General features: G+C 43.6%; 54 protein-coding genes, 8 tRNA genes and 2 pseudogenes (1 of these 64 cut by a window edge). 42 read left to right on the forward strand and 22 right to left on the reverse strand.

The window, feature by feature from the left end; all coding sequences use genetic code 11:
* Positions 1-672: the 3' portion of an FAD-dependent oxidoreductase gene (locus ACS72_RS11575; RefSeq protein ID WP_048882206.1), read on the forward strand. The gene continues 636 nt to the left of window position 1, outside the view; the window shows 672 of its 1,308 coding nt (coding positions 637-1,308); its start codon lies beyond the left edge, outside the window; its stop codon occupies positions 670-672.
* A 2-nt stretch (positions 673-674) separates the two neighbouring features.
* Complete coding sequence (locus tag ACS72_RS11580; RefSeq protein ID WP_048882207.1) at positions 675-1,523, forward strand: cyclopropane-fatty-acyl-phospholipid synthase family protein; 849 nt, start codon at positions 675-677, stop codon at positions 1,521-1,523.
* 84 nt (positions 1,524-1,607) lie between these two features.
* Here ACS72_RS11580 and ACS72_RS11585 read toward each other — a convergent pair.
* The 4 genes from ACS72_RS11585 to ACS72_RS11600 all read right to left on the reverse strand — a co-directional run bounded on the left by ACS72_RS11585 (position 1,608) and on the right by ACS72_RS11600 (position 3,299).
* Positions 1,608-1,683 (reverse strand) — tRNA-Thr (locus ACS72_RS11585).
* A gap of 219 nt (positions 1,684-1,902) precedes the next feature.
* On the reverse strand, positions 1,903-2,130 hold the full coding sequence (locus ACS72_RS11590; RefSeq protein WP_004813658.1) for a hypothetical protein: 228 nt from the start codon (positions 2,128-2,130) through the stop codon (positions 1,903-1,905).
* 261 nt (positions 2,131-2,391) lie between these two features.
* The gene (locus tag ACS72_RS11595) at positions 2,392-2,742 is read right to left on the reverse strand and encodes a hypothetical protein (protein ID WP_004813657.1); all 351 of its coding nucleotides are present in this window, start codon (positions 2,740-2,742) and stop codon (positions 2,392-2,394) included.
* 466 nt (positions 2,743-3,208) lie between these two features.
* Positions 3,209-3,299: transfer RNA gene (locus ACS72_RS11600), tRNA-Ser, on the reverse strand.
* A gap of 120 nt (positions 3,300-3,419) precedes the next feature.
* Between ACS72_RS11600 and ACS72_RS11605 the strand changes: the two genes are divergently transcribed.
* Positions 3,420-5,300, forward strand: a complete 1,881-nt coding sequence (locus tag ACS72_RS11605; RefSeq protein ID WP_048882208.1) for a potassium transporter Kup — start codon at positions 3,420-3,422, stop codon at positions 5,298-5,300.
* A 66-nt stretch (positions 5,301-5,366) separates the two neighbouring features.
* On the opposite strand, the gene ACS72_RS11610 is transcribed toward ACS72_RS11605, so the two are convergent.
* The gene (locus tag ACS72_RS11610) at positions 5,367-5,828 is read right to left on the reverse strand and encodes a hypothetical protein (RefSeq protein WP_048882209.1); all 462 of its coding nucleotides are present in this window, start codon (positions 5,826-5,828) and stop codon (positions 5,367-5,369) included.
* Positions 5,829-6,095: 267 nt separating this feature from the next.
* Between ACS72_RS11610 and ACS72_RS11615 the strand changes: the two genes are divergently transcribed.
* Both ACS72_RS11615 and ACS72_RS11620 read left to right on the forward strand, forming a co-directional pair.
* Complete coding sequence (locus ACS72_RS11615; protein ID WP_048882210.1) at positions 6,096-7,214, forward strand: DNA/RNA non-specific endonuclease; 1,119 nt, start codon at positions 6,096-6,098, stop codon at positions 7,212-7,214.
* A gap of 80 nt (positions 7,215-7,294) precedes the next feature.
* Positions 7,295-7,540: a hypothetical protein gene (locus ACS72_RS11620; protein ID WP_004813651.1), complete on the forward strand. Its 246-nt coding sequence runs from the start codon at positions 7,295-7,297 to the stop codon at positions 7,538-7,540.
* 131 nt (positions 7,541-7,671) lie between these two features.
* Here ACS72_RS11620 and ACS72_RS11625 read toward each other — a convergent pair whose 3' ends face one another.
* On the reverse strand, positions 7,672-8,739 hold the full coding sequence (locus tag ACS72_RS11625; protein ID WP_048882211.1) for an AraC family transcriptional regulator: 1,068 nt from the start codon (positions 8,737-8,739) through the stop codon (positions 7,672-7,674).
* A gap of 102 nt (positions 8,740-8,841) precedes the next feature.
* On the opposite strand from ACS72_RS11625, the gene ACS72_RS11630 reads away from it, so the two are divergent.
* Entirely contained in the window at positions 8,842-9,447 is a 606-nt protein-coding gene (locus ACS72_RS11630; protein WP_048882212.1) for a sterol desaturase family protein, read from the forward strand.
* Positions 9,448-9,789: 342 nt separating this feature from the next.
* Here the strand turns inward: ACS72_RS11630 and hisF are convergent, their stop codons facing one another.
* Positions 9,790-10,548, reverse strand: coding sequence for an imidazole glycerol phosphate synthase subunit HisF (gene hisF, locus ACS72_RS11635; protein WP_048882213.1), 759 nt, complete (start codon positions 10,546-10,548; stop codon positions 9,790-9,792).
* 113 nt (positions 10,549-10,661) lie between these two features.
* On the opposite strand from hisF, the gene ACS72_RS11640 reads away from it, so the two are divergent.
* The 4 genes and pseudogenes from ACS72_RS11640 to ACS72_RS17520 form a co-directional block, all read left to right on the forward strand.
* Positions 10,662-11,609 (forward strand): homoserine kinase, encoded by a 948-nt coding sequence (locus ACS72_RS11640; protein ID WP_048882214.1) that lies wholly within the window; start codon positions 10,662-10,664, stop codon positions 11,607-11,609.
* 17 nt (positions 11,610-11,626) lie between these two features.
* Positions 11,627-12,253, forward strand: a complete 627-nt coding sequence (locus ACS72_RS11645; protein WP_048882215.1) for a DUF1294 domain-containing protein — start codon at positions 11,627-11,629, stop codon at positions 12,251-12,253.
* Between the two features lie 25 nt (positions 12,254-12,278).
* A complete protein-coding gene (locus tag ACS72_RS11650; RefSeq protein ID WP_008302500.1) occupies positions 12,279-12,671 on the forward strand; it encodes a membrane protein in 393 nt (130 codons plus the stop codon).
* Positions 12,672-12,773: 102 nt separating this feature from the next.
* Positions 12,774-13,105, forward strand: a pseudogene (locus tag ACS72_RS17520) (FAD-binding oxidoreductase); the annotation flags it as partial.
* 80 nt (positions 13,106-13,185) lie between these two features.
* Here the strand turns inward: ACS72_RS17520 and ACS72_RS11660 are convergent.
* From ACS72_RS11660 to hisB, 7 genes are all read right to left on the reverse strand, one after another.
* Positions 13,186-14,112, reverse strand: a complete 927-nt coding sequence (locus ACS72_RS11660; protein ID WP_048882217.1) for a DMT family transporter — start codon at positions 14,110-14,112, stop codon at positions 13,186-13,188.
* Between the two features lie 72 nt (positions 14,113-14,184).
* Positions 14,185-14,907 carry a 1-(5-phosphoribosyl)-5-[(5-phosphoribosylamino)methylideneamino]imidazole-4-carboxamide isomerase gene (gene hisA, locus ACS72_RS11665; protein WP_048882218.1) on the reverse strand — a complete coding sequence of 241 codons (723 nt, stop codon included), beginning with the start codon at positions 14,905-14,907 and terminating at the stop codon, positions 14,185-14,187.
* 196 nt (positions 14,908-15,103) lie between these two features.
* Complete coding sequence (locus ACS72_RS11670; RefSeq protein ID WP_228156243.1) at positions 15,104-15,643, reverse strand: hypothetical protein; 540 nt, start codon at positions 15,641-15,643, stop codon at positions 15,104-15,106.
* A 684-nt stretch (positions 15,644-16,327) separates the two neighbouring features.
* Complete coding sequence (locus tag ACS72_RS11675; protein ID WP_048882219.1) at positions 16,328-16,954, reverse strand: 3'-5' exonuclease; 627 nt, start codon at positions 16,952-16,954, stop codon at positions 16,328-16,330.
* A gap of 151 nt (positions 16,955-17,105) precedes the next feature.
* On the reverse strand, positions 17,106-17,615 hold the full coding sequence (locus ACS72_RS11680; RefSeq protein ID WP_048882220.1) for a DUF805 domain-containing protein: 510 nt from the start codon (positions 17,613-17,615) through the stop codon (positions 17,106-17,108).
* A 134-nt stretch (positions 17,616-17,749) separates the two neighbouring features.
* On the reverse strand, positions 17,750-18,367 hold the full coding sequence (hisH, locus tag ACS72_RS11685; protein WP_048882221.1) for an imidazole glycerol phosphate synthase subunit HisH: 618 nt from the start codon (positions 18,365-18,367) through the stop codon (positions 17,750-17,752).
* Positions 18,367-18,960, reverse strand: a complete 594-nt coding sequence (hisB, locus tag ACS72_RS11690; RefSeq protein ID WP_048882222.1) for an imidazoleglycerol-phosphate dehydratase HisB — start codon at positions 18,958-18,960, stop codon at positions 18,367-18,369. The genes hisH and hisB overlap by 1 nt, the downstream gene beginning before the upstream one ends.
* 96 nt (positions 18,961-19,056) lie before the next feature.
* On the opposite strand from hisB, the gene ACS72_RS11695 reads away from it, so the two are divergent.
* The 7 genes from ACS72_RS11695 (at position 19,057) to tehB (ending at position 23,365) form a co-directional block, all read left to right on the forward strand.
* Positions 19,057-19,434, forward strand: coding sequence for a GNAT family N-acetyltransferase (locus tag ACS72_RS11695; RefSeq protein ID WP_004813635.1), 378 nt, complete (start codon positions 19,057-19,059; stop codon positions 19,432-19,434).
* Between the two features lie 193 nt (positions 19,435-19,627).
* Positions 19,628-19,703, forward strand: a tRNA-Phe gene (locus tag ACS72_RS11700).
* A gap of 135 nt (positions 19,704-19,838) precedes the next feature.
* Positions 19,839-19,914, forward strand: a tRNA-Phe gene (locus tag ACS72_RS11705).
* Between the two features lie 324 nt (positions 19,915-20,238).
* Complete coding sequence (locus ACS72_RS11710; RefSeq protein ID WP_228156244.1) at positions 20,239-20,694, forward strand: hypothetical protein; 456 nt, start codon at positions 20,239-20,241, stop codon at positions 20,692-20,694.
* Positions 20,695-20,943: 249 nt separating this feature from the next.
* On the forward strand, positions 20,944-21,447 hold the full coding sequence (locus ACS72_RS11715) for a hypothetical protein (RefSeq protein WP_048882224.1): 504 nt from the start codon (positions 20,944-20,946) through the stop codon (positions 21,445-21,447).
* A 175-nt stretch (positions 21,448-21,622) separates the two neighbouring features.
* Entirely contained in the window at positions 21,623-22,372 is a 750-nt protein-coding gene (locus ACS72_RS11720) for a hypothetical protein (protein WP_048882225.1), read from the forward strand.
* 120 nt (positions 22,373-22,492) lie between these two features.
* The gene (gene tehB / locus ACS72_RS11725) at positions 22,493-23,365 is read left to right on the forward strand and encodes an SAM-dependent methyltransferase TehB (RefSeq protein WP_048882226.1); all 873 of its coding nucleotides are present in this window, start codon (positions 22,493-22,495) and stop codon (positions 23,363-23,365) included.
* A gap of 114 nt (positions 23,366-23,479) precedes the next feature.
* Here tehB and ACS72_RS11730 read toward each other — a convergent pair whose 3' ends face one another.
* The 5 genes from ACS72_RS11730 to fadB form a co-directional block, all read right to left on the reverse strand.
* The gene (locus ACS72_RS11730) at positions 23,480-23,956 is read right to left on the reverse strand and encodes a hypothetical protein (protein ID WP_048882227.1); all 477 of its coding nucleotides are present in this window, start codon (positions 23,954-23,956) and stop codon (positions 23,480-23,482) included.
* 152 nt (positions 23,957-24,108) lie between these two features.
* Positions 24,109-25,218, reverse strand: coding sequence for an ImmA/IrrE family metallo-endopeptidase (locus ACS72_RS11735; protein ID WP_048882228.1), 1,110 nt, complete (start codon positions 25,216-25,218; stop codon positions 24,109-24,111).
* 39 nt (positions 25,219-25,257) lie between these two features.
* Positions 25,258-25,959, reverse strand: a complete 702-nt coding sequence (locus tag ACS72_RS11740) for a hypothetical protein (protein WP_048882229.1) — start codon at positions 25,957-25,959, stop codon at positions 25,258-25,260.
* 153 nt (positions 25,960-26,112) lie between these two features.
* Positions 26,113-27,285, reverse strand: a complete 1,173-nt coding sequence (gene fadA / locus ACS72_RS11745) for an acetyl-CoA C-acyltransferase FadA (RefSeq protein ID WP_048882230.1) — start codon at positions 27,283-27,285, stop codon at positions 26,113-26,115.
* A 12-nt stretch (positions 27,286-27,297) separates the two neighbouring features.
* On the reverse strand, positions 27,298-29,451 hold the full coding sequence (fadB, locus tag ACS72_RS11750) for a fatty acid oxidation complex subunit alpha FadB (protein WP_008302483.1): 2,154 nt from the start codon (positions 29,449-29,451) through the stop codon (positions 27,298-27,300).
* Positions 29,452-29,965: 514 nt separating this feature from the next.
* Between fadB and ACS72_RS11755 the strand changes: the two genes are divergently transcribed.
* Together ACS72_RS11755 and ACS72_RS11760 are read left to right on the forward strand one after the other, a co-directional pair.
* Positions 29,966-31,027, forward strand: coding sequence for a diguanylate cyclase (locus ACS72_RS11755; protein ID WP_008302481.1), 1,062 nt, complete (start codon positions 29,966-29,968; stop codon positions 31,025-31,027).
* A gap of 132 nt (positions 31,028-31,159) precedes the next feature.
* Positions 31,160-31,576: a PH domain-containing protein gene (locus ACS72_RS11760; RefSeq protein ID WP_004813613.1), complete on the forward strand. Its 417-nt coding sequence runs from the start codon at positions 31,160-31,162 to the stop codon at positions 31,574-31,576.
* A 30-nt stretch (positions 31,577-31,606) separates the two neighbouring features.
* Here the strand turns inward: ACS72_RS11760 and ACS72_RS11765 are convergent.
* Positions 31,607-32,647, reverse strand: a pseudogene (locus ACS72_RS11765) (AAA family ATPase).
* A 225-nt stretch (positions 32,648-32,872) separates the two neighbouring features.
* On the opposite strand from ACS72_RS11765, the gene uvrC reads away from it, so the two are divergent.
* The 3 genes from uvrC to pgsA all read left to right on the forward strand — a co-directional run bounded on the left by uvrC (position 32,873) and on the right by pgsA (position 36,278).
* Positions 32,873-34,672, forward strand: a complete 1,800-nt coding sequence (gene uvrC / locus ACS72_RS11770) for an excinuclease ABC subunit UvrC (protein ID WP_048882251.1) — start codon at positions 32,873-32,875, stop codon at positions 34,670-34,672.
* Between the two features lie 116 nt (positions 34,673-34,788).
* Positions 34,789-35,583 (forward strand): acyl-CoA thioesterase II, encoded by a 795-nt coding sequence (locus ACS72_RS11775; RefSeq protein WP_048882231.1) that lies wholly within the window; start codon positions 34,789-34,791, stop codon positions 35,581-35,583.
* Positions 35,584-35,690: 107 nt separating this feature from the next.
* Positions 35,691-36,278 carry a CDP-diacylglycerol--glycerol-3-phosphate 3-phosphatidyltransferase gene (gene pgsA / locus ACS72_RS11780; protein WP_008302472.1) on the forward strand — a complete coding sequence of 196 codons (588 nt, stop codon included), beginning with the start codon at positions 35,691-35,693 and terminating at the stop codon, positions 36,276-36,278.
* A 991-nt stretch (positions 36,279-37,269) separates the two neighbouring features.
* On the opposite strand, the gene ACS72_RS11790 is transcribed toward pgsA, so the two are convergent.
* Complete coding sequence (locus ACS72_RS11790) at positions 37,270-37,539, reverse strand: oxidative damage protection protein (protein ID WP_005220695.1); 270 nt, start codon at positions 37,537-37,539, stop codon at positions 37,270-37,272.
* A gap of 29 nt (positions 37,540-37,568) precedes the next feature.
* The gene (gene argH, locus ACS72_RS11795; protein ID WP_017401677.1) at positions 37,569-38,999 is read right to left on the reverse strand and encodes an argininosuccinate lyase; all 1,431 of its coding nucleotides are present in this window, start codon (positions 38,997-38,999) and stop codon (positions 37,569-37,571) included.
* Between argH and ACS72_RS11800 the strand changes: the two genes are divergently transcribed.
* The 20 genes from ACS72_RS11800 (at position 38,990) to ACS72_RS11895 (ending at position 55,604) form a co-directional block, all read left to right on the forward strand.
* Positions 38,990-40,144, forward strand: coding sequence for a sensor histidine kinase (locus ACS72_RS11800; RefSeq protein ID WP_048882233.1), 1,155 nt, complete (start codon positions 38,990-38,992; stop codon positions 40,142-40,144). The two genes, argH and ACS72_RS11800, sit on opposite strands and share 10 nt — an antisense overlap.
* A 56-nt stretch (positions 40,145-40,200) precedes the next feature.
* Positions 40,201-40,941 (forward strand): LytTR family DNA-binding domain-containing protein, encoded by a 741-nt coding sequence (locus ACS72_RS11805; RefSeq protein ID WP_004813599.1) that lies wholly within the window; start codon positions 40,201-40,203, stop codon positions 40,939-40,941.
* A 106-nt stretch (positions 40,942-41,047) separates the two neighbouring features.
* Positions 41,048-41,968, forward strand: coding sequence for a hydroxymethylbilane synthase (gene hemC / locus ACS72_RS11810; protein ID WP_048882234.1), 921 nt, complete (start codon positions 41,048-41,050; stop codon positions 41,966-41,968).
* A gap of 5 nt (positions 41,969-41,973) precedes the next feature.
* Positions 41,974-42,753: a uroporphyrinogen-III synthase gene (locus ACS72_RS11815; protein WP_048882235.1), complete on the forward strand. Its 780-nt coding sequence runs from the start codon at positions 41,974-41,976 to the stop codon at positions 42,751-42,753.
* A complete protein-coding gene (locus ACS72_RS11820; RefSeq protein ID WP_048882236.1) occupies positions 42,750-43,577 on the forward strand; it encodes a hypothetical protein in 828 nt (275 codons plus the stop codon). Before ACS72_RS11815 ends, ACS72_RS11820 begins: the two co-directional genes overlap by 4 nt.
* 6 nt (positions 43,578-43,583) lie before the next feature.
* Positions 43,584-44,774, forward strand: a complete 1,191-nt coding sequence (locus ACS72_RS11825; RefSeq protein WP_048882237.1) for a heme biosynthesis HemY N-terminal domain-containing protein — start codon at positions 43,584-43,586, stop codon at positions 44,772-44,774.
* 10 nt (positions 44,775-44,784) lie between these two features.
* A complete protein-coding gene (locus tag ACS72_RS11830) occupies positions 44,785-45,213 on the forward strand; it encodes a thioesterase family protein (protein ID WP_048882238.1) in 429 nt (142 codons plus the stop codon).
* A gap of 142 nt (positions 45,214-45,355) precedes the next feature.
* Positions 45,356-45,682, forward strand: coding sequence for an H-NS family nucleoid-associated regulatory protein (locus tag ACS72_RS11835; protein ID WP_048882239.1), 327 nt, complete (start codon positions 45,356-45,358; stop codon positions 45,680-45,682).
* 184 nt (positions 45,683-45,866) lie between these two features.
* Positions 45,867-46,610, forward strand: coding sequence for a type II secretion system protein N (gene gspN / locus ACS72_RS11840; protein WP_004890585.1), 744 nt, complete (start codon positions 45,867-45,869; stop codon positions 46,608-46,610).
* Positions 46,610-47,476 (forward strand): type II secretion system protein N, encoded by an 867-nt coding sequence (locus ACS72_RS11845; RefSeq protein WP_048882240.1) that lies wholly within the window; start codon positions 46,610-46,612, stop codon positions 47,474-47,476. The genes gspN and ACS72_RS11845 overlap by 1 nt, the downstream gene beginning before the upstream one ends.
* A 38-nt stretch (positions 47,477-47,514) precedes the next feature.
* The gene (gene gspD, locus ACS72_RS11850) at positions 47,515-49,767 is read left to right on the forward strand and encodes a type II secretion system secretin GspD (RefSeq protein WP_048882241.1); all 2,253 of its coding nucleotides are present in this window, start codon (positions 47,515-47,517) and stop codon (positions 49,765-49,767) included.
* A gap of 64 nt (positions 49,768-49,831) precedes the next feature.
* Positions 49,832-50,485: an FHA domain-containing protein gene (locus ACS72_RS11855; RefSeq protein ID WP_048882242.1), complete on the forward strand. Its 654-nt coding sequence runs from the start codon at positions 49,832-49,834 to the stop codon at positions 50,483-50,485.
* 82 nt (positions 50,486-50,567) lie between these two features.
* Positions 50,568-51,236 carry a phosphoglycolate phosphatase gene (locus ACS72_RS11860; RefSeq protein WP_048882243.1) on the forward strand — a complete coding sequence of 223 codons (669 nt, stop codon included), beginning with the start codon at positions 50,568-50,570 and terminating at the stop codon, positions 51,234-51,236.
* A 108-nt stretch (positions 51,237-51,344) separates the two neighbouring features.
* The gene (trpE, locus tag ACS72_RS11865; RefSeq protein WP_048882244.1) at positions 51,345-52,838 is read left to right on the forward strand and encodes an anthranilate synthase component I; all 1,494 of its coding nucleotides are present in this window, start codon (positions 51,345-51,347) and stop codon (positions 52,836-52,838) included.
* A 98-nt stretch (positions 52,839-52,936) separates the two neighbouring features.
* Positions 52,937-53,012 (forward strand) — tRNA-Thr (locus ACS72_RS11870).
* 56 nt (positions 53,013-53,068) lie between these two features.
* Positions 53,069-53,152, forward strand: a tRNA-Tyr gene (locus tag ACS72_RS11875).
* Positions 53,153-53,190: 38 nt separating this feature from the next.
* Positions 53,191-53,266: transfer RNA gene (locus ACS72_RS11880), tRNA-Gly, on the forward strand.
* 17 nt (positions 53,267-53,283) lie between these two features.
* A tRNA-Thr gene (locus ACS72_RS11885) sits at positions 53,284-53,358 on the forward strand.
* 151 nt (positions 53,359-53,509) lie between these two features.
* Complete coding sequence (gene tuf / locus ACS72_RS11890) at positions 53,510-54,718, forward strand: elongation factor Tu (RefSeq protein ID WP_048882245.1); 1,209 nt, start codon at positions 53,510-53,512, stop codon at positions 54,716-54,718.
* A 595-nt stretch (positions 54,719-55,313) separates the two neighbouring features.
* A complete protein-coding gene (locus ACS72_RS11895) occupies positions 55,314-55,604 on the forward strand; it encodes a molybdopterin dinucleotide binding domain-containing protein (protein WP_212771692.1) in 291 nt (96 codons plus the stop codon).
* Positions 55,605-55,721 lie beyond the last annotated feature (117 nt).

Below are 55,721 nucleotides of genomic sequence, written 5' to 3' on the forward strand. Positions count from 1 at the left end.
TTGGTGGATAAACTGATTGAAGGCATCGACATTGTCAGTGGTGCAGCAACCACGCTGGTACAACAGCAGGGTGATCAGGTCCGTGTAGAAAATGCGGCGGGTTATTCCAAGTTATTTGACCGTGTCATCGTTGCTACACCCACCAATAAGATCGAGGAATTTCTTGATAAAGATCAGTTTGCAACAGATATTGAATTATTGAAAAAATTCCAGTTTGAGCAGGGGCAATTGGTAATTCATACCGATACCAGCGTTATGCCGCCGAAACGTAAAGACTGGGCAGTACTAAGCTATATGATGGACCGCAAGTTTACCCGTCAGCAGTTCACGGTATGGCTCAATGCGGTTGAACCGACATTGGTGGGTAAATCTCCGGTATTCCAGACCTGGCGCCCGGTGACTGATATCGATCAGAAGAAAGTTATTTCTTCTGTGACACTGACCCGCGCAGTGGTTGATGCGCATACTGTAGCCTTGAACAAGGAATTACAGCAACGTCATCTGGATCAGGACCGTAAGGTATTCTATTGTGGTTCATGGTCATGTGATGGCTTGCCAATTCTGGAATCTGCAGTTACTTCAGCGATGAAGATTGCAGAAATCTTTGGCGCACCATTGCCATTCGAGGGATTAAAACCGAATATTGAGGTTGCACCACAACTCGGTTATTAAGCATGAAACTGTTCCAGGCCTTTCGGCAGCGTCTACCCGAGCATAAATATGCTATTAATGCGGCATTGCTTGGAGATACTTCATTATTGCCCTGGAGCAATCTTGGTTACTGGCAGACAGGGCAGCAGGACTATGTTGCTGCTTGTCAGGCTTTGGCTGATCATCTGGCTGCAACCATTCATTTAAATTCAAAAGATAAATTACTGGATCTTGGCTGTGGCCAGGGTGCCAGTCTGCTGCATTGGCAGCAGCACTATCAGGTGCAATACCTGGCAGGCGTAGAGCTACAGAAAACTTGTGTTACCAGGATTCAGCAGCATTTACCTGAACTGAATGCAATTTATCATGCTTCTTTTCTTCGACTAAAAGATATCCATTTCCCACATAAGTTTAACGCTGTGCTGTGTCTGGATGCGGCTTATCACAATAGCGTACCAAGCTTGCTGGAACAGATAGTCCCAGTTTTGAATTCAAAAGCGCGAATCGGTTTTCATCATCTAGTCTTGTCTGAGCGCTGGAAAACTTTAAATTCATTTCAAAAGCGTAAATACCAGCTTTTGCTGAAATCAGCAGATGTCAATTTAAGTGATTTGATGCCGCTCGGTACGCTATATGAATGTCTGGATCAGTTTGAATTCACAGATGTTCAGGTTGAAGATCTGTCAGAATCAGTATTTGCCGGTTTTGCCAGGTATGTACAGCAGGATTTAAATTCAAAAAAAATGGTTCAGTCTGTAAAGACGTCCAGACTAGATGAATTTAAAATTCAGATGACCGCAAAACTATGCCGAAAGCTTTTTAAAGAAGGTGTGGTGCGATATGTGCAGATCAGCGCAAAAGCAAAGCACTAGAACAGTGCCTGAAAAGATTAAGCCCGAAGAAAATGCAGACTCCAGAAACATCAAAGCCTCACTAAAAAAGCGAGGCTAAGAAAATGGTGCCGGCACACGGATTCGAACTGTGGACCTACTGATTACAAGTCAGTTGCTCTACCAACTGAGCTATGCCGGCGTTGTGGTGTGCATTCTACAGATTTTTTGAGGTGATGCAAGCCAAAAAATAACCGTTTAAATGCTTTGGTAAAATTTTAAGTTTGATTGAATTCTGCATGATACGAAAAGCTGCAAAACTTGAAATACATCAGCTGGATTCATGAAAATCGCCCACATGCGAAAGTGTGGGCGAGGGTGGAAAATTTAAACTGGTTTCAGAGATGAATAAAAACTAGGTTTATCGGCTTTTTAGGATACGGTCCAGATCCTGAGCACATTCCTCCAAGGTAAAGGCCATGTCAAACTGCATTTGGGGTTTGAGTTCTTGAGCGAGGCTTCTCCACTGTTCGATGAGTCTGAGGGCTTTTTGAATCTTGTGTTTGTTGACGTCTTTGGCAATGGTCGGAGTGTAACCGCCACGTTTAGCATTTTTGATCTGTTTGGCATAGTTTGCGCTGTTATTCATGTTCGCTCCCGAATAGCAGTGTGTCTATCTTTTAGCTTTTAGTTTGAATCAAGATCAATGGCGTGGTTGGTTAGATCTACTGGTTTTTGTTCTCCTTTTATGTGCCCGCTAAGAGCAACATAACATAGCGATGATGACAATAAAATTAAGCTATTTTTATGCCAAGTTAGAATTCAGTAACTGAATTTTTTGTATAACTTTCATGAAGTATATATAGGGAAAAGAGGGCAATTCATTTGTTCATTAATTAGAAGACAAGCATTAGCAAACGACATTGTCCTTCTTCTTATAAAAATCCAGTGCCAGCTTCAGATCCTGTGCTAACTGTTCTTTTGTGTTTTCTGGCGCAATTTTTATAAAGGCAGGTACATATTCTTTGAAATACACCTCAGGATAATCTTCGCATATGATTTTCTTGCGAAGTTCCATAGGCGTAGCCGGGTTATCTAACTGGTCCAGAAAACCACTGATTTTCTGATCCGCCTGTTCAAACTGAATGACATCTACAGAGTTTTTATCTGTCGACATTGCGGCTTCTGCCTGCTCAGGCTGCTTTTGGCAACCAGCAATAACAAACATAACGAGCAGGGTAGTAAAGGTTAGTTTTTTCATCGTCTTTTTTAGTTGTTATCCGGGGCTGAATAATAAGAGTATAAGAGAATTCACCACTGTATAAGAACTGATTTTTTTAAATAAAAAAATACCTCCATCATAAGGAAGGAGGTATTAAATTGGAAAAGAAACTACAGCGAGCTTCTGATTACACATTTTATATTAGATCACTTTTCAAACAATTGGCAGAATATTACAAGCTTGATAATGATTCATAAAATTAAAATTGCTGTAACTTCTAAAAATGGAATTTAGCCAACAACTTAATGAATTTTCCTTTATTAAGCCATAAAAATTAAAGAATCTGATTAAATATTTTTTCTTTTCTAAAAGCTAAAAAATGAAGGCGTTGAGGAATAGACAATAGTGAAATTGCAGCATGATATTTAATTACAGCCAAAAAAAGGTCTAAATCCTTCGGATTCAGACCTTTTAAGACATCATGTGGCTACATGATCATGAATCTTGGCGGTGAGAGAGGGATTCGAACCCTCGATACGCTATAAACGTATACACACTTTCCAGGCGTGCTCCTTCAGCCACTCGGACACCTCACCATGGCGGTGGATGATATAGAAAAAAAACCAGTCTGCCAAGCTTGAAACAATTGATTTGCAGAAAAAGTTTGGAGGCAGTGCTATGATTCGCAAAAATGCTTTCTAAAACGAAGACAATATATGCAAAGTACTGCACAAAAAGCAGCTTTACCAGTCATTACGCTGGCTGCGCTTGGGGTCGTTTTTGGTGATATTGGTACCAGTCCTCTTTATGCACTACGCCAATGTTTCCTGACCTCGCATCTTGCTATCAGCGAAGCCTCGGTACTGGGCATTCTCTCCCTGATCTTCTGGTGCATCATGCTGACAGTGAGTTTTAAATACGTCACCATCATCATGCGTGCTGACAACAATGGGGAGGGCGGCATCATGTCACTGCTGGCCCTCAACCTGCGAACCACACTAATCTCGGATAAGAAAAAGATTTATCTGATTGCTTTAGGCTTTATTGGTGCTTCATTGTTCTTTGGTGATGGGATTATTACACCTGCGATTTCTGTACTCTCTGCCATTGAAGGATTGAGTATTGCTACGCCAGTGTTTAATAAATGGCTGGAGCCTTTATCCATTGGAATTATTGCTGGCCTGTTTTTGGTACAGCGTCATGGCACCGGGACCATGGGTAAATTTTTTGGTCCACTGACTTTACTGTGGTTCCTGTCGATTGGTGGCTTTGGTCTATGGAGTATCATTCAGACGCCGACAGTCCTGCATATGATTAACCCTTATTGGGCTTATCATTTTGTGGTAGATCAACCTTATGTGGCTTTCCTGACCATGGGCGCAGTGATTCTGACCATGACCGGAGGCGAAGCGATTTATGCAGATATGGGACATTTTGGTCGCCTGCCAATTCGTCTGGCCTGGTTCATTATTGTCTTGCCATGTCTTTTACTCAATTATGCAGGGCAGGGTGCGCTTCTGCTACGCAGTCCAGAAGCTTTAGCTAATCCATTCTATATGCTGCTGCCAGAATGGAGCCTGTACCCAATGATTGGTCTGGCAACGGCTGCTGCGGTCATTGCCTCACAAGCCGTGATTACCGGAGTATTCTCGATGGTCAATCAGGCAATTCAGTTGCGCTATTTACCACGTTTGAGCGTGAAACATACTTCAGCTGAAGAACGTGGTCAGATTTATCTGCCATTTATTAACTGGATGCTGTTTATTTCGGTCGTGATTCTGATTTTGTTATTTGAGAACAGTGCGAGACTTGCCAGCGCCTATGGGGTGGCAGTAACCATGACCATGCTCTGTGGCACGATCTTGATCTCCATTTTAGCTTATGGTTTCTGGCGCTGGCCAATCTGGAAAGTAGTATTATTCGCGGCTCCTTTTCTGGCGCTCGATCTGATTTTTGTCGCATCTACTTCACTGAAAATCTATTCTGGTGGCTGGGTGCCAATCATGCTTGGCGCAGTATTGTTTACGATACTCATGACCTGGAAGGATGGCCGCGAACTGTTACTCAAACGTATGCAGCAAAATACCTTGCCAATTGAGCTATTTATCAAGAGTGTTTCTACCGGTGGCGGTACCCAGTTTGTGCCGGGAGATGCCATTTTCCTGACCGGAACTCCGGATGTCGTACCACATGCCATGCTGCATAACATCAAGCATAACAAGGTACTGCATCAACGTAATATCATGGTCACGGTGATTACCCGGGATATTCCCTTTGTGGGAGAGGAAGATCGGGTAGAAGTTGAAAAGCTGAATGAGCATTTTTACCGGATTTATGCCTATTTCGGTTTCAAGGATCAGCCTGATATTCCACGGGCGGTCAAGCAAGCCTACACGGAATGGGGCTTTGACTATGATCTGATGCAGATCAGTTTCTTTATCTCTCGTGACCGGGTAATTCATGCAATCGGAGAAGGCATGTCACCATGGCGTGAAAAACTGTTTATTTCAATGCAACGTAATACCAGTCCGGTGAGTGATTTCTATCAGATTCCAACTAACCGAGTGGTGGAACTTGGTAGTCAGATCGAAATCTAGCAACAATATTTAAAATGAAAAAAACCAGAGTTCAGCTCTGGTTTTTTAATATCTGTTTCAGACCCGTTATGGAGTAGTTACACCTGGAGCAGTAGAGCCTGCTGGTGTCATCGGGGAATCTTGCTGCATCTCAGGCAGAGTACGGGGATCGTTGGGCTGCTGCATGTCTGGAGTTGCACCTTGTCGCATCATGGCAGGATCTTGAGAATGGCGCATCATACCCGGAGCCTGAGACATGCCCGGCTGACCAGATTGTATGCCAGACGACGGATTATTTTGCATAGCAGGTGCCTGACTTGGCTGCACTAAACGAATCTGACCAGAATTGACCAGATTTTCCAGAGAAGCATTCTGACCGTTTACAGTGGTGCTAATTCGTACCTTGGACAGGCTTTCTAATGTTTCGCCCGGCTGTACTCGTGGTTCAGCCAATGCACTGAGGCTCATTACACTGGTAAATACACCTAGAGCCAGTAATTTTGAATAATGAGTTTTGCAAGTATGGGAGTTTTTCTTCAGCGATAACATCACAATGCTCCTTCGTATATTTCTTCGAGGAATTAGAGTTTCTTACAATTGCATAATTAAAGAGTGGGCAGCAAGGAAAGCTACATAAATGGGTTGAAATCTAGTTCAAGTATTCGTAAAAAACCGACAGGCTGTTACATATTTAATGGGTTTTTATTTACATATCGCTTATTTGTTAAGCGATTAAAAATGTCATGATATACACGGCTTACAGGGCTTGTTAAGCTCGGCAACACCCGCTGTAGATGTTCTAAAGTAGCTGTAATCATGGCCAAGAAGCAACGTACCAAAAAAAATCCTGTCTTTCAGTTCCTTAACGAAAATACTGTAAAAATTATCCTGGGTGTGGTGGCATCGGGTAGTTTTGCGATTGCCTTTGGTCAAGAAAAAATCAGCCAGTGGGTATCGCTGTCTTCACCATCAAATTCTGCCTGTCTGGATCAGTTTTACCGGGATGTGCCCCCCTACTTAATGAAGGACAGCTTAAAAAAGAACAGCTATGCACTGTGCTTTAACGGCTTTAATGTCATGTATTCTGGTGTCTCCAAAACACCATTATGGGTGGCAGAATTACTGACGCCATCTCGCCTGAGTCAAAAGATTCCGCGTGAAGACAGCTTCCATGAGGAAGAACGTGTCAGTTCGGCGCATCGTGCAACTCTGGCAGATTACCGTGGTACTGGCTATGACCGTGGCCATATGGCGCCAAATGCTGATATGCCAACCAAGCAGGCACAGTTTGACAGTTTCTCCTTAGCCAACATGGTACCGCAAGCCCCGAAGAACAATCAGCAGGCGTGGCGTGAACTGGAAGAAGCCACCCGTGCGGTGGTGACTAAACAGAAACAGGATGTCTATGTGGTTACGGGACCGGTTTATAGCGCGAAAAAGCTGGAGACGATTGGCAAAGGTGTAATCGTACCGAATGCGACCTATAAAGCGGTATATATGCCGAAAACTGGTGCAGCCGGGGTGTATTATGTGGATAACAACCTGAAAAATCCGGCACCAAAAGTCCAGATCATCAGCGTCTGTGCCCTGGAGGAACTGGTTAATATCAACATCTTCCCGCAACTGACTGAAGAACAGAAACGTAATACCTATAAGCTGCCTTTGAAAGCCAGCGAGGTGAAGACCAATAAGCCTATCACCTATGCAAACTGGGATGCAGAAAGTCAGTGTGCCGAAGATGTATCCAAGAATGACCTGGAAGCATTACAAGAGGAATTCAAACGTTCTGGTGGAGGTCGTACGTCTGTGAGCGGGAATACTTCAACATCTGAGGGCTCCACTAGTGACGCAGCAGACAATAATGATCCGCAAGGTGCATTGATCAAGCAGTTGCTGGAAGCAGTGCTACAGTTCATTTTACAGCTTTTGAAATAATTCTGTTGTGCCAGACAGGATTCAGGTAGCATAAATCTGTCCGGTACAATTAAAAAACAACAAGGAAGCGACAGAAAAAAATGTTTAAACCTTATGAAAACGGCACCGAATCACATGCGATTCATGACCTGACCATTGAAAATGATGTGGACTGTGTCAGCCTTTATGGAAACTTGCAGTTAACCAAGGATCAGGCCGGACTGAAAGCAGCCAAGGCCTTGCAGGCGCTACTCAATGATGTGGTACAGCAACTGGAAAATACCCCGGATCTGCCTGACAAGATCCAGCGTGATGACGCTCAGGAAATTGATAATCCATTTTTATAATGGGTCATTTTTTAAAATTTCATGACTCTTCCATGTGAAACAGAAAAAGCTCAGGATTAATATGAGCTTTTTTTATTCAGGTTTAAAAGTTTATTTCTCTTGAATTATCTTTATTGTATTTATTCAAAAATCTAAATTTGATATTGGGTATTGAGGTTGGCCTGCATCGGGTAATCTAAAAATTTCTCCTGTGTTTTGTTTTTCAGATAGTCTGAGCGCCACTGTTGCGGCGTCTGGCGGGTCCACTGCTTAAAGGCACGCTGGAAGGCACTTTGTTCTGAATAACCCAATAACAGGGAAATCTCGTGCAGGCTTAGATTTTCATCGGTCAAATATTGTTGGGCCAGCATAAAACGGATTTCCTGCATTCGCTGCTGATAGGTCTTGCCCTGTTTTTGCAAATGACGCTGCAACTGCCGAACCGACCAGTGTAACTGACGGGCAATATGCTCAATCTGAAACATGTTTTTTTGCAGTCCGGTCAGGATCGCCTGCTGAATCCGATGATCTATCTGTGAAGTATTCGGCAGTTTTTCCAATAAGGCTTCTGCCTGTTGTTTTAACAGCTTCTGTAGCGTCTGGTCACCTTGACGTAATGGTTTTGCCAGTTCAGAAACATGCATAAAAATCACACTCTTTGGCTGATCAAAACGAACCTTGCAACGGAAGTACTGTTCATACAGATTGAGATGTTTGTTGGTCGGCTGGCGGAAATGGACTTCATGTAAGTGAATATCATCGGTAGCCATCAGCGAACGTACAAATTTCAGCATCAATGCCATGGCGACTTCATCAGTCAATTGAGTCGCCAGATTTAGAGGAACATCGACCCAGGCAATTGACAGGTAGTCATTTTCGACACGGACTTCTAAAGGACTGCCGTCATAGACCAGACGATGATAGTCATGATAGCGCATCATGGCTTCGCCCAAGGTTTCACAGGACAGCGCCAGATAGGCAATAATGCCCAGATGTCGGGGTTGTACGAAATTAGCAATTTCCAGGCCTAAGGCAGGAGTCTGCAACTTTTGCTGTAATTGCATGAGCAACTCACGCCAGATGACAAATTCAAAGCGTTCAACGTCCTGTATAGCGAGTAGTTTTTCTGGAATGGGGAGTTGCTTGGATAGATAGAACTCCAGCAACAAATGTCCCAGACCTCCATAAACCGTGCCTGCATCGTCCTGTATGCTGTGCATTTTTTAATTCTTTTTTGTCGTGTTTTGTCAATCATATTGAATTTTGTGGTCAATATCTAGCCTTTTAGCTCACCTATAGTAAATAAAAAGGAGGGATAGACGATGCTAAAAGGTTTTCTGGCAGGACTGGTAATTGCCAATGGTTTTGAATGGTTTGCACATAAATATATTCTGCATGGTATACCTCGCAAAGGTCAGGCTCGCTACAGTCCAGTACCGCAGAGCATGCGTTCACACTGGGAGCATCATCGGGAAGTGCGTAAGACGGCATTCTCTGATCATGGCTATGTAGAAGGCTGGCAGAACTGGCGTACCCGTAATGAAATTGGATCTCTGGTTGTTGTTGCCAGTGTATTTGGTCTGGCCTTTTATCCGGTTTCAAAAGGAATGTCGCTCGCAGTGCTTTATAGTGCCTGCAATTATTATTATGTGCATCGTCGGGCACATCTGGAACCAGAGTGGGCCAAGCGAAAAATTCCCTGGCATTATGACCATCATATGAATAGTAATCAGGATGCCAACTGGTGTGTAACCCGGCCATGGTTCGACTACGTCATGGGGACACGGGTGATCTCATCATCTGAATTACAGGAACAAAATCCACTCGGCATCCATCTACCCAAACCGGTTTCTCAAGCCCTGAGCAGCAGTATTCAGCAGATCTTTCCAGCCAAATGGGTTGAAAAAAATAGAGCCTTAAACCCTTAAAAGAAACCTAGAAGTTTTAGATAAAGAAATAAAATGCATTTGCACGCTATTTTTGTCGTGATTTGTCAATAAATCCTGCTTAAATTGTCAATATTCGGGGTGTTTTTTGACCTATATTTACACCTGTCAGCGATATAGCCTAACGCTGACAAGTTGTTATGAATACTTGAGTTATGGTTAGATTTTACTGGTTATATTGACACCAAGCGCTGTAGTCTATTCTTGGTTTTATAGGGAGTCGCAAGACTCCTTTTTTTTGTCCATAATTCATGTGCTTAAATTTTCAAGTAATAAAAAAGGCATGATTAACATGCCTTTTTCAGATCTTGTCTCTAAAAATTTTTAAAGACGCATTTCAATGCCTTGCGTTGCCAGATAAGCTTTTGCTTCTGGAATGGTATGCTGGCCGAAGTGGAAGATTGAGGCTGCAAGTACAGCATCTGCGCCCCCTTTTAAAATCCCGTCCGCCAGATGTTGCAGGTTGCCGACACCACCAGAAGCAATTGTTGGAATGTTAACGCGGTCATTAATGGTACGCATGAGTGCCAGGTCATAGCCCGCTTTGGTGCCATCAGCATCCATTGAGGTCACTAACAGTTCACCGGCGCCGTAGTCAGCCATTTTCACGGCCCATTCAATCGCATCAATACCCGTTTCCTTGCGGCCACCGTGAGTAAAGATTTCCCATTTATTCTCGCCGGTTTTCTTGGCATCAATAGCCACTACGATACATTGTGCACCAAAACGCTGAGAAGCCTCCTGGACGAATTCGGGATTATAAATAGCTGCTGAGTTAATGCTGACTTTATCCGCGCCAGCATTTAACAGTAAACGGATATCTTCAACTTTACGAACACCACCACCTACAGTTAACGGTACGAATACAGATTCGGCCATACGCTCTACAGTACGATAAGTCGTGTCACGTCCATGATGTGTAGCGGTAATATCAAGGAAAGTAATTTCATCGGCACCTTGTTCATTATAACGACGCGCCACTTCGACCGGGTCGCCCGCATCACGAATATCAAGGAACTGAACACCCTTGACCACACGACCATTATCAACGTCGAGGCAAGGAATAATACGTTTAGCTAGCATAAATTTTTCCAATTATTACAGCCGATTATGAAACTCACCCACGCAAGCGCTACACCTTGGCAGATGGAAACGGTATTCTAGCAAAAATATGTAAGTTTTTTCGCAGGTTTTCTATGTCGGTTTATACCACTTTGACTTTAAAGGAAGTTCAGGATTTTGCAGCGCCTTATGGTCTCAAGGCGATTGATCTGATTCCCATTCAAGGAGGTATCCAGAACACCAACTACTTTCTGGTCTGTGAAGACCAGCAATATGTATTGACTGTGTTCGAGGACATGGATGAACAGGCTGCTGGTGAACTGGTTCCCGTACTTAAGCATCTGGGACAGGCAGGGGTGGCTGTGCCCGTCCCATTATCGCATTCAGGCAAGGCCATTCATAGCATCAAGGGTAAGCCAGCCCAGATTGCACCACGGATGCTGGGCGAACATCCTATGCCAGCGACTAAGGCTCAGGCCGAAGCCATTGCCATTGCGCAGGCAAAAATGCATGTAGCGCTAAAAGATTTTAAACTGGAACGCGAATTCGTGCGTGATCATGCCTACTGGTATGCCGTGGCACAGGAAATCAAGCCAACCCTGAATGCTGCTGATAAAGTCCTGTTAGGTAAGTTGCTCGGCCTGTATGAAGCATTGACAGCCGTTTATACTGATCGCCCACGTGGCTTTATTCACTCAGATCTGTTCCGTGACAATACCCTGTTTGAGGGGGATCAGCTCAATGGCATTCTGGATTTTTATGAATTGAATAAAGATGAGCTGCTGTTTGATATTGCCATTACTTTGAATGACTTCTGTACAGATTATCCTGCAGTGACCTTGAATGAAGAACGTGCAGTTGCTTTTTTAAAGGCTTATGAAAGTATCCGTCCCTTGACTGAGGATGAAAAAGCCTGTCTGCAGCTTTACCTGGCGATGGCAGCCGGTCGTTTCTGGATGATGCGTTTACAAGTGGCACAGAAAAATGCGGCTGAAGGCCGTACCGGAAACGATATCCTGCAAAAGAATCCGGAAGAAATGCGTAATATGTTGATCGAACGACTTAAGTTTGTCACCGCTTAACCAACAGGAACAACAATATGCGTGATCAAGGGCGTTTGGTGGAATGGTTTGATGAAAAAGGCTATGGATTTATTCAACCGAATGATGCAGGCAAGGAACGTGTGTTTCTGCACATTAAGGACTTTGCACGCCCTGGTCCGCGCCCGATTGTTGGTTGTGCCTTGGATTATGCCGTGATTCTGGATGATCAGGGCCGTTATCGTGCTCAGCAGGTGACTTATCTCAAAGCTGCCCAGATCAAGGCGTTGACGGCTAAACAGAAAACTAGCATAAATAATAAAAAAGAAAAATTGCAGCCGATGCAAATCCTCTGTGTGGGATATATTCTGGCGCTTGTGGTACTCAGTTTCAGTGGTCTGTTGAGCGGGATGGTAGTGTTGCTGATCAGCCTGATGAATGTATTGAGTTACTGGCTCTACGCCCAAGACAAGGAAGCAGCCCAATTGGGCAATCGCCGTATTCCTGAAAATGCGCTACATCTGGTGGCTTTTCTTGGAGGTTGGCCGGCAGCTTGGCTGGCCCAACAAAAACTGAGACATAAAACACAAAAACAACCATTCCGTCAGATTTATTTTTGTACCATAGCCTTTAACATCATTTTGATTCTATGGCTTATTTCCCCTTTAAACGGCTTAAATATTTAAGGGAAATTGATAAAAAGGAGAGGGTATGAACTATTCGATTGACAAGGACCCTAACCGCACACTGACTCTTATTCTATATATTCTTTATATTGTGGCGATCTTTACCGGTGGCCTGCTTGCTGTCATTGCGCTGGTAATTAACTATGTGAAACGCAGTTCGGTTCGCGGTACAATTTTCGAGAGCCATTTTACCTGGCAGATCCGCACCTTCTGGTGGTATCTGATCTGGAATATTGTCGCCTTTATTCCATTTTTGTTCCTGTTCTTTACCGGTGAAGATCCGGATCTGTTCGCAGGTGTAGCATTCGGTGCAACCACTTTCTGCCTGATTGTGATTGGCTTGGCCTGGATCTGGATTGTGTATCGTGCAATTCGCGGGATTATGCGTTTGAATGATAATCTGCCGATGTATCGATAAATCAAATATTGAGATGGAAAGAGCAGCATATCGCTGCTCTTTTTTATAGCTCTATGATTTTTGGCAGCAGAATATCCGAATCAGGTAGGCACTATTCAGCATGTCTTCCCGTAGTTAAAACAGGTCGAACTTAATTTTGTCTGGAGTGGTACAACTGATCTGACCATGAATGGCGCAGCCGACAGCCGCAAGTTTGGTGATAAATTTCCAATCTATGTAGTACAAGGTTGGAGTGGTCATGGCGTGGCGCAAACTGTGGGTATTGGCAAAGCGATTGCAGATGAATTCTGTGGCAAAGCCGATGACTTTAATATATTAACCAGTATCCAGATATCCTATTTGGTCGAGTACTTGCACCGGTGGTGACTCTAATGGTGAAAACGGCCTATGATTTAAGTGCTTTGGTCAATCTGGGCAAAATGGTATCTTTTTAAAATTCAATATAGATATAAAAAATCCCCCTTTTTAAAGGGGGATTTAGGGGGATTCATAAAGGGTTAGGGTGAGGGAAAAATTAAGAGAGATCTTCCTTCAATTCTTCCCTTTTTTCTGTTCTTAAAAACTTCGGTTTCCATTCACTGGCAATTACACCCAGTACCACCATTAATCCGCCCAATAAAGCCAGAGCAGGTAAACGTTCTCCAGCGAGTCGGCCAAACAGACTGGCCCAGATCGGCTCACCTGCATAGATAATGGCAGCCTGAGAAGGATCAACCATTTCCTGTGCCCAGTTCATGACCAGTTGAATCACTGCGCTGGCTATACCGAGGCCAACTAAAATGATGGCAAGGTGAGGATGGAACTCAGGTAGCAGAGGTTCGCCGAGCATTGCTGCCATAATAAAGCAGAACAGTGATGCGAAAATCAGCTGTAACACGGTCACGCGGCGCGTATTTACCTTCGGTGCAAAGTAACTGATAAAGATGATTTCAAGTGCAATTGCAATCGAACCCAAAATTGTCAGTAGCTGTCCAAAACTCAGTTGAATCGCACCAAAGCCATTTCCTGTTAAGAAGACCAGACCTAAAAAGGCAAGGGCTGCCCCAATCCATGTCATGACATGTGGTTTTTTACGAAACAGCATCCATAGCAATATAGGCACGAGGGGAACATATAATGCGGTTAAAAAGGCTGACTCACTACTGCTAATCGTTTGTAGTCCAACTGTTTGCGTGCCATAGCCCAGTGCAATGAGCAATCCGATGACCGCACCAGCAAAAACTTCAAAAGCGGTGATGCCTTTGAGATATTTCCAGGAAATGAGTGTTACGGCAATAGCAGCAGCCATAAAGCGCAAGGCTACAAAAAGCACGGGACTGGCAAAGGTCAGTCCGTATTTCACCACCACAAAGGTTGTACCCCAAATGATGGTAATTAAAATCAGAGAAAGCTGGGGGAGCTTCGCTTTCCATATTGAGGATTCAGAGGATAAGTTAGACATGGGAGATCAGTATTCAGGTAAAAACAAAAAGAGGCCCGAAGACCTCTTTTACAGCAACATCAATCTTTCAGATTAAGCGTCTAAAACCGCTTGTGCTTCACGAAGATTTAAAGTGCCCTCATAGATCGCACGACCAGTAATTGCGCCAAGAATACCCGGTTGGCCTTTTAAGCCATGAACATCATCGATATTAGTGACACCACCAGATGCAATCACTGGAAGACCTGAGTAAGTTGCCAGGTTCACAGTTTGCTCAATGTTCACACCCTGCATCATGCCATCACGTGCAATGTCGGTATAGACAATGCTGGACACACCTGCATCTGCGAAACGTTTAGCCAGATCAGTCGCTTTCACATCAGTCACATTGGCCCAACCATCCGTTGCGACCATGCCATTCATGGCGTCAATCCCAACAATGATATGACCAGCGAACTTTTTACAGGCTTCTTCAACAAACTCAGGCTCTTTCACTGCTTTTGTACCAATGATTACATAAGACACGCCTGCGTCTAGGTAATGCTCAATGGTTTCCAGTGAACGGATACCACCACCGATTTGAATCGGTAAGTTTGGTTGTGCTTTAGCAATCGCTTCTACGACTGGCTTATGAATCGGGGTACCTGCAAAAGCACCGTTCAGATCAACCAGATGGAGACGACGCGCACCTTCATTTACCCAATGCTGCGCAGTAGCCACTGGATCATCAGAAAATACAGTATCGTCTTCTATACGACCTTGTTTTAAACGGACACATTTGCCATCTTTCAGGTCAATTGCAGGGATGATCAGCATGCTTTCGCTCCTGGCCTAATCGTCGATTGAATTTGAATGGCTGCCATCTTAACAAATAAACGGCGGATTTCTAAATCTAAATACTGAATCTCGCATATGAAAAAAACCTGTCATGGACAGGTTGGAGTGAGTGAGTACAGCTCATTGTTATTTTTATATCTGATCAGGCTGATCATTCAGCATGGATGAAATTCAATTAAACATATGCGAGTTGAAGTTCCAGATCCAGTGGACCTACTTTGCCAAGCTGAGTACCCAGGTCATAAAGACCGTCATTGACAGCACCTGCTGTGGCGCCTACAGTTGTAACGATACCGCCGATAACTGGCAGATCCGCTGCAGTATTAGTAATCGTGGCAAGATCATCCAGCAGTGCATCGACAGTGCCTGAGACATCTTGCAGGACACCGCCCACACTCGCTACCGGATTACTGAGTACATCATTCACCAGATCTAGTGGCTGAATGCCAGCAACATAATCACCCGTTTCTGAAATTAGTCCACTCAGGTTAGAAGTAGTCTGCCCGACTGATGCAATCACATCACCGATGACTGGCAAAGAAAGCAGTGGAGCAGTCAGCGGCGCTGTAGTATCTAAAACGCTATCCAAGATATCTGAGACGCCATCTAAAGTTTGACCGACCAGGTCTGTAGTTCCATTTAGCAGTGTGTCTATACCATCAGATAAATCTCCCTGTAATAGCTGGTCTGATACGGCATGCACGCCTTGACTCACATCTGCTAAAAGTCCTGTACTGGTATCCAGGACAGTTTTTTAGCGTATCGCCAACTACAGGTAATTGTGTCAGTGCGTCCGTCAAAGGTGCCGTCAGGGTACTGACTGTTTCAACCACTTCATCAACTAAGGTAATAACAGCCTTAGTCAGGAAGCCTACGGCTTTGCTAATACCTTGCACTGCCAGTGTGAATACCCCATTGAACTTACCGCCGCCCAATAAACTTGCCATGATTTTTACCCTCTAGAAATTTGAACTACTTAACGATGGAGAATTGTTATGCACATCATGTTTTAGCAAAAATCTGCCAAATTTATAGAGCCTAGAACTATAATTTTGACCATAAGTCAGGAAAATGTTATGGAAAATTCATGTTTATCAAAGGATTGATAATAATTTTATATTTTGTGAAAAAATGCAATTAAAAACAATGATTTATATCGGTTATTTTGGTGCTTCTAAAAGATGAGTGGTGTTATTTTTGTGCATTTTTATTGTTTAGCTTAATGTTCGATTAAAAGAATAGTAGAAAAGTTGAGTAGTTTACTCGGATTTTTAGAAAAGTGATTATTCATTTGCTAAATTTTGGTGCGTTATATAGTTTACATAATCTTACAATCGATCAGCGCTTAATTTCTCAAGTAACAGTGTTAAGGAGCATCCAGAAGCAATGATGGTTTTCTTTAGGAAAGTTTCAATTCTCGGCTTAGGAGTTTCCGTTGCCAAAGTTCTTCCAGAATCAAAATACAGGCATAAGCATCCGCGGCTGCGTATTCAATTTGAGCTTGGCTGAGTTTCCGTGCTGCCCAGTTAGAGGTACTGATTCTTTTGGACTTTGGGAAATTCACCTGGAACAGGAGTGCCGTCGCATTTCTGACCCCAACAGCCTGTTTAAGCCCAAAACTGCCAAAGCATTTGGAGAGTTCCAGTACCCCATTTAATTCAACACCTTTTTTACGGAACAGTTGCTTGTCATTTTTTAAGCCAAAGCCAGCTTTCATCTGATTGGGATTGGCAAATATTGGCTGTAAAAAATGCCATAGTTCCGTATTCATTTGAAATAAATACGCCCTTTCTCGGGTAGCTAACTGAATCAAATGCGGTCCTGTAGACTGTTCACCGGCTTTAAATATGGGCTTGGATTCTGAGTCAAAGCCAAAGACTTGTACCTGTTCAAGTTCTTCACGTATTACTTCTGCCTGTTGAAGATTCTGAATCACAATAATTTTTTCAAAGGAGATATTTTGAAATCGTGGAAGTGTGGCGATCTCTTCTTTGGTGGGTAAAATTGGAGAATGAAGGGCATCCATGACGAGTCTGTGTGGGTCCGTGTATGAAGATGCAGCTTAAGACTTTTTCAATTCAGTCTAAAGCGCTTTTAAGAAAATTATTTTTAAATCAAAATGAAAAGCCAGACCCATTTTTAGATCTGGCTTCTGAATTGAGTTGACTGGATTAAACTTATTGCTGTTGCAAGGTTGCCTGTTTTGCACGATTGACATAGTCCTGATAAGACGGAACAGCTATCGCTGCTGCAATCCCCAAAACAATCAGCAGAATATAAAGAATCGCCAGTACATTTTCCCAGCCACGTGTGGTACGGGCGTGTCCAAACTGGTTGCTGTCACGGTTACCTGGAGCAAACAGGGCATACAAGGCAAATAAAATATTGGCGATAGGTACCAGCATCAGCAAAGACAGCCAGCCGCTATGGTTTCGGTCATGCAGGCGACGAATTAAAAAGATGATACTGAAATAAATTGCTGCAATATAAATTAATCCCATGACTACCAGTGATAGCATAGGCAAGGAGCCATCTGGACTCAGAAATGGATTTGCGCCTGGTAGAATAACAGCAGCTAAAATACCGACAAGCATCAAACAAAATCCCATTAGCATATTCCAGGCCAGATATGAACGACGCCCAAAACGTCCCCCTGCATTTAAAGCAGAATCATTTAAATTACTCATTGTTATTTCCTTGTTTTTATCATTAATATTTTTATAAGTAAATGAATGATATAGTAATTTATTAAAAAATAAAAGATTAAATATTGAGCAATAAAAAACCCGCTTCAAGCGGGTTTTTTTAAACATGGATAGGATTAGATATTCCATTCCACGAAGTTTTTCAGCAGTTGTAAACCTGCGGTATGGCTTTTTTCCGGGTGGAACTGGGTCGCAAACAGATTTTCTTTATGCAGTGCCGTACAGAACTCTAAACCATAGCCACATGTCGCAGCCACGATGCTTGGATCTTTTGGCTCTACATAGAAGCTGTGTACGAAATAGAAACGAGCATCCTGTTCAATGTCTTTCCACATTGGATGACCTGGATCAGCCTGATGCACCTGGTTCCAGCCCATATGCGGTACTTTTAGACCTTCCACATCCGGGAAGCGTTTCACTTCGCCTTCAAAAATACCCAGTGCATCTGCGCCGCCATTTTCTTCAGAACGTTGCATCAGCGCCTGCATACCGACACAGATTGCCAGTACCGGCTTATTGAACACCGCATGACGCACCACATCATCAATACCTGCTTCATGCATACCGTGCATACAGTCACGCATTGCGCCTACACCCGGGAAAACAATCTTGTCTGCCTGAGCAATCAGCTTCGGATCATTGGTCACATCTACTGTAGCACCGACATGTTCTAATGCTTTGGCAGCAGAGTGAAGATTTCCCATGCCATAGTCAAGAAGGGCAATACGGGTCATTACAGGGTACCTTTGGTTGACGCAACAGTATTGGCAGCACGTGGATCAACTTCACATGCCATACGCAATGCACGGGCAAATGCCTTAAATACACTTTCAATCTGATGGTGACTGTTTTTACCTTTTAGGTTGTCAATATGTAAAGTCATCAGCGAGTGATTTACAAAGCCCTGGAAGAATTCAGAGAACAGGTCTACATCAAAACGGCCAATCATGGCACGGGTAAATGGAATATCCATAAACAGACCCGGACGACCAGACAGATCAACCACGACACGGCTCAAAGACTCATCCAGCGGAGCATAGAAGTGACCATAACGGCGTAAACCTTTCTTGTCACCCAATGCTTGTGCAAAGGCTTGACCCAGGGTAATACCACAGTCTTCTACAGTATGGTGATCGTCAATTTCCAGGTCGCCGTCACAATGAATATCAATATCAAACAGACCATGTCGCTTGATTTGATCAATCATATGATCTAAAAATGGAATACCAGTATTTAAAGTGCCTTGACCAGACCCATCGAGATTCAAGCGAATTCGAATTTTGGTTTCGTTGGTATTTCTTACCACTTCACTGATACGATCTGTCATAGACACGTTCCTCAAATACGTCAAAATGATTGATGTAGAAAATATTTTCGCCGTGACGACGTCACCGCATATTAGATTGCTCAGGAGGGTTTATCAATGCCTATAACCGTACATGCCTATACTTCTTTGGAAAATGATGAAGTGCGCAGCCAGCTTGAGCGACTGTATGACACCAGCCCGGAGTTTAGTGATGGGGCCGATGCCATGGAACAACTAGAGCAAAACTTGCAACAGTATACCGTACTTTATACTGCAGAATTTAATACCCGTATTATTGGTGCGATCTGGTGCACGGGTCAAGGCGAAACCCGCCTGCTGGAGTATGTCGTTGTACATCCGGCCAATCGTGGACGTGGAGTTGCAGAAAGGCTGGTCAGTGAAGCCTGCCGAATGGAAGAAGAAAAAGGTGTAAAGGTGTTTGAACCTGGCTGTGGCGCGATTCATCGCTGTCTAGCGCATATTGAAAAAATTTAAACTTTTCCTATATTAAGGCAGCCTTATGGCTGCTTTTTTATGCAAATTTTTGACTGAAAATGAATAATTTAGGCCGTTTTAATTAAAAATTAAGCAAGTGATAATTAAATCTGCTGCAAAAGTAGACGATTGATAAAAATTATACTTTTCATGCTTGACGGCATTGGGCTGAAACGGTTTAATACGCCTCATCGGCGTGATAGCTCAGTAGGTAGAGCAACGGATTGAAAATCCGTGTGTCCCCAGTTCGATCCTGGGTCTCGCCACCATATTCAAAACGATTTAAAGTTTTCAATCCCTGATCCCATCAGGGATTTTTTTTGGGTCAAATTTTACACATTCAATCATTTTTTTTCTAATTTCGATTGACTAATGTGTGCAGATACGGCTTAATACACCGCATCGGCGTGATAGCTCAGTAGGTAGAGCAACGGATTGAAAATCCGTGTGTCCCCAGTTCGATCCTGGGTCTCGCCACCATATTCAAAAAACCTTAAACCATGTTTGAGGTTTTTTTTCGCCTGTCATTTTGTTATTCAACAGAAAATGATCTTTGCTTATTATCCCGCTTTGAAACTGTGAGCGTCATATGCTTTTAGGTTTCGAGATCATTTTCCTGAGATGCCATTCATCCGAGCAGGCATGAGTTGTCCAAATAATCCATGTAATCTAATAGATAAGAATATTAAAAATAGTTTATGACATCTGCAGTTATACAACTTGGGTAATAGAGAACTACGGGGAGGCAAGCCAGTTAATATTATGAAAATGTCTGCATTTGGAATCATACTGGGCACATTCAACATGGGAGCACTAGCTGACGATGATAAAGTAGCGGTAACGCTGCCGACCTTGACCGTGATGGCGGAACCTGAACTGAGCAATGAAACTGGTTATGTTCCTTTTGTCCAGGAAGAAAAGACTCAGCGTGCCTTACAGCATCAGGTGATGCGCAGTTCCAAGGAAGCCCAGAATTTTGTACTGAATGCACAGGTGATCGAAAATCTGGATTTTCAGCCGCAGAGCCAGCCTGACTTTAGTTCGGTTTCTCCAATGCTGCAGCAATATGTCATGAGTATTGCCCAAGGCCTGCAATCCAGTGATCCAACTCAGGGTTTAAATATCATGCTACAGCCGCTGGGGATTGATCGTAGCAATAGCCAATCTGCCGAATATCGTTTTCAACTGCAAATTAATCCGAGCACGATCAAACTCGGTATGCAGGATCATTTTAACAAGCTTTCCCCTGCTCTCCCTTAAGCTCGAAGTAAGCAATCTAATCTTAAGTCTTTGAATCCTCGTTAGTCGGGGATTTTTTATATCTGGAATTTGCGAGAGATTTATCTTTTATTCAAAAGCAATCTGCATAAAAAACCGTTTACATCGAACACCAGTAATCATGCAGTATTAACCGTCTATCGACGCTCACAGTAATACTCAGCACCTTTACATAAGTTCAAGCAAGAATAAGGTTTCTCCCACTGAAATGACGATGCGGAGGTTTTCCTTATGCGTCCCCTCGACACAACTTTTCTGATGCTACTGAGTCTGTTTACTGCACTGCGTCTGGTTAATGCACATGCTGCACCCGATTCCGTCACCTTGCCGACACTGACTGTGATGGCCGATCGTGAACTGCGTGAAGAAACCGAGTTCATGCTTCCCCTGCAAGAACAATCCAGCCAGAAACAGGCCTTAAAGATGCGAATGATGAAGATTGAACGCGAACTGCAAGACTATACGGTTAATGCTGACTTCGCGGGTGATATCGAGATTCTGCCTACCACCAATCCGGCACGACTGGATAACCTGCCACCAGGGCTGCAACAGTATGTGCAGGCCATTGCCGATGGTTTGCGTTCTCCTGATCCACGTGACGGTATTTATCTGATGCTGGTGCCATTTGGTATTAACCGCGATGCCACTTCAGTTCAGGCGGCTCGGGAACAGTTTAATCCGAATAATGTTGACCGAACGCTGATTAATGAATGGTGTGCTGCCAACGGTTGCTAGGCAGGATTAAACGATTCAGAGCTGGCTTAAAAAAGGAATTTCAGTGAAATTTCCTCGTAGCATGAACTATGTTCCTGCATAGGGTTTTTGTATAGAACAATTGATTTATGTCTAAAAAATCAGCATATTGGTTAAAAGTAAACCTATACATAACTTGCAGCAGGGGAGCATGTGCATGCCGCGTGTCTTTATGATCCTGGCTGGTGCGACACTTGTTGTCTTTGCATGGCTATTTTATCAATACACTGCGCAACAGCAGGAAGAAGCCGAGCTGATCGAATATGAAATTGTTCTGAATGAAAAGACAGCTGAAATCTTTGATCAGGCACAGGACTGGAGCAAGCCGATTCAGTTAGACATTGAAGAAGACCGTCTGGATGGTGATTACGCGGTCATGGCGGAATATGTATTGGGACAGATGCGAGACCGCGCTGAAGAACGTAATCAGTATTTGCGAGATCTGAAAGCAGCGAACTGGGAGCATTTTCTGGATATTGATCGTCTGGAGAAAGATCAGGCTCAAGGTTATAAAGAAACTGAGACCATGCTCAAGCAGGTGCATCAGATTGTGCAGAACTATGAGCAGACCATCCAGCACCGTGAAGAAAGCCAGATTGAACAGGTCAAGCGGCTCGATATCAAGCAGCGTTATCGTCAGCAGTTGGCACAGAACCTGAAAGCAACCCAGCAGGAAAGTGATGCCTATGCCATCTTTGCAATTGAAAAGCAGAGTCTGGCCAAGGCTAATCAGCTATTTGCCTTGCTCAAGAAATATAAATGGGAAAAACGCAACCGCATGTTTATGTTCCATGATGAAAAAGCGGTGCAGCCCTTTATCGCATTGTATAAAGATATTGAAAACCTGAATAAACAGATGCAGCAAATTAAGACCAAAAATCAGAAAATTGTCGAAGAAGCTTTGTAGCCTGAAAGAGTCATTTAGCTATAAATCATCCTGAGCATGGTGCCAAAAACAGAAGCATGCTATAGATAAACAGGAAATTATCAGTTGAATAAAATGGTGCGAGAACAGGGGCAATGCTGCATGACTCAGGACTTAGTCTGTTATAAGGAAATGCCGATCTGGACACAGCAGCAGATTCCTCAGGGCTTTCAGCGTCCGCATAATACCAAGGCGGGTACTTGGGCCAAACTGACAGTCTTAAAAGGTGAGCTGATTTTTGCCTTGGTTGATGAAAGCGGAGAAGTGCAATCTACTCATGTTTTTACACCTGAGCAGCAACCGCCATTCATTGAACCGCAGCGCTGGCATCAGATTGTCTCTGCCAGTGCAGATGTGGAATGCCAGTTAAAATTCTATTGCGCCCCACAAGATTATTTTCATAAAAAATATGCGATTTCTCCGACACATTCTGAAATTGTGGCTGCTACGCCTTATTTAACGGGTGGTCGTGCCTTAGATGCTGGCTGCGGAGAAGGACGGAATTCGTTGTATTTAAACCAGATGGGCTATGAGGTCGATGCTTGGGATGTGAACTCCCAGAGTCTGGAAAAATTTCAGCAGATCATTGATGCTGAAGATATTCAGCAGATTCGTATTGCACAACGGGATTTGAATGCAGATCCAAGCATTTCTGGCAGTTATGATTTTGTCTGCTGCACTGTGGTGATGATGTTCCTGCAAGCCAAGACCGTTCCAGCACTGATGACTCAAATGCAGCAGGCGACCAAAATCAATGGCTATAACCTGATAGTCTGTGCCATGGATACTGATGACATTCCAGCCCAGCCAGATTTTCCTTTTGCCTTTAAGCAAGATGAATTAAGAGCCTTTTATAAAGACTGGAAGCTGATTAAATACAATGAGAATATTGGTGAGCTATATCGCAGGGATGAGCAGGGTAACCGCATCAAACAACATTTTGCCACGATGCTGGCGCAGAAGGTCTCAGCTTAATTTTTTTAATATTTGAAAATACAGGCTGATTACTTAGTCGCAGGCCGTATTTAAAAATAGAAGATAATAAAAAGGGATGTCAGATGACATCCCTTTGCAGTTTAAATCGTAGGATTAAGCTGCTTTTTTAAACCAAGAGAACCAGCCTTTTTTTTCAGCTTTTGCTTCTGCTTCAGCAGGTGCAGCTTTCGCAGCTTCTACTTGTTGAGCTGCTTCAGTTTTTACTTCTGCTGCGTTAGCCATTGCAGTTTCCTTTGCTTCTGTAGTTTTTACGACAGCTTCTGTTTTTACTGCTGCAACTTTGTCTTCAGCTGCTGCTTTTGCTGTATCTGCTTTTACAGCATTTTCAGTTTTTACTGATTCAACTTTTGTTTCTACTGCTTGTTTTGCATTCGTTGCAGTTGCTTGAGCCGCTTCAACTTTCGCTTGTGCATTTGCTTTAGCTGCTTCAACTTCTACTTGCGCAGGTACAGTTGCTTGTTGAGCAACAGTTTGTACTGTTGTTTTAGCCGTTGCTGGAGCTTCAGCTGCCATTGCAGACGCAGAAGTTGCTACGATTGCAGTTGCGATCATTGTTTTAAGCGTGTTCATATCAATCCCTTAAGGAAGTAGGAAAAAGAGGCTTGATCATACACTTACAAGAATTTAAGTAATTCATAATTAAGATTTTAATGGTTGAAAAATACACTAATTTTACAAAGGGATAACATTAAATAAGAAAGCAAAAAAGCTCCGAAGAGCTTTTATTGTACGATTCTCAATTTTGGTTTCTGTGAGTCTTTATATTCGGTGAAAGAATCAAGGGAATTAAAAGTTAAATTATTAAAGTCTTCTCGAGATATTCCGATTTCATTCAGCATAGAATTCACTGAAAATCCTCCCTTAGCATCTAATAATTTAAGTAATTTTAAATACAGAATAGAGTGATCATGATGAGTCGGGTATGGTTCATTTTTGTGATAACCTAAAGAATTAATTTTCATGCAATTACTTCTATATACCCAATCTGTAAGAAGATTTAATTTATGGGATTTATAGTTAATCGCTTGAAGAGATACTCTCCAGTAGCTTTTATACTTAAGCATATTGGTAATACTCATTTCCTTTGGAGCTAAAGAAAGAAAGCTTTCATCAGGCATCAAAAAACAGGAAGCAAAACGATCGGCTTCACTTTCTCGCTTTTTGTAATCGATATCATCATTTGGATTTTGTGTATCATAAATATGCAGAAAAATATGAGCTAACTCATGAGCAGCATCAAATCTAGTCCTCTCAGCAGATTTAAATGTATCTAGCAAAACAAATGGCTGCCCATCTAATGAAATAGATAAAGCATCTACTTCTCGAACATTCAAAGGAAGAGAAAAAACTTTGATGCCTTTAATCTCTAATAGTGAGATTATATTATTGATAGGTTGTACACCTAATCCCCATTCACTTCTTACGCGCAAGGCTGTTATTTCTGGAGAATCATCACTATCAGGATCTAAATTGTAGTCATCTAAGATATTAAAAACAGGAAGATTTTTAATATTTCTTGCAAAATATAGACTTATAGATTCCGCTAAAGAGATATATTCAACTATAGCATTTGAATAGGAAGCTTTAATTCTTGCTCTAGCCCTAAAATTAACTTCAGACATATTAAAATTTGTTGAGTTTTTAACGTCAAAATAAGAGAGAGGGACGTTAAAAAGTTGAGAAGCCTTTGTCCAAAAATCATGAGGTAATGTTCTTTCTCCACTTAAGTACTTTTTAAAAGTGGCTAATGGAATATCTAGGGCTTCAGCTGTTTTTGAATGACTGAAACCGCGCAAATTTTGCGCGGCTTTAATACGGTCAAGTTGGTACATACAAATTCTCATTAAAGCAAATTATTTAACTCGTAAACGTTAAATAGCTTGTAAGTCTCCGAAGTCATCTTCGGTAATCGGATTATTCTCATCCGGAATTGGTGCTTCATATGCTTCAGGAGCATCTGGAGAGTCAGACATAATTAATCTTAATGTATGATTAATAGGGAAGCACTTAGTTTTTTCACCTACAGGAGATACCTTATAGATGCCAGTAGCATATGCGATCTCGAATGGCAGAAAACTACTATTTTCAGTGTCAATTAAATTGCTTGGTTGGTAATAAACAATGAAAGTTCTAAAAAAATTCGAGTCCGCATAATGGGATTTATTCGCTAATAATTTTAGCTCAGTCGCATGACCTTTATGGCATTTTGATGTGATGACATTTAATTCATTGCCAAAAGCCTCATCATTTGGTGACATAAATATTAATTGTAGGTTTTTCTCAGAGTTAACAAGACAAGGTTGCCCATTCTTGCGAATCAAAAACCAACCCAAAGGTTCTAAAATAGTATCTGCATGTTCACAGATATCACCCCAACGTCCCATAGCACGACCTGGATTCTTTTTTTTACGAAGTGCGTATCCACTGTTTGCTAATTTAAAGGCAAGTTGTAATTCACTCGTAATATTAAGTCCAAGCTCAATGAGTTTACTACTGGCATTAGTTCCCCATAAAATTTCACAAGGGACTTGGTTTAACTCATTCCAATCCAAGCTATTAAATGTACGTTGCATACAGATACTCTAAGAAAATTTGTATACAAAATATAACATCAAATGATGACTTAAAAAGTATACATATTAGAGTTTTTATTCTAAATTTGTATCAGATTATTTCATAAAAAACCCCGCTTATTGCGGGGTTTCTTTTGTTCACGTATTTAAGAATTAAACACGTTCGATCACTGTTGCGATACCTTGACCCAGACCGATACACATCGTCGCAAGACCGATTTGTGTATCTTGCTGTTCCATCACGTTCAACAACGTTGTTGTGATACGCGCACCAGAACAACCCAATGGGTGACCCAATGCAATCGCACCACCGTTATGGTTCACGATGTCTTGCTTGTTATAAATGCCTAAGCCTTTAAGAACAGAAAGACCTTGTGCAGCAAATGCCTCGTTCAATTCAAATGTTTGAATATCAGAAATCGCAAGACCAGCGCGTTTTAACGCTTTTTGTGTTGCTGGAACCGGACCAAAGCCCATGATCGCAGCATCACAGCCTGCAACCGCCATAGAGCGAATTACAGCACGTGGCTTAAGACCCAACGCTTGCGCACGTTCAGCAGACATCAATAACATTGCAGACGCACCGTCAGACAACGCTGAAGAAGTCGCAGCAGTCACAGAACCGCCTTTCGGATCGAATACTGGACGCAATGCTTTGAACGCTTCAAGGTTTGCATCAGGACGAATTACTTCGTCGATGTCGCAAAGCTGTTTAAAACCGTTGGCATCATGACCTTCAATACCGATGATTTCGTTCTTGAAACGACCTTCCTGAGTCGCAGCCCAAGCACGGCGGTGAGATTCAACACCAAATGCATCTTGTTCTTCACGGGTAATGCCGTTCATACGACCGAGCATTTCAGCGGTTAAGCCCATCATGTTAGACGCTTTAGCATAGTGCTTAGACGCTTCAGGGTTCAGGTCGATGCCGTGCATCATACCTACGTGACCCATATGCTCAACACCACCAATGATGAAAACATCACCTTGACCAGTCATGATTTGTGCCGCAGCAGTATGGATTGCCTGCATAGACGAACCACACAGACGGTTAACCGTTTGACCTGCAACAGTCTTAGGAAGATCTGCCAGTAACGCGATGTTACGACCGATGTTCATACCTTGTTCTAGAGTCTGGTTTACACAGCCCCAGATTACGTCTTCAACTTCGTTGACATCGAACTGGTTACGAGCAACAAGCGCACGTACTAATTCAGCAGAAAGGCTGTCAGCACGTACATTGCGGAACATACCATTTTTGGTTTTACCCATTGCTGAACGTACGCCATCAACGATGACAACGTCACGTGGATTTAAAGTAGCCATTCACGTTGCTCCTTAACCGTAGAATTTTTTGTTGTTAGCAGCCATGTCACGCAACATTTGTGGCGCTTCATAAGCCTTACCTAAGTGTGCGTACTTGTCGCAAAGCGCAACGTATTCAGCTACACCAGTCTGGTCGATATAACGGCATGGACCGCCACGGAATGGAGGGAAACCTACACCCATGATCATCGCCATATCTGCTTCAGCAGGCGTAGCAACGATGTTGTCTTCTAAGCAACGAACAGTTTCGTTACAGAAAGCAAGCATCATACGGTCAATGATTTCCTGAGCATCAAATTCGCGTTTTTCCGCAGTTGCAACAGAAGCCACAAGTTCGTATGCAGTTGGATCAACCACTTTGGCTTTCTTGCCTTTACGGTCCAATTCGTATTTGTAGAAACCAACGTCATTCTTTTGACCTAGACGTTTGTTTTCGTACATCACCTGGATTGAACCTTTGTAGTCAGGCTTCATACGGTCAGGGAAACCTTCCGCCATCACTTCTGCACCGTGAACGCCAGTATCAATACCCACAACGTCCATCAAGTAAGCAGGACCCATAGGCCAGCCGAATTTTTCCATCACTTTGTCGATTTGCTGGAAGTCAGCACCATCTTTCAGTAGAAGGTCGAACGCACCAAAGTAAGGGAACAATACACGGTTTACTAAGAAGCCCGGGCAGTCATTCACAACAATCGGTGTTTTACCCATTTTCTGAGCAAGTACCACAGTGGTTGCAATCGCTTCGTCAGAAGTCTTCGCACCACGGATCACTTCTACCAATGGCATCATGTGCACTGGGTTAAAGAAGTGCATACCCACGAAGTTTTCAGGACGCTCTAGGTTTTCAGCCAGACGCGTAATTGAAATCGTAGAAGTATTCGAAGCAATGATCGTGTTTTCACGAACTTTCGCTTCAGTTTCTTTCAGTACGATACCTTTCACTTTTGGATTTTCAGTCACCGCTTCAATCACGATGTCCACTTCTTTAAACTCGTCATAGCTTAAAGTTGGGCGGATGCGCGCAAGAGTTTCACCCATTTGAGCAGGCTTCATCTTCTTGCGTTCAACTTGTTTGGTCAGTAAGCCGTTTGCTTCTTTCATACCTAAAGCAAGTTGTGGATTACCAATGTCTTTCATAATGATTGGTGTGCCTTTGCTTGCCGCCTGGTAAGCAATACCACCACCCATGATACCTGCGCCTAATACAGCCGCTTGGTTCACAGGGTGTGCACCTTTCTCATATTTCTTGGAAGTTTTCTTCACCACTTGATCGTTGATGAATAGACCAATCAACGCACCTGCTTGCGGTGTTACTGCAGCTTTGGCAAAGCCTTGTGCTTCTGCTTTTAATGCTTCATTACGTGGAAGGCTTGCACCTGTCTGTAGTGAATCAAGCATCAATTTTGGCGCTGGATATTGAGCAGGGTTTGCTTTTGCAAGAACCGCACCTTTCGCTGTATTGAACGCCATCATTTGCTCAAGCATGTTCAACTTAACAGGATCTAGTTTTTCCTGGCGTTTTGCTTTCCAGTCTAGACGACCCGCAATCGCCTGTTTAACCAGATCAATTGCAGCGTCTTGCAGTTTGTCCGCAGCAACGACTGCATCAACAGCACCGTCTTTCAGCGCAGCAGCAGGTTTCTTTGGATTGGCCATTGCCATCCATTCAACTGCATTGTCGATACCGATCACACGGCTTAAACGAACAGTACCACCGAAGCCCGGGAAGATCCCCAGTTTGATTTCAGGCAAGCCAACAGCAGCTGCTTCTGACATGACACGGTAGTCACACACCAGACACATTTCAAAACCGCCACCCAATGCTTGACCATTGATTGCAGCAACTTTAGGAATGTCTAAATCTTCAAAAGAGTTGAAGATGTCATGAACAGGCAGGGCCCATTCTACAATTGCCTGTTCGCCTTGCGCGAAGTTCGCACCGAACTCAGTAATGTCTGCACCTACGATGAAGGTTGACTTCGCTGAAGTGACGATTAAACCTTTAATGTCAGCGTTTGCTTTTACCGCGTCAATTGCAGCTTTAAAATCTTCAATTGTTGCACGGTTAAATTTGTTGACCGACTCACCTTGTAAGTCAAAGCGGAATTCTGCAATTCCGTCCGAAAGCATTTGGACGGTAATGGCATTGCCAGCGTGGATCATGCCTGATCTCCTTTATTTTGGAGGACTTCTAAGTTGATGTTGTGAAGAGCCTATGCGCGATTCCTGCGCATATTTATGCTTCGCCAATCTTACGATAACTATATCCAAAAAGAACATAACAAGTTGTATCAAGCCGTGACGCAAGGGTCATCTATTTTTGCCTGAACTGTTTTAGCTGTTATCCGTTCTAGTATGGCTCTTATCAAGCACAATGAACTGAAGATTTTGTTTCAGCTCACAATTTTTTAATGAGAACTCCATTTATATTGGGTGATAACGAGGCTTTTCAAGTCTTTGAAAAAATCGTTTTACTGTCAAAAAAGTCAATTTAGGGCAGAGAATTTCTTTGTTGCTGTTTTGCAGCCTGATCAAAATCGCGCTCCAAGTCCAGCTTTGTTGCAGTTTGGTTGTGAGGTGGTAGTTTGCCGATAAGCTGGCTGGGATTGTGAATCGGCCCGGCTTAGAATGGGTGAAAATAAGTAAAAACCTAGAACAATAATAAGAAGATCACTGCATGAAATTGACAGATCAGACGCTGATGCAGCAGATGCAGATTTCATTGCCCGACATTCAGCGACGCAAGCAATTACTTGGACTGACCGAAGAAGCCCTGGCAGCACTGGCGACTGTGCGTGAACTGATAGAGCCAGGCTTGCAGGACACTGTGGCTGAATTTTATGACTATCAAACCTCTGTACCCGAAATTAATAATCTGATTGGTGATGTCGATACGCTTAAACGCCTCAAGGTCGCCCAGCATCAATATATTCTGGATCTGTTTTCTGGCTGCTATGACAGTGTCTATGTCAATAACCGCTTGCGTATCGGATTGGTGCATAAACGTATTGGGGTAGAGCCGCGTCTGTATCTGGCTGCCTTGCATCAGATTAAATTAGGCATCTTTAAACTGGTGGAACAGTATGTGGCGGATGCAGCCCTGGCGCGGCAGGTGCAGGACACCCTGGAAAAACTGTATACCTTTGATATTACCTTGGTGGTTGAAACCTATATCTGGAGCTTGGTCAAAGAAGTGAATAGCTCCCATCACAAACTGCAGGAATATGCCATGGCACTTGGTGCACATGCACAGGAAATGGAAACCCTGTCCCGGCTGGATCCACTGACAGGGCTTTATAATGTGCGTAGCCTGACCTCGATGTTAAATGAACTACTTTATCGTGCACGGCAACAGCATGCGCCTGTGACCGTGGTATTTATTGATATCAACGACTTTAAACTGTTAAACGACCAATATGGCCATGTCTATGGTGATCAGGTGATTCAGGCAGTAGCGAGTACCTTAAAGCAGATTGCCCGGGATGAAGACTACTGTTTCCGCTATGGCGGTGATGAGTTTCTAGTGGTATTGCCGAACTGTACCGAGGCAGATGCCTTGCAAAGCTTTATTCCACGCGTAGAGCAGACTTTGAGCCAACTGACAATGCCGGTCAGTCTTAGTGTCGGGATTCATCAGGCCGATGCCAATAGTGGCTATCTGGATAGCGCCAGCCTGATCCGCTGTGCCGATGACAAGATGTATGCGGTCAAGAAACAGTACAAACTAAAAGGGAAATAACAGTAATCAATACGGCAATTCATGATTGCTATTTCATGCTGTATCATTTTTAAAATATCTGATGAGTTAAGTAATTCTGCTGGTAGATCCTATTTTTAGATTTACAATAGCTTTAAGAATGGGGGAGCACACATGCAGGTATTTCGTTCCAAAAAAGACTGGTGGCTGGTGGCCTTTCTGGTGTGTATGACCGGACTTTTGGTACAGTTACTGCTGGTGATGTCAGCCAAAGGCACCATGCAGCAATATCCGTTGCATACCGCAGTTTATATACTAACCATTGTAATGATCTGGTGGCCTGTGCTGAATACCCGATATCAGCTTACTGCTGATCAATTGATCGTCAAAAGTATGTGGTTTAGCTGGCAGATTCCCGTAGCTGCTATTCAGGCGGTCACTCCAACCGATTATTCATCTGTTGCGCCCGCTTTGTCCCTGAAGCGTTTACGCGTGGATTATCGTGAAGATGGAACCAATAAATTTGTGCTGATCTCACCCAAAGACCAGATGGCATTTATTAATGCGGTACAGAACCAGCAGGCATCTTAAGCGCTCATTCTGTGGTCGAAGCTATTCAGGCTAAATCACCAAATTACCTTCAATGCAATCTAGCTTCAGCGTAGACTGTTCAGGCTGATCTAAAAAATATACCGCTAAAACTGGTTCTAGTTCAGTACGCATCTTGCGACCCAGATGACGTGCGCCGTAACGAATATCATGCCCTTGATAGAAATAGGCCTTGGCTGTATCAATTAGGATCACAGTTCGCTTCTGATGCTGTAATCGCTAATTGAGTTTTTCCAGCTCAATCTCAACCAGTCGTGGCAGAGCATCATTTTGTACAGCCTGATAATGCAGGGTACGGTCAATCCTGTTCAAAAATTCAGGATCAAATTTACGCTGCATGACCTTTTCAATAATACGCTGTGTCGGTACTTTTTTCAGGCACAGATTCTGAACCTGCTGCGGCAAATAACTGAGCTTTTCCAGATATTGCTGGGCAGCTTGCGCGCCAACATTACTGGTCATAAAGATCATACAATTCCGAAAATCGATGGTCTTGATGCCTGCTGTGAGAGTTAAACGACCTGTATCAAGCACGTTCATTAAACCTCGAATGACTTCGGTTGAAGCCTTTTCTAATTCATCAAATAGCATAATGCCCGGACGGGTATGGCTACCTGCAATCGCAGTTTCATCGAACAGGCTATGACCTTCTTTTGAGCCGACATAACCCGGGGGCGCACCTGTTAGCGCTGCGGCATAATGTTCTTGCGCCAGCGTATTCATGTCGATACGGCAAAACGCATCTGGACGTCCATAGATAGCCTCGGCGATCAGGCGCACGGTCTCGGTTTTACCTACTCCGGTTGGGCCAAGCATCAAGGTCACGGACAGGGGACGATCCGGGCTGGAAAAATCAGCCTTGACCACATGTAGCATCTTTTCAATTTCATTCAGCGCAGCATCCTGCCCAATAATCCGTTCCCGAAGCAGGTCCATGACTGCCTTGGATTCAAAGTGAAAGCGTGGCTTGCCAATCAGGCGGTCACGTTCCGAAGCAGTATGCGTGGAGGTACCAGGCTGGACGATATGGAAACCGGAATGCTGCGTGGTCATCTTGGGGAATCTCAAAAACGAACCCGTCGAGCATAACAAAGATATCAGTTGAAATTTATAGCTTTTAGCAATCACAGTATAACGGCGAGCCTATAAATTAACCGGGATTGCATATTTATAAACTTCACTTGTGGGCAGGCTTGATGGTAATTTTGTCACCGCGCTTGAAAATCAGGCAATAAGCATCACATTATCTGCATATTGCATGTGAAAAATAGGTTGCAGGTGAACGAGAACGCGCGTCCCCATATTGAAAAAATCCTGGCGAATATGACCACACTTCCGGGGGTATACCGGATGTATGGCAAGGATGGAGAATTGCTGTATGTGGGGAAGGCAAAAAACCTGAAAAACCGCGTATCCAGTTATTTCGTCAAGACCCTTGAACATCCGAAAACCCAAGCATTGGTGGCGCGGATTTATGATATTCAGACTTTGGTTGTGCGTTCTGAAACTGAAGCATTACTGTTAGAGCAAAACCTGATCAAGCTGCATCGTCCACCGTATAACATCATGCTGCGCGATGATAAATCCTATGTCTATATCTTTGTGTCTAGTGATAAACCTTATCCACGGATTGCAGCAGGTCGAGGCAAGGGCAAACATCAACCGGGCAAGTTTTTTGGACCTTATCCAAGTGCTTACAATGCTAAGGATACCCTGATCGTTTTACAGAAACTGTTTAATGTACGCCAGTGTGAAAACAGCTATTTTGCACAGCGTAAGCGCCCCTGCCTGCAATACCAGATCAAGCGTTGCTCAGGCCCCTGTGTCGGACTGATTTCACCTGAAGACTATCAGGAAGATGTCAACAACTCGATTCGCTTCTTGCAAGGCGATACCAAGGAGCTGAATCAGCAGCTGATTGCCAAAATGGAAGCTGCTGCCGAACAGCTCGAATTTGAAAAGGCTGTATTTTATCGGGACCGTATGGCTCTGTTACGTGATGTTCAAGCCAATCAAGCGATCTACAAGGTCAAAGGTGAAGCCGATATTCTGGCGATTGCCCATCAGGCCGGCGTGACCTGCGTACAGATCATGCATGTGCGTAATGGTAAAATGCTGGGAGGTAAAAGCTATTTCCCGGATATCCAGGGTGATGATCTCAGTCAGATGTTGAGTGATTTTATTGCCAACTTCTATTTCCAGGTTGCGGATGAAATTCCAGCAGAACTGATCGTCAATGTAGAAGTGACTGATCGTAACGAGCTGGAACAGGCATTGGCCCAGCATTTTGATAAAAAAATCCAGATTAAATCCAAGGTTCGGGAAACCCGTGCCGAATGGCTGGAACTGGCACAAATGAATGTGCTGCAAGGGATTAAATCGAAACTGGCGAATCACTTTGAATTGAATGAGCGTTTCCATCAGCTGGAGCAGGTGGTGGGACATCCTGTGGACCGGATTGAGTGTTTTGATATCTCACATACCATGGGGGAGGAAACGGTCGCATCCTGTGTGGTGTTTGATAGTGGCGGTGCGCGTAAGCGGGATTATCGCCAGTTCTCGATTAACGACATTACCGAAGGCGATGACTATGCTGCAATGCGTCAGGCGCTGACCCGACGTTATAAAAAGCACATGTTGCCCGACCTGTTACTGATTGATGGGGGTAAGGGACAGCTGCATATGGCAATGGAAGTCATGCAGGATCTTGGTCTGGACGCTTTTATGGTGGGTGTATCCAAAGGTGAGGGACGTAAACCAGGCTTAGAAACTTTACATTTTACTGATGGCACCAAGATTCAACTTCCCGAAGATCATAAAGCCCTGCATCTGATTCAACAGGTACGGGATGAAGCACACCGCTTTGCAATCACCAAACACCGTGCCAAACGCGACAAGAAACGAAGCTCTTCAGTTCTGGAAGTGATTCCCGGTCTGGGCCCAAAACGCCGTCGTGACCTGCTGACCCATTTCGGCGGCATTCAAGGTGTGCTGAAGGCTTCAGAGAAAGACTTGATGTTAGTACCAGGCTTAGGTGAAGTCATGGCTCGTACTATTTATAAAGTACTGCATGAATAAAAATCCAAATTAAATCATTTGCCAAAGTGCTCAGTGACGGAGAAGTCATTGAGCATTCACATCAATTCAAATTTATTGAATGATATCAGAACTAAAATGAACCACAGGGATGCACAATGACACTGGAACAGGTGTATGCAGCGATTGCTGTTGAGGAATGGGTTGATCTTCCAGCAGGATGGTTACAAGGACGGACCCTGTATGGTGGTCTGGCTGCGGCGATGATGATGCAAAAAGCGGTGCTGAGCATTAATGCCCCGGCGAAACATCTTTTAAGCACCAGCGTGACTTTTGTGGGGCCGGTCCAGCAACGGCCAGTCAGGTTAACTGCAGAAATTCTGCGTGAGGGTAAATCCGTCACTACGGTTGAAGTTCGCCTGTGGCAGGATGATGCAGTGCAGAGTATCTTGTTAGCCAGTTTTGGTGTAGCACGTGACTCAACTATTCAAGTACATCAGGAGGCATCTGCTCCGGATTATCCAGCTCCAGAAAGCCTGTTTAGCATTCCTCCAAACGTAGGTATGCCGGAATGTTACCAGCAGTTTGAGGTTCGTTGGGCTGAAGTGAATTTGCCATGCACGGGGAGTGATCATCCTGATTTTGGCGGATGGTGCCGTTTTGATCCAGAAAGACACGCAAACCGCAAATTTGAAGTTGCTGACCTGATGGCAATTTTTGATATCTGGCCACCCGGTGTATTGCCGATGTTTAAGCAGATTGCACCAGCCAGCAGCCTCAACTGGACGGTGACCTATGTGCATCCAGTACAACATCAGTTGAATGATTGGTTTAAATATAAAGTATTTACTGATCATGCAGCAGATGGCTACGCGACAGAACATGCTTATCTGTGGGATGCTGAAAATCGCCTGATTGCGATTGCCAGACAGACAGTGACAGTGTTTGCCTAGTGACACTGCTGGCCAATTCGTATAAAGTGAAGCCTATTAACGATGGATCAAACCTCAATAAAAGTGTGCATTTTCATCGTACATGAGGGGAACAATTGGCGGTGTCTATGACTACAGGTCGTATCCTGAATATTCCAAACATCTTGACCTTGGCACGTATTGTCCTGATTCCAGTCTTTCTATTGGTGGCCTATTGGCCGCCGGCGATGGGGATTGATGAAAGCAATCCGGATATGACGCGTCATATGCTGTTGACTGCAATTTTTGTGGTTGCGGCGGTAACGGACTGGTTTGATGGCTATCTGGCGAGAACATTGAATCAGACTTCGGCTTTTGGTCGATTCCTGGATCCGGTGGCAGACAAGCTGATGGTCGCAGCTGCACTGATTGTACTGGTGCAATGGCAACCTTCGATCTCCATGGCCTTTGCTGCAATTGTGATTATCTCGCGGGAAATTACGGTATCAGCTTTACGTGAATGGATGGCTGAGCTGGGTGCGCGAACCAGTGTGGCGGTGTCTACAGTCGGCAAATACAAGACCGCCTTCCAGATGATCGCAATTACCGTATTTCTGCTTAACTGGCAGCCGCTAGATATGCTGGCTTATGCATTGCTCTATACTGCAGTTGTGCTCACCTTATGGTCGATGTTTATCTACCTGAAAGCGGCCTGGCCCTATCTGAAACAGCCTTAATCGAATATTGAATCAAGCCCCAGTCACTGGGGCTTTTTTTATGGGGCAATAGTAATTTGCAGGCAAAAAAATACCCAGCCTTTGGGGGAAGAACTGGGATGAAATCGGGGATATTTATCGCTATTATACAAAGATGTTGCCATCCTCTTAATTGCTATTATAGGAAATCCATTTTTTAATTCATGTACATTCTTGTAGTGTAATGTTGCATTTCTATAGTCGCATGTATCTGTTGTTTACAATGCATTATTTTGAAATGAATGAAGGGCTTAAATCTAATAAGACTCATAATTAAATTCTTTAAATAGGATAATTAAATTCAGCATTTTTAAACTTAATTGATTAGTAAAACTTCATATTTATAATAAATTTAATCTATAAAATAAATAATATTGAAAAAAATTGATCTTAAAACTGACGCAAGCTGTTGTTCTGAGAAGTTTAGGAAAAGAGGAAGGATATGATCTATTGATTAGAAAATAGATAACTAGATGAAGGGAATTCTAGGGATTTTATTTGCTTATTTACGGTACATTTCTGCAATCAAGAGAAAGGTAGGTGAAAAAATTAAAAAAATGCTTTAAGAAAACCTTTTTCGGATTTCACTTGAGGGACGGTTCCTATCTTTCAGCATGTTGAGCGTCGTATAAAAAGTCTGTCTAATGATGGAGATTTTTTTAGATTGAAGCCTCTACGCAATAAGTTGCTTATTAGGCGGAAAAATACTCCCAAGTAGGGAGTCTGTCATAGGCAAGCTTACGCGGATCTTCGGTACTTGTTTTGCATAATAATTGAAGCAATAAAAAAGAATCCCCAAAGTTGGGGATTCTTTTAGATTAAAGCCTACGCGCAGCATAGCTGCTTGTTTTGCGGCGAGGCAGAGCAGTGCTCTTACAAAGAAAAAGAGCCTCATAAGAGACTCTTTCTAATTAAAGCCTACGCACACCTTTGGTGTTTGTCTTGCGTAAAACTTAAAGCAACGCTTTAAGTTTCACTCAGGCTTTAGCCCTTCAGCTTTTTCCAATGATTCATCATTGTTAAAGAACTTCTCGCGTTGTTCTTCCAGAAACTTTTTGGCATCTGCTTCAAACACATTTAGACGCTTTTCATTGATCAATGTAGTTTGATGCTTCAGCCATTCCTGCCAAGCCTGTTTAGATACAGTATCAAACAGTTCCTGACCCTTTGCACCTGGGAATGGTGCAAAGTCTAAGCCTTCCATTTCTTTTTGATACTTACGGCAAAATACTTGTCGAGACATATCAATACTCCGAATTTAAGATAGCGCAATTAAGCGTAAAGTTTTTCCAGACGTGCATAAGCACGTTCGATTGCTGCTGCGACTTGTACAGGTGCAGTACCACCAATGTGGTTACGCGCATTTACAGAGGCTTCTAAAGTTAATGCTTTTTCAAATACATCTGCCTGGATCAGGTCAGAGAATTGCTGTAATTGTTCAAGGGTGAGTTCAGACAAGTCTTTGCCTTCCTGAACACCAAGCGCAACGGCTTTACCTACGATCTCATGTGCATCACGGAAAGCAACGCCATTTTTCACCAGGTAATCTGCAAGGTCAGTTGCAGTCGAGAAACCACGAAGCGCTGCTTCACGCATGATTTCGATATTTGGAACCAGTGCAGGAATCATATCCGCAAATGCCATCAATGAACCACGAACGGTATCAATTGCATCAAATAGTGGTTCTTTGTCTTCCTGATTGTCTTTATTGTAGGCTAATGGCTGACCTTTCATTAGAGTCAACAAGCTCATCAAGTCGCCATACACACGGCCAGTCTTACCACGGATCAGCTCAGGTACATCCGGATTTTTCTTCTGTGGCATGATTGATGAACCAGTACAGAAGCGGTCCGGAATATTCACAAACTTGAACTGTGCGGATGTCCACAGAATCATTTCTTCAGACATGCGAGACAGGTGCATCATGATTAAAGATGCTGCTGCATTGAATTCGATGCCGAAGTCACGATCAGAAACAGCATCTAATGAGTTTTCAGCCACTGCTTCAAAACCTAGCAGTTCAGCAGTATAAGCACGGTCGATTGGATACGTAGTGCCTGCTAAAGCAGCAGAACCCAGTGGCATACGGTTGACGCGTTTACGGCAGTCAATCAGACGCTCAGAGTCACGTACCAGCATTTCAAACCAGGCCATCAAGTGGTGACCAAAAGTCACAGGTTGTGCCGTTTGCAGGTGAGTAAAACCAGGCATGATGGTATTGGTATTTTTCGCCGCCAAGCTCAAAATGCCTTTTTGTAATTTCTCTAATAATTTTAGGATGGCATCAATTTCATCACGGACATAAAGGCGGATGTCGGTTGCCACCTGGTCATTACGGCTACGGCCAGTATGTAATTTTTTACCTGTAATGCCGATACGCTGAGTCAGACGTGACTCAATGTTCATGTGCACATCTTCAAGGTCAATGCGCCACTCGAAATTACCTGCTTCAATATCTGCCTTAATCGCAGTCAGGCCTTCAATGATGTCATCACGTTCTTGTTCAGTCAGCACGCCCACTTTTGCAAGCATGGTTGCATGCGCAATTGAACCCGCAATATCTTGTTTATAAAAACGTTGGTCAAATTGTACAGATGCTGTAAATTCAGCAACAAAAGCATCAGTCGCTTCAGAGAAACGACCGCCCCACATACCCGAAGTCTGGGCTTGTGATGGATTTGAGGAATTAGAAGATGTGGTCATGTCGGCTCAATAAGATTAAAAGCAGTAGAACGAAAAAGAGTATAGCAAATTCAACGGCTGTTGCCGAAGTTCCATCTGCTCAATCTGTTACAGATCCGATGGGACAGCAACAATCTTCTTATTTTTTTGGCCAGATCGGCAATTGGCGTTATCTGCTGGAACTGTTTGTTGGCGGTAATGTTTTGGCTCTGGTATTGAGTCTGGCAGAAGCCCAGTCCTGGCAAGCACTCAATTTTATGCACTTGCTGCAATACATCCTCTACATTAACTGGGTGTTGCTATCATTTGCGGCTTGTGTAGAACTGTTTCACCAGTATTTTGATCGTATGGGGATCAAATCTGCATTGATTACCGGATTATTGTTATTGCAGGCTATCGTATTGGTAACGACAGTTAGTTTAAACATTCTGATACATTTTGGCATGAATTTTCATCTGCATGGTCTTACATCTGAAATTGCTTTTAAGCAGGTCGAAATGCACCTGAGTTTTGGAATTTTGCTCGGAACTTTGTGTTTTCGTTATCTTTACTTAAGGGAGCAATGGACACGTCAACGCCATAGCGAGTTAAATTCACGGATTCAGGCCATGCAGGCCCGGATTCAACCACATTTTTTATTTAATAGTTTAAATAGTGCTATCAGCCTGATCAGTATTGATCCCGATAAAGCGGAACATATGCTGCTCAATCTGTCCCGACTGTTTCGTGCCAGCTTTCAGGAATTAAAGCTGGTCAGCTTGCAAGAAGAAATCGATTTGTGCCAACGTTATCTGGAGATTGAGCAAATCCGGCTTGGTGATCGTTTGCAGCTTGAATGGAAATTAGAAAACAAAGACTTATACTCACAAGTCCAAATTCCATTACTGACTTTACAACCCCTATTAGAAAATAGTATTTTCCATGGAGTTGAAAAAATTCTAACAAAGAGTACGATAAGCGTATTGATTGAAATCCTGCAAAATCAAATTAATATTATTATAACAAACCCATATTCACAGGATCATGCAGCATTAAAGCGGGGAAATGGTATTGCAATTGAAAATGTTCGACAGCGTTTGAAGGCCTATTATGGCCCGACAGTGACCTTTAGAACCTATGCCGGCAAGGGAATTTTTACGACGGTTGTGCAATATCAGTATAAATAACAATAAAATGCAGTTAACTTAACAACAATGACATGCCGTTAACTGAAGGAGGATAAATGGACATCCTGATCTGTGATGATGAGCCTCTTGCCATAGAGCGTTTGGCACGCCTGGTCAGCCAGCTCGGCCATACTGTGGTTGCAACCGCAACCCATGGTCAGCAAGCCCTTGATCTGGCCCATCAGCACGAGCCCGATGTCATTCTATTAGATATTCAAATGCCCGAAATGGACGGTCTGCGTTGCGCACAACATCTGCGCCAGCTTGACCCAATGCCGGCAATTGTTTTTTGTACGGCCTATGACAACCATGCGCTTGATGCATTCAAGTCGAATGCAGAAGGCTACTTGCTCAAACCAGTGATGCAACAGGAGTTAGCACAGGTATTCGAGCATTTAACCAAACTTACCCAAGCTCAGATGAGCCAACTAAAACAAAAAGAAAATATGGAAGAACTCAATATCAGCCGCCATCAGATTGCGGCAAAGACTTATCGCGGGGTGGAGCTTGTCCCTGTGGAAAATATTTACTATTTCCTGGCTGATCAGAAATATGTCACGGTACGGCATAAAAATGGCAGTGTCCTGATCGATGAAACATTAAAGGACTTGGAACAGGAATTTGGCCAGAATTTTATCAGGATTCATCGCAATGCGCTGGTGTCTGTAAACTATCTGGATGGACTGGAAGTGGTCAGTTCGGGACAGTATCAGGTACGTTGCCGTGAGCTGGATGAAAGACTTGCAGTAAGTCGGCGCCATTTACCATTTTTACGTGAACGCATTCATAAGCTCTGAAGCGTATAGGATCGGGTTGCAGTTGAAACTTGCATAAATTCACTTGCATTTTAAAGTGATCAGGTTAAGTTTAGACTATTGTTCTCATTCACTGTATTTGAAATTTATGAAGACCCTAAAAATTGCAACTCGACAAAGTCCTCTTGCACTATGGCAAGCGGAGCATATCCGTGCACGTCTGCAGGAACTGCATGCCGACCTTCAGGTCGAGTTGGTCACGTTTGTGACACAGGGTGATAAAATTCTTGATACCCCATTGGCAAAAATTGGTGGCAAGGGCCTGTTTGTTAAAGAACTTGAGGCTGCATTACTGGATGGTCGTGCAGACTTGGCCGTGCATTCCATGAAAGATGTACCCATGGCACTGCCTGAAGGTTTAAGTCTTGCAGTGATCTGCGAACGTGAGGACCCATTGGACGCCTTTGTATCTAATACCTATGCCAGCTTTGATGAGCTGCCACAGGGCGCTAAAGTAGGCACATCCAGTCTGCGTCGTAAAAGCCAGATTTTAAAGGCACGTCCGGACCTTGAGATCATTGATCTGCGAGGTAATGTCGGCACACGGCTGTCGAAACTCGATGCGGGCAATTACGATGCTATTATTCTTGCCAGTGCCGGTTTAAAACGTCTGGGACTGATAGATCGTATTCGTCATACGCTTAAGCCTGCAGTCAGTTTGCCAGCTGTGGGACAGGGTGCGCTTGGTCTTGAATGTCGTGATCGTGATCAGGCCGTACTTGACCTGATCCTGCCACTCTTACATGCGGAGACTGATGCCTGTGTCCGTGCTGAACGCGCATTTAATGCCTATCTGGAAGGCGGTTGTCAGGTGCCGATTGCAGGTTATGCAACTTTACAGGATGGTAAAATTGCCATCGAAGGCCGTGTGGGTAGCGTGGATGGTGCCACCTTATTAAAAGCAGAATTACAGGGTGATGTAAATCAGGCAGAGCAGCTCGGTGTGACTCTGGCACAGAATTTATTGGCCCAAGGTGCGGGTGATTTGCTTACAGCACTATATTCATAAGATTCATGCTGTTTATCAATACTCGCCCTCAGGATCGTGCGGTCCGACTCACACAGCAGTTACAGGCAGCACAAATTCCTGTGGTAGAGCTACCTTTGCTGGAACTGGTTGCACAGCCTTATTCAGCAGAATTGGATAGCTTGTATCAGCAGTTGAATCGTGCTCAAGTCATTGTGGTGGTGAGTCCGACTGCGGTGCAAATTGGCATGCAATATCTGGCGCAGGCAGGCATTGAACTGGCTACATTGGCCCATATACAGTGGATTGCTGTAGGGCGAAGCACTGAACAGGCATTGCTACAATATGGCATTCAAAGTCATGTGCCTGAGATTGAAACCTCTGAAGGAATGCTACAATTACCGATCCTAGATGGTCTTGAAAAAGATGCTGTTGTAGCCTTTTGGCGAGGTGAGGGCGGTCGATTATTTATGATGGAGCATTTGCGTCAACAGGGTGTTGAAGTACTAAATTTTGTACTGTATCAACGTCAGTGTCCGGTTGAGTCACAGCAGGCTATAGCTGCGCTCTTGCCTCGATTGCAGGACAATCGTCATTATGTGGTTCTGATGAGTAGTGAAGCCAGCTGGTTAAACTGGGTGCAGCTAATGCAGCAGGACATCTCCCTGATCAGCAAGGGAATTTATTTAGTTTTAGGCCCACGTTTGGCCGCTATTTTAGGGGAATACCGTCAACATCATGCTGCAGCATTTGAGTATGTACAACTTGAGAGCCTGAGCAGCGATGTGATCGTACGGGAGATGAAGCGAGTACTGGGGAACTCATGAAGAAAATTTTAATCGTGCTGTTCATTGTGGCATTCGCCTGGATGGTCAAAATCAGTTATGACCTGTTCAGTTTGCGCCAGGCCCATACAGAACTCAGCTCCAGCTTTACTCTATTGCAGCAGCAAAATGCCAGTTTGAATGACAAGGTGGTTGCACTTAAACGCCAGGTAACTGAACAGCGCCAGGATGCACCAGCTGTATCCAACTCACAGATAGCTACTGCACCTGAATCGCATGATGCCGAACTGGTTCGTCAGCAACTCAGCCTGATTGAGTTCGCTTTGCAGCAGCAGCAATACAGCACAGCATTGGAAAAACTCAGTCAGCTGCAACTGGATTTGCCGAATTATACGCTTGCACCGGCTTTATTAGACGGTTTGGAGCGTGTACTCAGTAAAGATCAGGTAATGTTGCAACAGTTCATCAATAGTCGTCTGGTACAGCAGAATAAAATCCGGGATTTACTTAATCAAATGGATGCTGAAATTGCCAGGGAGTTAAAAGCCCAGCACAGTGCCACACCGGCAGAGTCTGGTTCCTTCTGGCGCAATCTGATTCAAATTGAAGCTGTGCAGCAGCCAAGTACGGTGTTAATGCAGCGAGGACTAGTGTTGAAAGAGGCGCAATTACGTCTATTGATGGCACAAAACGCGCTACAGCAAAGTCAGCAAATTCCTTTCCAGCAATCGCTTGGTGCCGTGGCTGAAGTCCTCAAACAATTACCGGATGGGAAAAGCCAGCAATGGGTTAAAAAACTGGAACAGATCCGCACCATACCGCTGACACCGGTTCCTCCTCTGAATGCCCGTACCTTAATGAGCTGATCGCTTATGAAACAGATTCTGCTTGCCTATTTATTTGTCAGTCTGCTCGGTATTGCGGCTTTAAGTCTACTCAGTTACGGTCACGGACCAGGGTATGTCTATCTGTACTGGCGTAACTGGCAGGTACAGACCAGTCTATGGACACTGGCAGCGCTACTGGTTACGATCAGCTTTGTCATGCATATGCTGTGGTATGCGGTTACGCGTTATCTGAATCGCGAGCAGCGCAAAAAACAGCGCGTTTTCAGTTTTCATCATTTACATCCTTATGAACAACTGGCAGTGGTGTGGCTGCTCAATGCCTCACAGGATCAACGTGATTTTATTCAGCAGTCTTTTGCCCAGTCTGGATTATTAAAAGATATTATTCATGCACGTTTGTCTTGGGGGCAACAGGATTTTGATGAGGCTTTGAAATCTTTAAATCAGTCCAATCCAATGGCATTTGAACTGGCTGAATTACAGCGTATTGAAGTGTACTTATCGCAACAGGATGGTCAGCAGGCATTAACCCATCTTGAATTCTTAAATCAACATGAATTATCCCCTTGGCTGTTTAAAGTTAAATCAGCTTATGAGAAGAGATTGACCAAATTATGGGGGCAATTTGCCTTAAAGTTTCCCTGGTTGTATTTAAGATCAACTCAATATGGTCATTTAGAGCAAAATACTAAAACACTTTGGCTAGAACAATTATTACTGGCTTTTGAACAGGCGGATCAGGAAGATTTAAAATACTTGCAACAGCGCTATATCGACTTAAGCGAAGAAATATTTACACGTGACTATACCGTCAAACTATTGTGGCTGAAGTTGTTATTTAAAATGCCTGAAATGAGTGCCGAGCATGAAGCGCTAGCAGTGCATTTATTGGAACAACAATTTAATCAGGACGTATTTTATTTATGGTTTCAGCAACAATTACTTCGACAAAATCCTGATTATGAAATTATTAACCAGCAAATTTCATTGTGGGAAGAAAAATATACAGCAGTGCCGGTCTTAACATTTGCCAAATGGCATGTACTGCAAGCTGCGGGTCGAGTAGAGGAAGCCCAGCAACTGCTTGCACTCTATCCAGATGATGTGCGTATGAGTTATCTGCGCATTAAATCTGCCTTGCAGGGGCAGGATGAGTTACAACAACTGAATCAGGTGTTTGAATCAAATGCCAATTTTATTGATACAAGAATATAGGGGATAATATATGGAATCACTTGCGCAGTATCCAGTGATTTTTGAGCAACGCGTGGCTTGGGGTGATATGGATGCCTTTGGTCATGTTAATAATGCGGTGTATTATCGTTATATTGAAAGTGCCCGACTGGCTTATCTGGATCGATTAAATATACTGGTTGGTCCATTATTAACTGTTGTGGCTACGAATCAATGTCGCTATTTAAAGCCTGTGGTTTATCCAGATCAACTTAAAATCGGTGCACGTATTGAAGATATAGGTACTACCTCATTTCGTATGAGTTATTTATTATGGAGTGAGCAGCAGCAAAGTGTGGTGGCAATTTCTGAAGCGGTTCTGGTTTGCATAAATAAAAATAGCATGCAAAAAATGCCAATTCCTGAAGATGTACAGGAAATAATAAGAAATTTAGAAAATACGGTTGAACATACAGTTTAAAATACGAGAAAATTATTTAATTTTGTAATTAATTTTATTATTTGTTGTTATCCGTTTAAATTTTTTTATTGAATATTTTATTTAATCTAAATATTATGAAAAAGTTATTTATAAAACGAATAATATTATTTTTATGGAGAGAGTGATGCCAGACATTACGAATTTATCAGTTGAAGAGTTAAAGCGTTTACAAGCTGAAGCTGAAGCATTAATTGCGTCTAAAAAAGACCAGGAAATCGAAGATGCTTATAATCAGGTATTAAACATTGCAGAAAAAGTAGGTATGAGCATTGAGCAGTTGCTCGAGTTCGGTGCCTCTAAGCGCAAGAAATCATCTCGCAAGACTGTAGAACCACGTTACCGCAGTAAAGCAAATCCGGAAGAAACCTGGACGGGTCGTGGTAAACAGCCACGCTGGCTGGTTGCGGAACTGGAACAAGGTGCCAAGCTGGAAGATTTTCTGATCTAAAGATTTGACTGTGAATGTTGTCATAGGTCAGTCATGGAAATGATCTATATATCTTTAACCAAGCATCATTGCTTGGTTTTTTTATGCCCCTCAATTGGCGTGGTGAAAAAAGTATGCATAATGTACTTATATTAAGAAAAGAATCATAACCAGGAACTGAAATTGATGGATTGGTTGGGGTGGGATGAGCAGTAAACCGAAAACTTTCAAATGGTTAATTCTTGCCATAGTCGCCTTTTTTATTTTTGTGGTTTTGCAGGTGCCGGCTGCCTGGCTGATTTCAAAATTTTATAAAAATAATCAGGTACTGCATAACGTTAGTGGCAATATTTGGCAGGGGAGTGCTGACTGGAAAAAAGGTCAATTGCGTGGCAGCCTCAACTGGCAGGTCCGTCCATTGGATTTGCTATTATTGCGTCTCGGGGCAAATGTGGAAGTACATAGCGGCAATACTAAACTTGCCGGTGTAATGGCTTACGGTCTGACCAAAACGCTAGTCGCCAGGAATCTAGAAGGACAGGTCGCACCAGAAACCTTGAAAAATCTGGCAGATTGGCAATGGCCAACCAATGCAATTCAATTTAAGCAGCTCGATTTTAAATATAAGAAACAAAATGGCTTTAGTGATGTGAGTGGTCAGTTGAATTGGACCGGGGGAGAATTGATCTATACCTTTGCACAGCGTCAAGAGCGGATGAGTGTTCCTGTTCTTGCCGGGAAGCTGGCAGATGAGTCAGGTAAATTATTGCTGGATGTTCGCGATAGTCGTGATCAGAAAATGCTGAATATTGAACTTGATCCCGATCTGATGCTGAATGTGCAACTGACACAGCGTATGTTACTGAATGTTCCTTCCTATGAAGGTAAAGCTGGACTGGACACTTATGTCATCAGCACCCGTCAGCCGTTGATGGGAGGCTTAAACTGATGGCCATCAATATAGATAAATTTAAACAGCTGGATCTACAGACGTTTAATAAAGCGGCACCCGCACTTTTAGTTTTACTGATTCTGTATCTGTGCTGGAAACTGGCAGCCCTATTCTGGCTGGTTGTTGCACCGCCTCAAGCCCTGCAAGTAGAACGTGTAGAGCTGGGTTCACAGCAGTCACGGATTCCAAATATCAGCTCTTTCGCCTTATTTCAGGAAACTGGACAAAGTGCGGTAAGTGCGGAAGTCTCTAATATTCTGTTACAAGGGGTGATGGTTGCCAGTCCAAGCTATTTGTCTTCAGCAGTATTGAAGCTGAATGATCAGGTCGATCGCTATCGTGTTGGCGAGAGCTTGGGTAATAGCGGCTATGAGCTGGCTGAAGTGTACTGGGATCGGGTGATCATTCGTCAGCAAAATGGTGCGAGTAAGGAAGTTTTCTTTAAGGGCTTGGAAAATGGCTTAAATCAGCCTTGGCAGAGTAATGAGCAGAAAAGTGGGCGTTCATCGTCATCCTCAAATTGGGGTGGATCAGCGAATCAGCCAACAAATGAGCCTGCTTCACCGCAGAATGAGATTGGTCGCGCGATTCAGCAGATGAATGAAAACCGCGAACAGTATCTGGAAAATATGGGAGTTTCTGCAGGTGAAGGGGGTTATGAAGTCACTTCGCGAACTCCGGCAGTGCTGCGTAACCGTCTCGGTCTCAGACCCGGCGACCGGATTGTATCCCTGAATGGTCAAACCGTCACTGCAGGACAATCTGAAGTGCAGTTACTGGAACAGGCACGACAGCAGGGCCAGGTAAAACTTGAAATTAAACGTGGTGATCAGGTGATGACCATTCAACAGGATTTAAAGTGATGTGTCATCACATATAGGGTTGGGAAGCATTTAGGTTTATGGCTTTATTTAATAATAATCAATCAGCATGGGCGCTTTGTGTTGCCGCACCTCTGGTGGCTATGGTCAGTACCGCAACTTATGCGCAGACCTGGAAAATCAATCTGCGTGATGCAGACCTGGCTGCTTTTATTAATGAAGTAGCCGATATTACGGGGAAAAATTTTGCCGTTGATCCACGGGTACGCGGCAATGTCACAGTCATTTCAAACCGGGCATTAAACCGGGCTGAAGTCTATGATCTGTTTCTTGGGGTCTTGAATGTTAATGGTGTCGTGGCGATTCCATCCGGGAATACCATCAAACTGGTGCCAGACAATAACGTCAAGAACTCCGGTATTCCGTATGATGCCCGTAACCGTGCGACTGGTGACCAGATTGTGACCCGAGTAATCTGGCTGGAAAATACCAATCCGAATGACCTGATTCCAGCACTACGCCCACTAATGCCACAGTTCGCCCATCTGGCAGCTGTACCGGGAACCAATGCCCTGATTGTTTCCGATCGCGCTAGCAATATTTACCAGCTGGAAACCATTGTGCGTAATCTGGATGGTACCGGTCAGAATGATCTGGAAGCGATTACCTTACAGTCGAGTCAGGCTGAGGAGATGATTGGCCTGATTGAGTCCATGACAGCTACAGGTGCTGCCAAGGATCTCAAAGGCTCACGTGTGCGGGTCATGGCAGATCAGCGGACCAATCGGATTATCATCAAAGGCGATACTGCAACCCGTAAGCGTATTCGCCAGATTATTGAAACGCTGGATGTGCCTGCAGCGGATCGTTTAGGGGGGCTAAAAGTCTTTCGCCTGAAATATGCCAGTGCCAAAAACCTGGCTGAAATTTTACAAGGACTGGTTTCTGGGCAGGCTCAGGGGCGTTCGAGCTCTTCTTCAGAGAACAGCTCCGCAGGAACTTCGCTGAATACATTGGGCAATAACAGCTCTGCATCCAATATGTCTCAGGAAGCTTCCACTTCTGGGATTCAGTTAAATTCAGGATTAGGAAATAACCAGCAAGGAATTACCAGTTTTAATGCCAATGGTGTCAGTATTATTGCTGATGCGACCCAGAATTCATTGGTAGTGAAGGCTGATCCACAACTGATGCGCGAAATCGAGTCGGCGATTAATCAGCTGGATACGCGTCGTCAGCAGGTGTTAATTGAAGCCGCGATTATGGAAGTGGAAGGTACGGATGCTGACCAGTTGGGTGTACAGTGGGCACTTGGTGATCTGAGTAGTGGTATTGGTCTGATTAACTTTGATAACTTTGGTGCCAGTCTGAAAAATATTGCTGCCGGCTATCTGACTGGTGGTGCAGCAGGGGCAGGCAGTGCAATTGGTACTGGGACCTCACTCGTGATAGGTGATTATCGTGAAGGCAGTGACGGTTCCCGAAAGCTCTATGGTGCACTGATTCAGGCGCTTAAAGAAACCACGAAGTCGAATCTATTGTCTACGCCATCGATTGTGACCATGGATAATGAAGAAGCCTATATCGTAGTGGGTGAAAACGTTCCATTTGTAACAGGCTCGGTTTCTACGGGTGCGGCAGGTGTTGCCAATCCTTATACCACCATTGAGCGTAAAGATGTGGGTGTGACATTAAAAGTCATTCCGCATATTGGTGAAAATGGAACCGTACGTCTGGAAGTCGAGCAGGAAGTTTCTGCAGTTGCACGTGATAAGGGGCAGGCATCAGATCTGGTCACCAGTAAACGTGCGATCAAAACTTCAATTCTGGCTGAACATGGTCAAACCATTGTGCTCGGTGGTCTGATTTCAGATAACACCAGCTACGGTCGTCAGGCGGTACCGGGTTTGGGTGCAATCCCTGGTTTGGGGCGTTTATTCCGCTCAGAAGGTAAATCCAATCAGAAGCGTAATCTGCTGATTTTTATTCACCCAACAATTGTAGGGGATAAAAATGAAGTACGTAAGATTTCCCAGCAGCGTTACAGCCAGCTGTATAGCTTGCAATTGGCGCTAGATTCGGATGGTAATTTTGCCAAACTGCCAGAAAACCTGGATGATGTATATCAACAACGTCTCCCTGTTTCTAAAACACCCGTAGGGTCGAATTACCAAACTGTACCAACTGCACCTGTAGCCTCACAGCCGACGGCAGTAGTCACTACGCCAGTTGCAATTGAACCTGTAGTGCAACAGCAATCTGTGCAACCAGTACAAAATGTAGAAAAAACCCGAAATACAGTGACAACCACGACGTTGCGTCCGAAAAGCTAGAGGTGCGGTAGTTGCAAACAGCATGTTATGATCAACGTAACAGAATAAAAGAGAAGTGGATGTTATGACTTGGAAAATTCAAGCCATTACTGGCGATCTGACGGGACAGGAAATTAGCATTGACCGTGACATGCTGGTGGGTCGTCATCAGGCAGCAGATATTGTGTTGCAGGCTGCAGAAATCTCGCGTAAGCATGCTGCCTTTTTGCTGAAGGAAAATGCACTGTGGGTACAAGACCTGGGTTCTTCAAATGGTACTTTTGTCAATGATATGCGCATTGATTCAGAAGCATTGCTGAAACAGGGTGATATTGTACAGTTTGCCAGCCTAAAATTCTCTGTGCTTGAGCCAGCACAAGAAGTCATCGTCGAACCTGAACTAGAACAGACAGCTGAACGTATTATTGAAGAGGCTGCTGAGAAGACTGCTGCTCATCAGATGAATGAGCAGGGTATGCCAGAGCTAAAAGAGCGTGATGCTGAAGTCCAGTTGACTCGTGATGGTATGCCAACCAATGTCGGTATTCCAAAACCGGCGCCAATTCCTGAAGGTATAGATTTATCTGCGGTTAAACCTGAACCAACACCAATTCCTGTTGAGCAACCAGTTTCTCGTGTAGAAGAAGCGAAGGAACAGCAAAAAAATGCTTCAGTCGGTTTGATTTCTTTAATTGTTATTGTGATTTTAGCAATTATGGCCTGGCTATTCTTTAAATAAGCCAAGTATTGGTTACAATTAAGGCATGCAATCGCATGCCTTTTTTGTGGCTGCGTGATGAATAAACATAAAGAGGGTAGAAATGTCTGTAGCACAACTGGATAAACGTGAGCTGATTTTATTTGATCTGGATGGCACCTTGGTGGATTCTGCTTCTGACCTGTATCGTGCCATGAATATGAGCTTAAATGTGCTGCAATTGCCTTTTGTGACTGAAGAACAGGTACGAGTCTGGATTGGAAAGGGTACTTCGAAGTTTTGTGAAAGCGTACTACTGCACCTGACTGGAAGTTTGGATCCAGCACAGCATCAGGAATTACTAAATACTTTCCTGGAAGTCTACAATGCTGATCCATGTGTCGATACCGTACCATTTCCGGGCATTATTGAATTTCTACAATGGGGTAGAGCACAAGGTAAAAAGCTCATTTGTGTGACCAATAAGCCCGAACAGCCTGCACGCAGTATTTTAGATATTTTGGATATGGCGAAGTATTTTGATGACACTATTGGTGGTGACCGTTTTACCGAGCGTAAGCCGGATCCGCGTCAATTGCTGCATTGTGTTGAGCATTATGCTGTCAGCAAGGAGCAGGTGCTGATGATTGGTGACTCGGTGAATGATGTCGAAGCTGCACGCCGTGCTGGTATAGATTGTATTGTAGTCAGCTATGGCTATAATCATGGTGAGAATATAGCAGACAGCCATCCTCAGGAGATTGTGGATGATCTACGTGAACTGCTGGCTTAATTAGGGTATTAGGGAATTAAAATGAATAGTTCTAAGGTTTTTCGATGGCGTCGCTCAGTCCAATTCTATTTACACACTGAGTAACCCTAATTTAAAGAGAAAAACCGAATGACCACTCAAGCACAATTCCAGCAACTTGCTGCGCAAGGCTATAACCTGATTCCCGTTTACCGTCAGCGCCTGGCCGATACTGATACACCTCTTTCTATTTTCGCTCGCCTTAAACAGCATCAACAGGCTTATCTGTTTGAATCTGTAGAAGGGGGCGAGAACTGGGCGCGTTATTCAATCATCGGTTTGGGTGAATCTACCGTGTTCTCCTGTAACGCAGGTGAACTGACGGTACAACATGCCGATGGCTCGATTGCAAAGCAGCACTGTTCAGACCCCTTCCAATACATTCGCGACTTTCAGGCGCAGTTTAAAGTGCCGACTCAAGCAGACTTACCTGCCTTACCAAGTTTTACTGGTGGTCTGGTCGGTTACTTTGGCTATGACTCGGTACGTTATATCGAGCCAAAGCTGAATAATGTCCCTGAGGCTGATCCGGTAGGCTTGCCAGATATCTGGATGATGCTGTCTAAAACAGTGATCGTATTTGATAACCTCAAAGATACCTTGTTTTTGATTGTGCATGCCGATACGAATGATGCTAATGCATATGAAAAAGCACATGAAAAATTAAATGAATTGGAAAATATTCTGGCAACACCAATCAGTCTGAAAGCAGAAAAACATACTCCACCACATTTTGAGTCATTAACCGGGCATGGCAACTTCCTTGCTTCTATTGAAAAAGTGAAAGAGTACATCCGTGCTGGTGATGTCATGCAGGTAGTACCCGGTCACCGTATGGTCTCTGATTTCGATGGTGAGCCTCTACAGGTCTATCGTGCGTTACGCCACCTTAACCCATCACCCTACCTGTTCCTGGTACAAGGGCAGACCTTAGAAAACAAGACACCTTTCCATATTGTCGGTTCTTCACCTGAGATTTTATCTCGTCTGGAAAATGGGATTGCTACTGTACGTCCCCTGGCAGGGACGCGTCCGCGTGGTAAAACCAAAGAAGAAGATCTGGCATTGGAAAAAGATCTGCTTTCTGATGAAAAAGAAATTGCCGAGCATTTAATGCTGATTGATCTGGGACGCAATGATGTTGGTCGGGTGTCAAAAATCGGTAAAGTGCAAGTGACTGATCAAATGGTGATCGAGCGTTATTCGCATGTCATGCACATTGTCTCGAATGTACAAGGTGAAGTACGTGATGATGTTGACGCATTGGATGTTTTTAAAGCAACTTTCCCGGCAGGCACGCTTTCGGGTGCACCAAAAATCCGTGCCATGGAAATTATTGACGAAGTTGAGCCGGTAAAACGTGGAATTTTCGGTGGTGCTGTTGGTTATTTAGGCTGGCACGGCGAAATGGACATGTCGATTGCGATTCGTACCTGTGTCATTCGTGAAAATAAGGTCTATGTTCAGGCGGGAGCAGGGCTGGTTGCCGACTCAAACCCTGAATCTGAGTGGAATGAAACCCAAATAAAAGCTCGCGCAGTGATCAAAGCGGTTGAATTATCATCAAATGGTTTGATTTTATGAGTTTTTGACGTTTTTTTTGAAAAAAACACTTGCATGGTTTCTGAGTTTTGCTAAACTGCACACCGTTCCGATACGAAACGTACGAAACACTAAGAAACGCCGGCATAGCTCAGTTGGTAGAGCAACTGACTTGTAATCAGTAGGTCCACAGTTCGAATCCGTGTGCCGGCACCATCTTAGAGAGTTTCAAGTGTAGAGTAAAGAACAGCACTGATGTAAGTGTAAAAAATGGTGAGGTTCCCGAGCGGTCAAAGGGGGCGGACTGTAACTCCGCTACGAAAGTTTCGAAGGTTCGAATCCTTCCCTCACCACCAATTTTAAGACTTCAATAAGTGGTTTGTACCAACATCGTGCGGGAGTAGCTCAGTTGGTAGAGCGGTAGCCTTCCAAGCTACATGTCGCGAGTTCGACCCTCGTCTCCCGCTCCATTGAAGTACTAATATTTGCTCTTATAGCTCAGTGGTAGAGCACTCCCTTGGTAAGGGAGAGGTCTCGAGTTCAAATCTCGATAAGAGCTCCAGATTACAGTTTATCGCAACATTGTTGCAAAAGATTCCAAAAGCAGGCTATTTAGTCTGCTTTTCAAGTATTGGGCGTTTGATTTTTTTAGGCGATATGTCGGAGCTGAGTTTTACTCAGAATTGTGTTCGACGTAAACGAGGAAGATGAACATGGCTAAGGCTAAGTTTGAACGTAATAAGCCACACGTTAACGTGGGCACAATTGGTCACGTTGACCATGGTAAAACAACTTTAACAGCTGCGATTGCAACTGTATGTGCGAAGAAATTCGGTGGTGAAGCGAAAGACTACGCTGCAATTGACTCTGCACCAGAAGAAAAAGCACGTGGTATTACCATTAACACTTCTCACGTAGAATACGATTCTCCAACTCGTCACTACGCTCACGTAGACTGCCCGGGCCACGCCGATTATGTTAAAAACATGATTACTGGTGCTGCTCAGATGGATGGCGCGATCCTTGTATGTGCTGCGACTGATGGTCCAATGCCACAAACTCGTGAACACATCCTTCTTTCTCGTCAGGTAGGTGTACCTTACATTGTTGTATTCTTGAACAAATGCGACCTTGTAGACGACGAAGAGCTTCTTGAGCTAGTTGAAATGGAAGTTCGTGAACTTCTTTCTACTTACGACTTCCCAGGTGATGACACTCCAGTTATCCGTGGTTCAGCTCTTCTTGCGCTTAACGGCGACGCTGGTCAATATGGTGAAGCTGCAGTTGAAGCTCTTGTTGAAGCGCTTGACTCTTACATCCCAGAACCAGAACGTGCAATCGACCAAGCATTCTTGATGCCAATCGAAGACGTATTCTCAATCTCAGGTCGTGGTACAGTAGTAACTGGCCGTGTTGAGACTGGTATTGTTAAAGTTGGTGAGTCAGTTGAAATCGTTGGTATCCGTGATACACAAACTACAACTGTAACTGGCGTTGAAATGTTCCGTAAACTTCTTGACGAAGGTCGTGCGGGCGAGAACTGTGGTGTTCTTCTTCGTGGTACTAAGCGTGAAGACGTACAACGTGGTCAAGTACTTGCTAAACCAGGTACAATCAAGCCGCACACTAAATTCGACGCAGAAGTATACGTACTTTCTAAAGAAGAAGGTGGTCGTCATACTCCATTCCTTAACGGTTACCGTCCACAGTTCTACTTCCGTACAACTGACGTAACTGGTGCGATCGCGCTTAAAGAAGGCGTTGAAATGGTTATGCCTGGTGACAACGTTGAGATGTCAGTAGAGCTGATCCACCCAATCGCACTGGACCATGATGAGCGTTATCGAAATAGAGGTAAAAGGCTTGGTTTGAGATTCAATTTAATCGCTGGAATCTACAACTTGGAACTGAGCAAAAAATGATTTATGAAAGAGGTCTATTATTCTTAGCCAATATATCAATGCTAGCCATGAAAGAAACTCCTGAATATTCTTATGATGAGTCGTGCCGTTTATAATTTCCAACCAGCTTTTCATAGCAGGAGTAATTTCAAGTTAAAACCATAAAATAGGTAAGATTTTATGATTATTATGTAGTAATTTTAAATTGAAGTTTAATTTTATTAATTAATATGATTTAAACTATTGATTTATATTTATATAAAATTTATTGATGAATGATATTAAAAAATTTATATTAAATTTATTATTAGTTATTTCAATAATTTATATTAAATTATAAGTTTTTATATCCAGTTAATTGTATAATTGTAAATTAATTACACTTAACAACAAATAAGTTACTTGATTTAACACATGAATTACAAATTTATAAACAGGTTATTAATCCACTATTTAATAGCTTAAATTTAATATAATAAGTTTATAATTTAATTTACTCTTTATATAAATATGTTAATTAAATAACTAGAAAATAATCTCGAATCATGGCAGAGTAAAACTTGAAGTGCGACATAAACCACCTAATTAATTTAAAGGGTTTATGGAGTATATAAAATTGTCATACCATCATCTTAACTTTGAAGATCGTACGCCGAAGGACATGCATAGGAAGAAGCTTGCGCCCGGCGATTTCATTCGACTCGAGACCCGCCGCGGCGCCGTCGAGGTCAAGGTGCGCTCCGATCGCGACGTTCCGGAGAACATGGTGTTCATGCCGTTCTGCTACGCCGAGGCGGCCGCGAACCTGCTGACCAACCCGGCACTCGATCCGTTCGGCAAGATTCCGGAGTTCAAATTCTGCGCGGCCAGAGCCGAACGCGCGGAGATGCGGGACGCGGCGGAGTAGGGAAGACCTTCTCCCCAGCGGAATTTGCGGCATAGCGCCTCCAAGCTCCGCTGTCGTCCCCGCGAACGCGGGGACCCATACCGCGTGATCTCTCGATTACCGACGGTCATAGTCTCG

Origin of the sequence: Acinetobacter sp. VT 511 (assembly GCF_001077515.1) — a bacterium.
Lineage (GTDB): Bacteria > Pseudomonadota > Gammaproteobacteria > Pseudomonadales > Moraxellaceae > Acinetobacter > Acinetobacter schindleri.

Excerpts from the sequence above, each read along its gene's own strand:
- fadB (WP_008302483.1), bottom strand. The coding sequence starts at position 29,451 with ATGATCCACGCTGGCAATGCCATTACCGTCCAAATGCTTTCGGACGGA.
- fadA (WP_048882230.1), bottom strand. The coding sequence starts at position 27,285 with ATGGCTACTTTAAATCCACGTGACGTTGTCATCGTTGATGGCGTACGT.
- ACS72_RS11830 (WP_048882238.1), top strand. The coding sequence starts at position 44,785 with ATGGAATCACTTGCGCAGTATCCAGTGATTTTTGAGCAACGCGTGGCT.
- ACS72_RS11755 (WP_008302481.1), top strand. The coding sequence starts at position 29,966 with ATGAAATTGACAGATCAGACGCTGATGCAGCAGATGCAGATTTCATTG.
- ACS72_RS11730 (WP_048882227.1), bottom strand. The coding sequence starts at position 23,956 with ATGAACACGCTTAAAACAATGATCGCAACTGCAATCGTAGCAACTTCT.
- ACS72_RS11650 (WP_008302500.1), top strand. The coding sequence starts at position 12,279 with ATGAACTATTCGATTGACAAGGACCCTAACCGCACACTGACTCTTATT.
- gspD (WP_048882241.1), top strand. The coding sequence starts at position 47,515 with ATGGCTTTATTTAATAATAATCAATCAGCATGGGCGCTTTGTGTTGCC.
- pgsA (WP_008302472.1), top strand. The coding sequence starts at position 35,691 with ATGACTACAGGTCGTATCCTGAATATTCCAAACATCTTGACCTTGGCA.
- ACS72_RS11855 (WP_048882242.1), top strand. The coding sequence starts at position 49,832 with ATGACTTGGAAAATTCAAGCCATTACTGGCGATCTGACGGGACAGGAA.
- ACS72_RS11735 (WP_048882228.1), bottom strand. The coding sequence starts at position 25,218 with ATGTACCAACTTGACCGTATTAAAGCCGCGCAAAATTTGCGCGGTTTC.
- argH (WP_017401677.1), bottom strand. The coding sequence starts at position 38,999 with ATGACCACATCTTCTAATTCCTCAAATCCATCACAAGCCCAGACTTCG.
- ACS72_RS11590 (WP_004813658.1), bottom strand. The coding sequence starts at position 2,130 with ATGAATAACAGCGCAAACTATGCCAAACAGATCAAAAATGCTAAACGT.
- ACS72_RS11825 (WP_048882237.1), top strand. The coding sequence starts at position 43,584 with ATGAAACAGATTCTGCTTGCCTATTTATTTGTCAGTCTGCTCGGTATT.
- tuf (WP_048882245.1), top strand. The coding sequence starts at position 53,510 with ATGGCTAAGGCTAAGTTTGAACGTAATAAGCCACACGTTAACGTGGGC.
- ACS72_RS11820 (WP_048882236.1), top strand. The coding sequence starts at position 42,750 with ATGAAGAAAATTTTAATCGTGCTGTTCATTGTGGCATTCGCCTGGATG.
- hisF (WP_048882213.1), bottom strand. The coding sequence starts at position 10,548 with ATGCTAGCTAAACGTATTATTCCTTGCCTCGACGTTGATAATGGTCGT.
- ACS72_RS11660 (WP_048882217.1), bottom strand. The coding sequence starts at position 14,112 with ATGTCTAACTTATCCTCTGAATCCTCAATATGGAAAGCGAAGCTCCCC.
- ACS72_RS11640 (WP_048882214.1), top strand. The coding sequence starts at position 10,662 with ATGTCGGTTTATACCACTTTGACTTTAAAGGAAGTTCAGGATTTTGCA.
- ACS72_RS11695 (WP_004813635.1), top strand. The coding sequence starts at position 19,057 with ATGCCTATAACCGTACATGCCTATACTTCTTTGGAAAATGATGAAGTG.
- ACS72_RS11630 (WP_048882212.1), top strand. The coding sequence starts at position 8,842 with ATGCTAAAAGGTTTTCTGGCAGGACTGGTAATTGCCAATGGTTTTGAA.
- ACS72_RS11580 (WP_048882207.1), top strand. The coding sequence starts at position 675 with ATGAAACTGTTCCAGGCCTTTCGGCAGCGTCTACCCGAGCATAAATAT.
- tehB (WP_048882226.1), top strand. The coding sequence starts at position 22,493 with ATGACTCAGGACTTAGTCTGTTATAAGGAAATGCCGATCTGGACACAG.
- ACS72_RS11860 (WP_048882243.1), top strand. The coding sequence starts at position 50,568 with ATGTCTGTAGCACAACTGGATAAACGTGAGCTGATTTTATTTGATCTG.
- ACS72_RS11760 (WP_004813613.1), top strand. The coding sequence starts at position 31,160 with ATGCAGGTATTTCGTTCCAAAAAAGACTGGTGGCTGGTGGCCTTTCTG.
- ACS72_RS11675 (WP_048882219.1), bottom strand. The coding sequence starts at position 16,954 with ATGGATGCCCTTCATTCTCCAATTTTACCCACCAAAGAAGAGATCGCC.
- ACS72_RS11680 (WP_048882220.1), bottom strand. The coding sequence starts at position 17,615 with ATGAGTAATTTAAATGATTCTGCTTTAAATGCAGGGGGACGTTTTGGG.
- ACS72_RS11605 (WP_048882208.1), top strand. The coding sequence starts at position 3,420 with ATGCAAAGTACTGCACAAAAAGCAGCTTTACCAGTCATTACGCTGGCT.
- gspN (WP_004890585.1), top strand. The coding sequence starts at position 45,867 with ATGAGCAGTAAACCGAAAACTTTCAAATGGTTAATTCTTGCCATAGTC.
- hisB (WP_048882222.1), bottom strand. The coding sequence starts at position 18,960 with ATGACAGATCGTATCAGTGAAGTGGTAAGAAATACCAACGAAACCAAA.
- ACS72_RS11775 (WP_048882231.1), top strand. The coding sequence starts at position 34,789 with ATGACACTGGAACAGGTGTATGCAGCGATTGCTGTTGAGGAATGGGTT.
- hemC (WP_048882234.1), top strand. The coding sequence starts at position 41,048 with ATGAAGACCCTAAAAATTGCAACTCGACAAAGTCCTCTTGCACTATGG.
- ACS72_RS11625 (WP_048882211.1), bottom strand. The coding sequence starts at position 8,739 with ATGCACAGCATACAGGACGATGCAGGCACGGTTTATGGAGGTCTGGGA.
- ACS72_RS11720 (WP_048882225.1), top strand. The coding sequence starts at position 21,623 with ATGCCGCGTGTCTTTATGATCCTGGCTGGTGCGACACTTGTTGTCTTT.
- ACS72_RS11615 (WP_048882210.1), top strand. The coding sequence starts at position 6,096 with ATGGCCAAGAAGCAACGTACCAAAAAAAATCCTGTCTTTCAGTTCCTT.
- ACS72_RS11790 (WP_005220695.1), bottom strand. The coding sequence starts at position 37,539 with ATGTCTCGACAAGTATTTTGCCGTAAGTATCAAAAAGAAATGGAAGGC.
- hisA (WP_048882218.1), bottom strand. The coding sequence starts at position 14,907 with ATGCTGATCATCCCTGCAATTGACCTGAAAGATGGCAAATGTGTCCGT.
- ACS72_RS11645 (WP_048882215.1), top strand. The coding sequence starts at position 11,627 with ATGCGTGATCAAGGGCGTTTGGTGGAATGGTTTGATGAAAAAGGCTAT.
- hisH (WP_048882221.1), bottom strand. The coding sequence starts at position 18,367 with ATGACCCGTATTGCCCTTCTTGACTATGGCATGGGAAATCTTCACTCT.
- ACS72_RS11800 (WP_048882233.1), top strand. The coding sequence starts at position 38,990 with ATGTGGTCATGTCGGCTCAATAAGATTAAAAGCAGTAGAACGAAAAAG.
- ACS72_RS11710 (WP_228156244.1), top strand. The coding sequence starts at position 20,239 with ATGGGAGCACTAGCTGACGATGATAAAGTAGCGGTAACGCTGCCGACC.
- ACS72_RS11740 (WP_048882229.1), bottom strand. The coding sequence starts at position 25,959 with ATGCAACGTACATTTAATAGCTTGGATTGGAATGAGTTAAACCAAGTC.
- ACS72_RS11715 (WP_048882224.1), top strand. The coding sequence starts at position 20,944 with ATGCGTCCCCTCGACACAACTTTTCTGATGCTACTGAGTCTGTTTACT.
- ACS72_RS11805 (WP_004813599.1), top strand. The coding sequence starts at position 40,201 with ATGGACATCCTGATCTGTGATGATGAGCCTCTTGCCATAGAGCGTTTG.
- ACS72_RS11845 (WP_048882240.1), top strand. The coding sequence starts at position 46,610 with ATGGCCATCAATATAGATAAATTTAAACAGCTGGATCTACAGACGTTT.
- ACS72_RS11620 (WP_004813651.1), top strand. The coding sequence starts at position 7,295 with ATGTTTAAACCTTATGAAAACGGCACCGAATCACATGCGATTCATGAC.
- ACS72_RS11815 (WP_048882235.1), top strand. The coding sequence starts at position 41,974 with ATGCTGTTTATCAATACTCGCCCTCAGGATCGTGCGGTCCGACTCACA.
- ACS72_RS11610 (WP_048882209.1), bottom strand. The coding sequence starts at position 5,828 with ATGTTATCGCTGAAGAAAAACTCCCATACTTGCAAAACTCATTATTCA.
- trpE (WP_048882244.1), top strand. The coding sequence starts at position 51,345 with ATGACCACTCAAGCACAATTCCAGCAACTTGCTGCGCAAGGCTATAAC.
- ACS72_RS11595 (WP_004813657.1), bottom strand. The coding sequence starts at position 2,742 with ATGAAAAAACTAACCTTTACTACCCTGCTCGTTATGTTTGTTATTGCT.